The following is a 56,524-nucleotide window of genomic DNA, read 5'->3' as shown; positions in this document are numbered from 1 at the left end:
ATTGGCGGAGGGGCTCGACACCCCGGTGGAGCGGCATGCCCGCACCCGGGTCGTCTACCTGAACCATGCCGCGGCCGAGGAGGTGATGGCGGTGCTGGAGTCGCTGCGCGCGAATGGCGTGGTGCCGGACACCGCCCCGGCCACCGCGCCCGAATCGCCGGTGGGCAGGGCCCTGCCGGCCGGCCGGCCATCGGCCTCCGCTGCCGATGTCGCCCTGGCCGTCCACCCCTCGACCAATGCGCTGATCCTCAGCGGACCGCCGGAGCAGCTGGAGGCCTACCTGAGCATCGTGGCCCAGCTCGATATCCGTCGGGCCCAGGTCGCCGTGGAGGCCATCATCGCCGAGATCACCGAATCCCGGGCACGGCAGCTGGGCATGCAGTGGCTGTTCGCCGATACCGGGTCGGGCAGCACGGTCCCGGTGGGCGGCATCAACTTCGCCACCTCGTCCTCGACGGGCATCACCGAGCTGGCAGCGGCGGGGGCCGCTGGTGACACGTCCACCCTGGGGGGACTGCTCGGCGGCATCAACGGCATCACCACCGGCGTGGGGCGCCTCGACAGCGGGGGCGTGAGCTTCGCGGCCCTGCTCAACGCCCTGCAGAGCGATGCCGAGACCAACCTGCTGTCGACCCCATCGCTGATGACCCTGGACAATGCCGAGGCCTATATCCTGGTCGGCCAGGAGGTCCCGTTCGTGACCGGCTCGACCACCGTCGACAACACCAACCCCTTCCAGACCATCCAGCGCGAGGACGTGGGCATCAAGCTGCGAATCCGCCCCCAGATCAGCGCCGACAACACCATTCGCCTGTCGATCACCCAAGAGGTCTCCTCCATCGCCAGCAACGTCTCCGCCAGCGACGTGGTCACCAACAAGCGCGAGATCGAGACCGCTGTGACGGCCCGGGATGGCGGCATCGTCGTGCTGGGTGGCCTGATCAGCAACCAGGGGCGCAACTCCCGCCAGCAGGTGCCGCTGCTGGGGGATATCCCGCTGGTCGGCAACCTCTTCCGCTACTCCGACCGAGCCAGCGAGAAGCAGAACCTGATGGTCTTCATCCGTGCCCGGGTCGTCCGGGACGACCAGGCCCTGGATGCCGCCAGCGCCGAGAAGTATCGCTTCATGCGCGCCCAGCAGCTGCTGCACCAGCTCGACGAGGAGCAGACCCTGCCGCCGTGGGAGGAGGCCTCGCTGTCGCTGAACACCCTCTACCCCTCGGCCCGGGGTCGCCTGGGGGAACTGGCACCATGAGCCAGCAAGGGACCTCGATGCCGCCGGAGGCGCCTGCCGCCCCCTCGCTCCCTGGAGCGCTGCTCCCCTATCGGCTGTCGCGCCACAGCGGGGTGGCCATCGAATGGCACCCGGGCGGCTATGGCCTGGTGTGCCGTGAAGATGCCGACATCGCCTCCCTGCTCGAGGTGCAGCGTCGGCACGGCCCGCCCCTGAGCGTCGAGTGGCTGACGTCGGGCGAGTTCGAGGGCCGGCTGGGGCGACTCCACGACGACCGCCGGGCCACCACCGAGACCCTGATCGACGGCCTCGCCGAGAAGGTGGACCTGGACAGCCTGATGCACGACCTCCCGGCGACGGAGGACCTGCTGGACACCGAGAGCGAGGCCCCGGTCATTCGCCTGATCAATGCCATCTTCTCGGAGGCCCTGCGGCTCGGGGCCTCGGACATCCATATCGAGCCCTTCGAGAATGCGCTCACCATCAGGCTGCGGGTGGATGGCACGCTGCGGGTCGCCCTGGGTCCGCCGCGGGTGCTGGCCCCGATGCTGATCTCGCGAATCAAGGTCATGGCCAAGCTGGACATCGCCGAGAAGCGCCAGCCCCAGGATGGACGCATCGGCGCGCGGGTCGCCGGCCGCGCCGTGGATATCCGGGTCTCGACCCTGCCCGGCATCCACGGCGAGCGGGTCGTGATGCGCCTGCTCGACAAGCAGGCCTCGCTGCTCGAGCTCGAGCGGATCGGCATGCCCGCCGGGGTGCTGGCCGACTACCGTGACGCCCTGGCCCGTCCCAACGGCATCCTGCTCAACACCGGCCCCACCGGCTCGGGCAAGACCACCACGCTCTACGCCAGCCTCGCCCACCTCAACGACAGCCGCCGCAGCATCCTGACCGTGGAGGACCCCGTCGAATATGCCATTCCGGGCATCGGCCAGACCCCGGTCAACCCCCAGGCGGGCCTGACCTTCGCCCATGGCCTGAGGGCCATCCTCCGCCAGGACCCCGACGTGATCATGATCGGCGAGATCCGCGACGTGGAGACGGCCGCGATCGCCGTCCAGGCCAGCCTGACCGGCCATCTGGTGCTGTCGACCCTGCACACCAACAGCGCGCTCGGCGCCATCGTCCGGCTGCGCGACATGGGTATCGAGCCCTATCTGCTGGCCAACAGCCTCAAGGGCGTGATGGCCCAGCGCCTGGTACGCCGGCTCTGCCCCGCCTGCCGGCGCTGGCGGGCACCGACCGCCGCCGAGGCCCGCTGGATTCCCGGGGTGGAGGGCCTGGACCAGGTCGCGGATGCCGTGGGCTGCGAGCACTGCGAGCAGGCCGGCTACCGGGGACGCCTCGGGCTCTACGAGTTCATCGCGATCGACGAGACCCTGGCGGGCATGATCCATGACCGCCTGCCGGAGCCCGAACTGGCGCGGCATGCCTTCGCACGACACGCCTCGCTGAATGCCGCCGCCCTGGCGCCCTTGACGTCGGGGGAGACCAGCGTCGAGGAGGTGGTCAGGGCACTGCACCACTGAGCCGCGACAACAAACTGCAACATCCCGACGGCAACATGACGCTGACTTCTCACCACGTGGATCCTGGATGCCCACCTACCGCTACCTGGCCCTCAAGCGAGACGGTTCGCGAGCCCGCAACGTGCTGCAGGCCGACAGCGAGCAGCATGCCAGGCAGCTGCTGCGCGACCAGGGGCTGTTTCCCCGGCGCCTGAATCCGGTGGCGCAGCGTCCCGGCCTGCTCCGCCGCCAACGGCTCGACAACGAGAGCCTGGCCCTGCTGACGCGCCAGCTCGCCACCCTGGTGGATGCCGGCATCCCCATCGGCGATGCCCTGGATGCCCTGACCAGGCAATCCGAGGAGCCCAAGTCGCGGGGGCTGCTGCTCGACGTCCTGCGCCGGGTGCGCGAGGGCCACTCCCTGGCCGAGAGCCTGGCCGCCCACCCGGCCAGTTTCGACGCGCTCTATCGCACCCTGGTCGCCGCCGGCGAGCGCGCCGGTCGCCTGGCCAGCGTGCTGGAGCGGCTCGCCGACCATCTCGAGCGGGCCGAGGCACTGCGCAACAAGGCCCGCACCGCCCTGATCTACCCCTGCGTGCTGATTCTGGTCTCCATCGCGGTCGTCACGGGCCTCATGACGCACGTGGTGCCGCGGCTGGCCGCACAGTTCGAGCATTCCAGCATGACCCTGCCCTGGCTGACCCAGGCGCTGATCGCCCTGTCCCATGGCCTGCAGGCCTGGGGCATCTGGCTGCTGGGCCTTGTCGGCCTGCTGATGATCGTCGCCGAGCGGCTCTACCGACGCCCGGCGATCCGGCGGCGCTGGCATGCCATGCTCCTGGGCATTCCGCGGATCGGTGAACTGCTGCTGCTGCAGGACACCGCGCGGCTGACGCGCACCCTGGCCATCCTGACCGGCAGCGGCATCCCGCTCCTCGACGCCCTGCGGGTCAGCCGCGACACCCTGGGCAACACGCTGATGCGCGAGGCCGTGGAGGCCATCGCCGATGACGTCGGCGCCGGCATCAGCCTCAACCGCGCCATGGCCCGGACCGGGCGTTTCCCCCCGACCCTGCTGCACATGGTCGCCAGCGGGGAAGCGAGCGGCCGGCTCGACATCCTGCTGGAACGGATCGCCGAGTCCCGTGAGGCCACCTTCGCCCGGCGGGTCGACCTGGCCATGGGGCTCTTCGAGCCACTGCTCATCCTCGCCATGGGCGGGGTCGTGCTGGTCATCGTCCTGGCGATCCTGCTACCGATCATGAGCCTCAACGGCTCCCTTTCCCTCTGACCCCCTGCGAGGCCCCCGGATGTCCCATCGACTCTCCCGCTCCTGCCGGCAACAAGGCTTCACCCTCCTCGAGATCATGGTCGTGATCTTCATCATCGGCCTGCTGGTCGCCATCGTGGCGCCCAATGTCCTCAGCAATCAGGACGATGCCATGCGCCAGAAGGTTCGCGCCGACCTCGCGACGCTGGAACAGGCCCTGGACATGTACCGGCTCGACAATCTCCGCTATCCGACGACAGCCCAGGGGCTCGAGGCCCTGCAGAAGGCCCCGACCCAGGAGCCCCTGCCTCGCCAGTACCGCCAGGGCGGGTATGTCCGCCGCCTGCCCACCGACCCCTGGGGGAACCCCTACCAGTACCGCCAGCCCGGGCAGCACGGCGACATCGACGTCTACAGCCTGGGGGCCGACGCCCGCCCCGGCGGCAAGGGGCTGGATGCCGACATCGGCAACTGGATGCTATGAGCCCGAGGCCAGCGGCAGCGCACGCCGGCTTCACCCTCCTGGAGCTCATGGTGGTCCTGGGGATCATGGGCGTGGCCGCCTCACTGGCCGTGGCCTGGCTCGACCGGAGCCTTGGCCAGCCGCTGGAGGTCGCCACCGAGAGGCTCCAGCGCGACCTGGCCAGCGCCGGGGAGCAGGCCTGGCTGGGCGGGCGAGTCATCGGCTGGCGGCCGGACGCGACAGGCTATCGGTTCATGGCCCTGCACCAGGGCCGGTGGATCCCCCTGGGGGAGCGCACCCTGCGACCGGTGCACTGGCCCGAGGGCCTGACCCTGGAGGCTCCCCGGGCGCGCGAGGCAGACGTGATGCCGGCATGGATCTGGTGGCCCGATGGCGAGATCGCGGGCAGCGAGATCACCCTTCGCCTGGGGACCGGCGCGGCAAGGATCGCGCCCCCCACCCTGGGCCCGGGCGCCCCCGCCGGGCCGCAGGTGATGCGATGAGCGTCGCCCGCCGCGTCCTCCCGACGGCCGAGTCGTCGGGCTTCACCCTCCTCGAGGTCATGGTGGCGCTGTTCATCCTGGCCATCCTGGCGGTGACCGTCAGCCAGAGCCTCTACCAGCGCACCGCCATCTCGCTGACCCAGCAGCAGCGCCTGCCCCTGATCCTCTGCGCCAGGAGCCTGGAGAGCGAGTTCGCCATCGAGCGCTACTGGCCGGACGTCGGCCACCATGAAGGGCCACACGCCGGGCAGGCTTCGGAATGCCACTGGCAGCTCGAGGTGGAGGAGACCGGGCTCCCCGAGGTGCGGCGAGGCACCCTGCAGGTGTCGGCTCCGCCGGACCCCCGCCCCCTTCGGTTCACGGTCTTCCTGGCACCATGACCTCCCCCACCGCCACTCGACACGAACGCGGCTTCACCCTGCTGGAGGTGCTGGTCGCCCTGGCCCTCACGGCCATGCTGGGCCTCGCCATCGCCAGCCTGGTGAATCGCCTGATCGATGCGCGCGAGGCGCTGGCATCGCCACCGGCCGGGCTCCGCGACCTGCACTTCTCGCAGCTGCTCGAGCGCCGCCTGGAGAGCCTGGTGGTGCGCCCCCTGCATGTCCGGGGCCGGCCGCTGCTCAACCCGCCACTGGACTACCGGGACAACCTTCAGCGGCTGGAGTGGGTGTCCGCCAGCGGCACTCCCCTTTCCGTCGACGATCACTACACCCGGGTGCGGCGGCAGCGACTCAGCTGGTACGAGGAGGGGCGGCTCCGCCTGGCGTCAAGCGGGGAACTGGACGCCGCCGGCGAGCCCGGCTGGCAGACCGTTGCGGAACTGGACGGGATCGAGGCAGTGCGCCTGGCGTTCCACGACGGATCCCGCTGGCAGTCCGCCCCGGCCGGCCGCCCCCTGCCGCGCGGCATCCGGGTCGAGTGGGTGCGTCACGGCCAGGTCACTCGCCTGACGGCCCCGTTGCCGGAGGTCAGGGAGCGATGACGATGTCACGACAGGGGGGCGTCGCCCTGCTCATGGTCCTGCTCTGCCTGGCGCTGAGCAGCCTGCTGCTGGCCGGCCTGGCGGAAGAGGGGCGGCGCGACCTGCGGCGACTGTCCCTCCTCCAGGCCGAGACCCAGGCGCGCTTCCATGCCAGGGGAGCCGAACTGCTCGTCGAGCGGGCCCTGACCGACCCGGCGGCACGCCTGGCGCCCGCGTGGTGGCGTCGGCTGGCGGGCGAGCCCCAGCGGCTGGAGACGCCGGAAGGCCACGTGGAGGTGCGGATCCGCGACCTGCGGACCTGCTTCAACCTCAATTCGCTGGCCGGTCCTGACGCAGCGCTCGCCGAGCGTCAGCTGCAGCGGGTCCTGCCAGGGTCGGCCGAACGGGGGCTCCCCCCCCACCGCCTGGTGGCACGGCTCGCCGACTGGATCGATGCGGACAGCCAGCCGCGCCCCGACAGCCTGGATGGCCTCGACTACGCCTTGCTGGACCCGCCTCGCACCACCGCCGACGCGCCCCTGGTGGACCTCAGCGAACTCAACTGGGTGGCGCCACTGGACCCCGAGCGCTACCGGCGCCATCCGTCGCTCTGCGTCATGCCCGACACGGGGCCATGGCGCCTCAACCTCAACAGCCTGCGAGAGGACCAGCTGCCGATGCTCGAGGCCCTCCTCGAGGACCGGGTGCCGGGGCCCCAGCTCGCCCGGCTGATCGCCGCCCGGCCACCCGCGGGCTACACCGGCATCGACGAGGTCCAGGCGGTGCTGGGGAACCAGGCAGACTGGCTCCGCGAGCTGGGAAACCGCATGACCCTCGCTCCCGACTACCTCGAGCTGGGCATCACCGTCAGCATCGGTGATACGCCGTATCGCTTCCAGCGCCTGCTCCAGGCCGAGGGCGTCAGCAACTGGTCGCCGCGAGTGGCGGCAGCCAGGGTCCGCACCCTGGCCAGGCGCAGCGAGGGCATGATCCCGACGACAGCAGAGACCGGGCGGATCCGCCCCGAGGACGAGACACCATGAACTTCCGATTTCGCCTGCCGGGCCCGTCCGCCAGGCGGCCGCCCCCACGCCTGATCCTCCGCTGCCGGACCCGGACCCCGCCCGGGGAGGCCGACCACGCCCGGCTGGACTGGGCCGTTGTCGATGTCACTCTCCCCGACCGGGAGGGTGTCCTCGAAAGCGGCACCCTGGGGGGGCCGGAGGAGAGCATGGCAGTGGACAGGGTCGCCGCGCTCAGCCGCCTCCACGCCACGGTCCTGCTGCTCCATCCCGAGGCGGTCAGCCACTTCCATCCGGCAGCCCCCAGGGGCATCCGGGAGCGAGAGTGGCCGCTGCTGATCGAGGAGCAGGTCGCCGGCGAGGTGGCCGATCTCGAGCTCGCGGCCCTGAACCGGTCGGCGGGGCATCTCGAGCTGATCGCCGTGGAGCGCCGGCGGCTCCGCGAGTGGCAGGCGTGGCTGGAGGCTCGTGGCGTGACCGTGACCCACTGGGCAAGTGAGTTCATGGGCCTGCCGGACCCGCCGGCGCCCGAGACCCTGAGCGTTCTGGGTGACACCGACCACTGGATGATCAAGGCACTTCCCGGGGAGGCCGCCGAGCCCGCAAGCGTGGAGTGGCTGCTCTGGCCACGGGAGTGGGAGGCCCTGCTGCCCCCGGGACTGCGCGAGAGGACGCGACAGGTCCCGGCCGGCCTCGCGGAGGACGCCGTGCCGTCACCGGCGGCACGGCTCTCCCTCTATGCCCGTCACCTGCCGACACGGCTGCCTGCCCTGCCGGGCCATCGTGCCTCACCCCTCCGGGTCACCGGTGGGTCGGGCGTGGCCCTGGCGCTACTGCTGGCCGCCCACCTGGGATTGTCGGCCTGGCCATGGCTGGCCGGGACGCTGCACGCCGGCGAGCCGCGGCAGGCCGCCGGCCAGATGACGGGAGAGACGTTCCGGGAACGCAATCAGCGCCTGCGGGAGATCCTCGCTGGCATGGAGGAGACACTCATGGGTCAAGGTGCCGAAGTGGTTCGCTATGCCGTCGAGGGGCAGCACCTCTCCATCACCTGGCAACTCCCCGAGGGCACCCGCGACGCGGCGCCTTTCGCCAGCCTCGGCAGTTCGGCCGAGGTCGTATGGCACCGGGAGAGTGGACGCCTGTCGATCGATATCGACCTGCAGGCCTGGCAGGGCAATGGAGGGGGCCAAGCATGACGCCGACCGCTGAACGGCTCCTCGGGGCCTGGCAGGCTAGGCCGCCGGGGCAGCGACTGCGACTCATGGCAGGAGGGGGGGTGATCCTCCTGATGAGTGCCTACCTGGTGGCACGGCACGCACCGCTCCCCCTGCCCCCTGCCGCGCCCGAGGCGCGCGTCACGGATCCTGCGGCATCCGCGGAGGCCTGGAACGCGCGGGCCCACGCCCTCGGCATGCAGGAGGTGCGCGTCGAGGAGGCGCTGGACCAGCGACGGGTGCTCGCCAGGGTACGGGACATCTCGGTCTTCCTGGCCTTCAGCGAGTGGGCGGCCCAGGGTGGCTGGTGGGCACGGGACTGGGAGCTCTCACGACAGGGCGAGGAGATCCGGGTCGAGGCGACCTTCGAGCGTCTCCCCTGACGCGCCACGAGCCGCCCAGCGTCCCGCCCCCCTGGCGGCGTCAGCCGCGCTTGAAGGCGGCCAGGTCATGGGGGTCGAAGCCCTCGACGCGCTCGGGCAGGCCGCGCGCCTGGCGGGCCAGGCGCACCTTCTGGCGCTCGGCGAGGAGTTCGGCGTCGTCGTCCAGGGTACGGCCGTTGAGCTCGGCCAGCTGGGCCATGCCCTGGTGGTAGAAGGCCATCACCGCCAGGGCGGTGTCGTTGTCCTCCGCCATGCCCTTGCGCAGGGCCGGCAGGTAGCCGCTGACCCGGGAGAGATGGTGCTTGAGCTGCCAGACGTAGCGCATCTCGGTCATCCAGGGGCGTTCGCGGAGCACGGCGAACACCAGGCTGGTGGCCACCAGCCCGAGCAGCACCCCCACCACGTTGAGCCAGAAGCCGCCGTCGAAGAGGGCCTGCAGCAGCTGCGAGAAGACCAGCCCGAAGACGATCAGCTGGCCGGCCATGGCCAGGCTGATGAAGCGGCCCTTGCGGCGGTAGGTCTCGGGGTCGTGGTCTTCGAACTGGAACGGCATGGGGCCTCCTGGGGGGCGAATCGGAAATCGGGGTGATTATCCCGACTCCGCCCCCCGGGGTACAGGACTAGCGCAGACGCTCGGCTGCGCTCAGCAGCAGGTGCTCGGTGGTCTCCCAGCCGATGCAGGCGTCGGTCACCGAGACCCCGCGGCGCAGCCGACCGGGCTCCAGGGGCTGCCTGCCCTCGTGCAGGTGGCTCTCGATCATCAGGCCGGCGAGCGCCCCCTCCCCGGCCAGGCGCTGGGCCAGCACGTCCACCAGCACCTCGCTCTGGCGACGGTGATCCTTGCGGGCATTGGCGTGGCTGCAGTCGACCATCAGCCGCGGCGTGAGCCCGGCCTCCTCGAGGGCGCGGCGTGCCGCCTGCACGTGGGCAGCCTGGTAGTTGGGCTCGCCGTGGCCGCCGCGCAGCACCAGGTGGGTATGGGCGTTGCCGGGGGTGTGCTGCACCACCGGACGGCCCGTGGCGTCGAGGCCGAAGTGCTGGTGGGGATGGGCCGCGGCCCGCATGGCGTCCAGCGCCACGCCGATGTCACCGCCGGTGGCGTTCTTGAAGCCCACCACGGCGTCGAGCCCGCTGGCCAGTTCGCGATGCAGCTGGGATTCGGTGGTGCGCGCACCGATGGCGACCCAGGCCAGCAGGTCCTCCAGGTAGGGCGCCAGCATCGGCTGCAGCAGCTCGGTGGCCACCGGCAGGCCCAGCTCGGCCACGTCGCGCATCAGCCGCCGCGAGACCTCGAGGCCGCGGGCCATGTCGCCCGAGCCATCCAGGCCGGGGTCATAGGCGAGCCCCTTCCACCCCACGGTGGTGCGCGGCTTCTCCACGTAGACCCGCATCACCGGCAGCATCCGGTCCGAGATGCGCGGCGCCAGCTCGGCGAGGCGACGGGCATACTCGAGGGCCGCCTCGGGGTCGTGGATCGAGCAGGGGCCAACGACCACCAGCAGCCGGTCGTCGCGACCGGCGAGGATGTCACGGATCGCCTGGCGCTGACCCTCGACCTGGCGGGCCGTGCCTTCCTCCAGGGGCAGGGCACGGCGCAGCTCGCCGGGGGTGGGCAGGGGCAGGTGGGCGGTGGGCCGGGGGGCGGCGTCCGGCTCGGTGCGGGCCAGGGCGGTGGCGAGGGAAGCATTCATGGCGTCAACTCCGGGTAGCGGGGATACATCGTGTCGATCGGGTGCCACCGATGGCGCTACGGTCGGAGGTGGCGCACTGGCACGACCGCAGCTCGCTAAATCGCCAATAGCCGTAATAGCCGGTGAAGCCGGTCAGCGGGCGATGGGCGATGGCTGCGGTCATGGTGCCTCTCCTGTCTGTCATCTTGAGGTGCGGGTGAATCGACTGGCCGGAAACGCAGAACCCCCGGAGCGGGACGCCTTCCGGGGGTTCTGTGGGGAGGCGACCCGGGTGGGGCGTGCCTCTCGGCGATGTCTCGTCTGCTGCTCAGGACATGGCCGCCGGCACACCGGTCATAAAGTAGCCATACCAGCCCCGGCGACCGCTGTCGGACACCACGACCCCACGCGCGGCAGCGCGATGGCGAAGGGAGTCGATGGCGAATGCGGTCATGGTCATCTCCTGAGTCTTGCGAACATCGTGCCGTATCGGGCAGGGGCTGGCAAGTGCGCCGAAGGCAGCGCCGATCAGCCGCTGAAGACCTGCACCCAGCCGATGGTGGCCGGCAGGGCGCTCATGCCCACCAGCACCGCCAGGCCCAGGACCACGGCCAGCAGGCCGCTGTCGTCCTTGAAGTTCTCGTCGTGTCCCGCCATGGATTGCTCCTTCTTCGAGGGTTTTGCTGTCAGGGGGTCTTGCCGGTTGCCCGGCCATTCTAGCCGAGATGCGCCGCGCCAGCGACCGGCCCCGCCGGGCCAGGATGTTGCAGATGGCGGCGCTCAGCGCAGCGGCCTGCCGCCTCACACCGGCAGGCCGATGCCGGTCACACGAGGGCGTTGCCGTCGGCGACGCCCCCCTAGCGCAGGTGCCGACCACCGTCCACGGGCAGGGTCACCCCGGTGACGTAGCGGTTGTCGAGCAGGTAGCGCAGGCTCTGGTAGATCACCCCCGGGCCGGGAACCATCTCCATGGCCGACTTGGCACGGGCCTTCTCGGCATAGGCCTCGTCGTCGCCCTCGTTGAGCATGATCAGCGCGGGGGCGATGGCGTTGACCTGGATCGTCGGGGCGTACATGGCGGCGAACGACAGGGTCAGGTTGGCCAGCCCCGCCTTGCTGGCGGCATAGGCGGCATGCTTGCGCGAGCCCTTCTGCACCACATAGTCGGTCATGTGCACGATGTCGCGCTGGGGTTCGCTGCACGCCTCGAGCAGCTCGCGGGCATGCAGGTTGATCAGGTAGGGCGCCAGCATGTGCACCCGGAACAGCCGTTCGAAGGTGGCCCCCGCCTCGGCCCCGCTGGAGTCCGGGGCCCAGTCGCTGGCGTTGTGGACGATGGCCCGCAGCGACGACGTCTCGGCCTTGAGGCGCGCGAGGAAGTCGAGGATCCCCGCCTCGCTGGAGAAGTCGGCCGGCAGGGTGACGATGCCACGCTCGCGCAGCGCCTCGAGCTCGGGGCGCTCGCGGCGGTAGCTGATGATCACCGGATGGCCGTCGTCCCGCAGGCGCTCGGCACAGTGGCGACCCAGCCGCTGGGCGCCGCCGGTGATCAGGATCGGCGAGGCGCTCATGAGCGGGCCTCCCGGACCAGGCTGCCGGCGGTGGGCACGATGGGGTCCCGGGGGGCATAGGCGAAGACATCGGAGAAGACCCGCGAGGGGGAGAGCCCCAGCGACGCCAGCACGTCCACGCAGGCGTAGACCATGCCCGGCGAGCCGGAGAGGTAGACGTCATGGCCCGAGACATCGTCGAGCGCCGCGGCCAGGGCCTGGTCGATGCGCCCACGGTGACCGCGGATCCGCTCACCGTCGACCGGGGTCTCGGGGGCAACCTCGCTCACCGCATGGAAGCGGAAGTGGGCATGCCCCTCCGCCCACTCCCGGGGAAGGCGCTCCAGGTAGAGGTCGCGACGCTCCCGGGCCGCCCACCACAGGTCGACCTGCCGCTCGGGGTCCTCGTGCAGCGCCGCCTCGACGATCGCCTTCATCTGGGCGAAGCCGGTGCCGGCGGCGATCAGCAGCAGCGGACGGCGGCTGTCCGGGTCCAGCACGCAGTCGCCGCCGGGCAGGCGCAGGGTCAGCCGTTCGGCCACCTGGACCAGCTCGCGCAGGCGGGCGGAGTTCTCCCGCTCGGGCCAGTGCTGGATGTGCAGCTCGATCATGCCGTCACCGCCGTGGGCGTTGGCAATGGAGAAGGGCACCCAGGTCTCGTCGTCGAGCCTGAGCTCGAGGTACTGCCCGGGGGCGTGGGCCACGGCCTCGGGCCGGCCCTCCAGCTGGACACGGAAGACGTCCGGGGTGAGATCCTCGACCTCGGTGACCAGGCAGGTCAGGGTCCTTGGGGTCATGAGTGCCTCATGCGTTGTCAGGGTGTGTTGTCGGGGAGTTCGATGCCCAGCTCGTGCCAGCGTTCGCTGACGCGGGCCTTCACGGCCTCGTCCATGACGATGGGCGTGCCCCACTCCCGGTCGGTCTCGCCGGGCCACTTGCTGGTGGCATCCAGGCCCATCTTGGAGCCCAGCCCCGCCACCGGCGAGGCGAAGTCCAGGTAGTCGATGGGGGTGTTCTCCACCATCACGGTGTCCCGGGCCGGGTCCATGCGCGTGGTGATGGCCCAGATCACGTCCTCCCAGTCGCGGGCGCTGACGTCGTCGTCGAGCACCACCACGAACTTGGTGTACATGAACTGGCGCAGGAAGCTCCACACGCCCATCATCACCCGCTTGGCGTGGCCCGGGTACTGCTTCTTCATGGTCACCACCGCCATGCGGTAGGAGCAGCCTTCCGGGGGCAGGTAGAAGTCGACGATCTCGGGAAACTGCTTGCGCAGGATCGGCACGAACACCTCGTTCAGCGCCAGCCCCAGGATCGCCGGCTCATCGGGCGGGCGACCGGTATAGGTGGAGTGGTAGATGGCGTTCTCGCGCATGGTCATGCGCGTCACCGTGAACACCGGGAAGTGGTCGATCTCGTTGTAGTAGCCGGTGTGGTCGCCGTAGGGCCCCTCCGGCGCCATGTCGTCCGGGTAGATGAAGCCTTCCAGGATGATTTCTGCTGACGCAGGCACTTCCAGATCGGCATGGCCGCACTTGACCAGCTCGGTGCGCGAGCCGCGCAGCAGCCCGGCGAAGGCGTACTCGGAGAGCGAGTCCGGCACCGGGGTCACCGCGCCGAGGATGGTGGCGGGATCGGCGCCCAGCGCCACCGCCACCGGGAAGGGCTCGCCGGGATGGGCCTTCTGGAACTCCAGGAAGTCCAGCGCCCCGCCGCGATGGGAGAGCCAGCGCATGATCAGGCGGTTCCTGGAGAGCTTCTGCTGGCGGTAGATGCCCAGGTTCTGGCGCGTCTTGTGGGGGCCGCGGGTGATCACCAGCGGCCAGGTGACCAGCGGCGCGGCGTCGCCGGGCCAGCAGTGCTGGATCGGCAGGCGGTCGAGGTCGACCTCGTCGCCCTCATGGACGAGCGCCTGGACCGGCGCCGAGCGCACCGTCTTCGGCCCCATGCTCATCACCTGCTTGAAGATCGGCAGCTTGTCCCAGGCGTCACGGAAGCCCTTCGGGGGCTCGGGCTCCTTGAGGAAGGCGAGCAGCTCGCCCACCTCGCGCAGGGCGGCGACGGAATCCTGGCCCATGCCCATGGCGACCCGCTTCGGCGTGCCGAAGAGGTTGCCGAGCAGCGGCATGGTGTGGCCCTTGACGTTCTCGAACAGCAGCGCCGGCCCGCCGGCACGCAGGGTGCGATCGCAGATCTCGGTGATCTCGAGGTAGGGATCCACCTCGGCGGTGATGCGCCTGAGCTCGCCCTGGGCCTCCAGGACGGCGATGAACTCCCGCAGGTCCTTGTACTTCATTCGGATTTCCCGGTTGCAGTACGACGAAAGGGGCAGCATAACATGCTGCCCCCTCGATTCCCCGTACAACTATTGCACAGCTTTCCTGCGCCCTAGTCGCGGCGGGCTCGCCTCAACGACGCTTCATGGCCTCGAAGAACTCGATGTTGGTCTTGGTATCCTTGAGGCGATCGATCAGGAACTCGGTGGCCGCGGTGTCCTCCATGGGGTTGAGCAGCTTGCGCAGGATCCACATGCGCTGCATCTCGTCCTCGGAGGCGATCAGGTCCTCGCGGCGGGTGCCGCTGCGGCGGATGTTGATGGCCGGGTAGACGCGACGCTCGGCCAGCTTGCGGTCCAGGTGCGCCTCCATGTTGCCGGTGCCCTTGAACTCCTCGAAGATCACCTCGTCCATCTTGGAGCCGGTGTCCACCAGCGCCGTGGCGATGATGGTCAGGCTGCCGCCCTCCTCGATGTTGCGGGCCGCGCCGAAGAAGCGCTTGGGCTTCTCCAGGGCATGGGCGTCGACACCGCCGGTCAGCACCTTGCCGGAGCTCGGCACCACGGTGTTGTAGGCGCGCGCCAGGCGGGTGATGGAGTCGAGCAGGATCACCACGTCCTTCTTGTGCTCGACCAGGCGCTTGGCCTTCTCGATCACCATCTCGGCGACCTGCACATGGCGCGCCGGCGGCTCGTCGAAGGTCGAGGCCACCACCTCGCCGCGCACCGTGCGCGACATCTCGGTCACCTCCTCCGGGCGCTCGTCGATCAGCAGCACGATCAGGTGGCACTCGGGATTGTTGCGGGTGATCGAGGTGGCGATGTTCTGCAGCATCAGCGTCTTGCCCGCCTTGGGGGGCGAGACCAGCAGGCCGCGCTGGCCCTTGCCGATGGGCGCGACCAGGTCGATGATCCGCGCGGTGAGGTCCTCGGTGGAGCCGTTGCCGATCTCCATGCGCAGCCGCTCCTGGGGGAACAGCGGCGTGAGGTTCTCGAAGAGGATCTTGTGCTTGGCGTTCTCCGGCTTGTCGAAGTTGATCTGACTGACCTTGAGCAGCGCGAAGTAGCGCTCGCCCTCCTTGGGCGGTCGAATCTTGCCGGAAATGGAGTCGCCCTTGCGCAGGTTGAAGCGGCGGATCTGCGAGGGAGAGACGTAGATGTCGTCGGGGCCGGCCAGGTAGGAACTGTCGGCGCTGCGCAGGAAGCCGAACCCGTCCTGCAGGATCTCGAGCACGCCATCGCCGTAGATGTCCTCGCCGCTCTTGGCGTGCTTCTTGAGGATGGCGAAGATGATGTCCTGCTTGCGGGAGCGCGCCAGGTTGTCGATGCCCATCTCGCGGGCGATCTCCAGGAGGTCCGGCACGGGCTTTTGCTTGAGGTCGGTAAGATTCATCGGTGTGTTCAGAGATTGCTCGTGGAAGCCGGGCGTCGGTACGCCGCGTGTGGCGGGAGGCGAGACGATAACGCCGCGTGGGGTGCGTTCAGAGCCCGGGGAGGCCGCCACTCGTCATGTGCATCCCATGGCCATGGGGGAACCACCACAGGGGGCAGCCGGGCCGAGTCGGGAGTCGAGGGTGCGGGTTTCACTTTCGCCTGATCAGCGGAGTCGGCAATCGGCCGGCATCGACGCTGAGAGCAGTGGGCTGTCTGACGACTTGGAAATGACCGAGACGGGATCGCCGTGGAACGGTCGGGAAGCATTCGGAACAGGCGAACGCCCCGATACTAGTCAAGGCCGCTGCCAAACGCAAGCCCTGCCATGGCCGCGGCAATTGACACGGACCCGGTCGGACCGCAACCTTTCACCCAGCATACTCCAAGGACTCGCCATGACCTCGCCACTGGACCCGGCCCCCGGCCACGCCGCCGCTGACACCTCCCCTGCCGATGCGCCCGCCCCCCGGCGCCTGGCCGCCATCGACCTGGGCTCCAACAGCTTCCACCTGCTGGTCGCCAACTACCAGGAGAACCGGCTGCAGGTGGTGGCCCGCCAGGGCGAGAAGGTCCAGCTGGCCGCCGGCCTGGACGAGGACGGCGTGCTGGAGGAGGCCACCATGGCACGGGCCCTGGCCTGCCTGGAGCGCTTCGCCCCCTACCTCTCCGATATCGCCCCCGGCCACCTGCGGGTGGTGGGGACCAATGCCCTGCGCGACGCCGCCAACAGTCAGGCGCTGATCGACCGCGCCGAGGCGCTGCTGGGCTGCCGTATCGAGATCATCGCCGGCCGCGAGGAGGCGCGCCTGATCTACCTGGGCGCCGCCCACGCCCTGGCCGAGGACGGTCGGCGGCTGATCGTCGACATCGGCGGCGGCTCCACGGAGTTCATCATCGGTGAACGCTTCGAGCCGCTGGCCCTGGAGAGCCTGCGCATGGGCTGCGTCACCTTCACGGGACGCTTCTTCCCCGAGGGCGAGATCAGCGAGAAGCGCTTCCGCCGCGCGGAGCTGGCCGCCCTCTCGGAGCTGGCCAACATCCGCCGCCAGTACCGCGAGCTGGGCTGGGAGGATCCGGTGGGCTCCAGCGGCACCATCAAGGCGGCCGCCGCGGTGATCCATGCCGCGGGCGGGGCGCCGGAGGGGGTCATCACCCGGGAGGGCCTGGCCGCCCTGCGCGAGCGGCTGATCAAGTGCAAGCGGCTCGACCGGGTCGCCCTGGAGGGGCTCAAGCCCGACCGAGCCAGGGTCTTTCCTGCCGGCATCGCGGTACTCTGCGCCGTCTTCGAGGCGTTCGAGCTCGAGCGCATGCGCTACGCCGACGGGGCCCTGCGCGAGGGGGTGCTCTATGACATGGTGGGGCGCAACAGTCCGGAGGACTCTCGCCTGAAGAGCGTGGAGAGCCTGGAGCGCTGCTACGGGGTGGATGGCCGACAGGCCGCCAACGTGGCCGAGACGGCCATCGCCCTCTTCGAGCAGGTCCGCGAGGCGTGGCGGCTGGACGACGACCAGGCACGCTTCCTGGCCTGGGGGGCCCGGCTCCACGAGATCGGCCTGGCGATCTCCCACAGCCAGTTCCATCGCCACGGCGCCTACCTGCTGGAGCATTCCGACCTGGCCGGCTTCTCGCGCCCGGAACAGCGCCTGCTGGCCTTCCTGGTGCGCGCCCACCGGCGCAAGTTCCCGCTCAAGGAGTGGCAGGCCCTGCCCGACTCGGAGCAGGACTCCCATGCCCGCCTGGCCCGGCTGCTGCGCCTGGCGGTGCTGCTGAACCATACCCGCCCCGAGCAGCCGCTCGCCCCGCCGCGGCTCGAGGCCCGGGGCGAGACGCTGCGCCTGCGGCTCGAGCCCGGTGACGAGGCGACCCTGCTGGTCACCGACCTGGAGCAGGAGGTGGCCTACCAGAAGGCCGCCGGCCTGCCCCTGGAGCTGGTCTCCGACTGACCCTCAGCGCGACGGCGAAAGGGCCCGCCAGCCCTCGGCGCAGGCCAGCCAGCGGGACGCCTGCGGGTCGAGCAGCGCCACGACCCGCTCGCCCTGCCACACCACCAGCAGCCGGTCGCGCACCCAGGGCGGCACGTCGGCCTCCTGCAGCAGCCGCTTGAGATCGCGGCTGCCGCGCCCGGCCAGCATCAGCCGCTCGCCGCCCCGGCGAGGCACCACCGTAAGCGTGCCGACCGCCGGCTCCCCTTCCGCCACCAGCCGCAGCCGGCACTCGCCCAGCGGGGTGGCCAGCGGCATGCGGCCATCCCACGTCGCCCGCCATCCCGTCGGCAGCTCCATCGGAGGCGCCAGCAGATGGAGGTGGCCCCGCCACACCCGCGCCTCGGCGCCGGGCCAGGCCACCCGCGTCCGGGCGCCCTGCCGGGCGCCCTGCCGGGCGCCGAGCTGCGCCAGCAGCGTCTCCAGGCGCCTCGCCGGCGGGGTCGGCAGCCCCAGCCGGCCGCAGGCGTGGCGCACCAGCAGCCGCTGGCGGGCGGGCGTCAGCGCCGACAGCCCCGCCGCCGGGAGGCCTGTGGGGTCACCGCCGAGGCGGGCGAGGTCGAGCTCGGCGAGTTCGCCGAGCAGCCCCTCGGCCTCACCGGCCAGCGCGGCACTGCGCGACAGCGCCTCGCCGGCGTGGGGCCAGCGGCTCGCCAGCAGCGGCAGCACCGCACGGCGCAGGAAGTTGCGGTCCAGGGCCTGGTCGCGGTTGGAGGGATCCTCCACCCAGGCGAGGCCGCGACGGCCGGCCTCGGCCTCGAGCGCGGCCCGGGAGTGCGCCAGCAGCGGTCGCTCGACCCGGCTGTCGCGCCAGATGCGTCGCGCCGGCATCGCCGCCAGGCCCGTCACGCCGCTGCCGCGCAGGGCCGCCAGCAGGAAGGTCTCGGCCTGGTCGTCGCGATGCTGGGCCAGCCAGAGCGTCTCGCCAGGCAGGACACGCCGGGCGAAGGCGGCGTAGCGCGCTTCCCGGGCCGCCCCCTCCAGGCCCTGGCCCGTGCCCGGGTCCACCGCCACCCGCTCGACGAACAGCGGCACCCCGAGCCGCGAGCAGAGCCGGCGACAGTGAAGCTCGAAGCCGTCGGCGGCGGCCTGCAGGCCGTGATGGACGTGGAGGGCGTGGAGCGAGCGGGGATGGCGGCGGCACGCCTCGGCGGCCAGCGCCAGCAGCAGCGTGGAGTCCAGGCCCCCGGAGAGGGCCAGCCAGACGACGCGCCCCGGCGGGGTCTCCGCCAGGGCGTCATCGATCAGGGACTGGAGGGGCATGGCACCCTTATGCCGGCGCGCCGTAGCTCATCAGGCGCTCATAACGACGCGCCAGCAGGCTCTCCATGTCCATCGCCTCGAGGCGTTCGAGGCTGGCCAGCAGCGCCTCCCTGACGCGCTCGGCGGTGGTGACCGGCTGGCGGTGGGCCCCGCCCAGGGGTTCCGGGATCAGGGTATCGACCAGGCCCAGCTCCTTGAGGCGCTCGGCGGTGATGCCCATCGCCTGGGCCGCATCGGAGGCCTTTTCGGCGCTCTTCCACAGGATGGAGGCGCAGCCCTCGGGGGAGATCACCGAGTAGGTGGAATACTGCAGCATGGCCAGCTCGTCGCAGACGCCGATCGCCAGGGCCCCGCCGGAGCCCCCCTCGCCCACCACGGTGGCGACGATGGGCGTGCGCAGGCGCGACATCACCGCCAGGTTGTAGGCGATCGCCTCGGACTGGCCGCGCTCCTCGGCGTCGATGCCCGGATAGGCCCCGGGGGTGTCGATGAAGGTCAATACCGGCATCCTGAAGCGCTCGGCCATCTCCATCAGGCGGCAGGCCTTGCGGTAGCCCTCCGGGCGCGGCATGCCGAAGTTGCGGCGCACCTTCTCCTTCACCTCGCGCCCCTTCTGGTGGCCGATCACCATCACCGGACGGTCATCGAGGCGCGCCACGCCGCCGACGATGGCGGCGTCATCGGCGAAGTGGCGATCGCCGTGAAGCTCGTCGAAGTCGGTGAAGACATGCTCCAGGTAGTCGAGGGTGTAGGGCCGCTGGGGATGGCGGGAGAGCTGGGAGACCTGCCAGGGGGTGAGGTCCTTGAAGATGGACTCGGTGAGCTTGCGGCTCTTCTCCTCGAGGCGACCGATCTCGTCGCTGAGGTTGACCTGGCTGTCGTTGCCCACCAGGCGCAGCTCCTCGATCTTGGCCTGGAGCTCGGCGATGGGCTGTTCGAAGTCGAGATAGTTGGGATTCATTGGCGGGAGGCCTTGTGGTGTTTCACCGCCCGGCCCGTGGCGGGCGGCGCGAAAAATGGGAAGTGGCTGGCATTATCGCACCCTCAACGTGCGGCGCAAGGCGGCGCATCGACTGCTGGCGACTGCTCGGGGCTGATCCGGGGGAAGGCCTTCGAGGAGGCGCTGTGACCCCCTCCCTGGGCGCTACCGACGCCATCCCTGGCGTAGGACCTCCTCTTCGGCCTTCCCCCGGCGCCCCTCGCTGGCATGCGTCAGTCCTCAGCCGGCAGCCCGTTACCGATATTTCAGCCGCACCCCGTCCTGGCCCTGCACCTCGCGCAGGCCGATCAGCAGCTCGTCGCTGGGCGAGACCTTCCAGGCCGCATCGAGCTCCAGCCAGCCGGCGGCCTCGGCGTTGCGGTAGCGCAGCCGCACCGGCAGCCCCTCGGGATCGCGGTGCGGGTCGAGGCTCGCCCGCAGGGAGTCGACCAGCCGGCCGTTGATGGCCGCGCCATCCAGGGAGAGCTCCACCGCCTGGCCGAAGCGGGTGCGCGCCGCCACCATGGGGGTGACCTCCTTGCCGCGCAGGCGCAGGCCGCCGGAGTAGTCGTCGGAGGAGACCTCCCCCTCGACGATCAGCACCTGGTCGGCCTCGATCTGGCCGCGCAGCTGATCGAAGAGCTCGCCGAACAGCGATGCCTCGATGCGCCCGGTGCGGTCGTCCAGGGTGATGAAGGCCATGGTGTCGCCGCGCTTGGACTTCATGGTGCGCAGGCCGACCACCAGGCCCGCCACGCGCTGGGACTCCCGGGAGGGCTTGAGGTCGGCGATGCGCGTCGAGACGAAGCGCGCAAGCTCGCCCTCGTACTCATCGATGGGATGGCCGGTCAGATAGAGGCCGAGGGTCTCCTTCTCGCCGGCGAGGCGCTCCTTGTCGGTCCACTCCCGCGCCCCGAGATAGCCGGCGTAGGCATCGCTCTCCGCCTCGTCGACGAAGGCCTCGCCGAACATGTCGATCATGCCCAGGTTCTGGTTGGTCTGGGTCTGGGCGGCGGCCTTCAGGGCGTCGTCCAGGGCCGCGGCCAGCACCGCACGATTGGGGCCGAGGGTGTCCAGGGCCCCCGAGCGGATCAGCGCCTCCAGGGTGCGCTTGTTCATGCGCCTGGGGTCGACCCGGCGGCAGAAGTCGAAGAGGTCCGCGAAGGGTCCGTCCGCCGCCCTCGCCTCGACGATGGCGCCGATGGGGCCCTCGCCCACGCCGCGGATGGCGCCGAGGCCGTAGACCACGCGCCCCTCGGTATCCACGCTGAACTTGTACTCGCCGACGTTGACGTCCGGCGGGGTCACGGTCAGGCCGAGGTGGCGGCACTCCTCGATCAGCGGCACCACCTTGTCGAGGTTGTCCATCTCGGTGGACATCACCGCCGCCATGAAGGGGCCGGGGTAGTGGGCCTTCAGCCAGGCGGTCTGGTACGAGACCAGGGCATAGGCCGCCGAGTGCGACTTGTTGAAGCCGTAGCCGGCGAACTTCTCCACCAGGTCGAAGATGTTGCCCGCCAGGTCCTTGTCGATGCCGTTGGCCGCGCAGCCCTCCATGAAGCCGGCGCGCTGCTTGGCCATCTCCTCGGGCTTCTTCTTGCCCATGGCACGGCGCAGCATGTCGGCCTGGCCCAGGGTGTAGCCCGCCATCACCTGGGCGATCTGCATCACCTGCTCCTGGTAGAGGATGATGCCGTAGGTGGGCTCGAGCACCGGCTTGAGCAGCTCGTGCTGGTAGTCCGGGTGCGGGTAGGAGATCTCGGCCCGCCCGTGCTTGCGGTTGATGAAGTCATCCACCATGCCCGACTGCAGCGGGCCGGGGCGGAACAGCGCCACCAGGGCGATCATGTCGTCCAGGGAGTCGGGGAGCAGGCGCTTGATCAGCTCCTTCATCCCCCGGGATTCGAGCTGGAACACCGCCGTGGTCTCGGCGCGCTTGAGCATCTCGAAGGTGGGGGCGTCATCCAGCGGGATGCTGTCGATGTTCAGCGGCCCCTGGCCGGACACGGCGCGCACCTTGTCGACCATCTCCAGCGCCCAGTCGATGATGGTCAGGGTGCGCAGGCCCAGGAAGTCGAACTTGACCAGCCCGGCCTCCTCGATGTCGTTCTTGTCGAACTGCACGACGAGCCCCGAGCCATCCTCGTCGCAGAGCAGCGGCGAGAAGTCGGTGAGCTTGGTCGGTGCGATCACCACGCCCCCGGCGTGCTTGCCGGTGCCACGGGTGATGCCCTCGAGCTTGAGCGCCATCTCCCAGATCTCGGCGGCCTCCTCGTCGGCCTCGACGAACTCCTTGAGGGCCGGCTCCGCTTCGATGGCCTTGCCCAGGGTCATGCCGACCTCGAAGGGGATCAGCTTGGAGAGCTTGTCGCCGAGGGAGTAGGGGCGCCCCTGGGCGCGGGCCACGTCGCGCACCACCGCCTTGGCGGCCATGGTGCCAAAGGTGACGATCTGGGAGACGGCGTTGCGGCCGTAGCGGTCGGCCACGTACTCGATGACCCGGTCGCGCTTCTCCATGCAGAAGTCGACGTCGAAGTCGGGCATCGAGACCCGCTCGGGGTTGAGGAAGCGCTCGAACAGCAGGTCGTAGCCGATGGGGTCGAGGTCGGTGATCTTCTGGGCGTAGGCCACCAGCGAGCCGGCGCCGGAGCCGCGCCCGGGACCCACCGGGACGTCGTTGTCCTTGGCCCACTGGATGAAGTCCATCACGATCAGGAAGTAGCCGGGGAAGCCCATCTGGATGATGATATCGAGCTCGAAATCGAGCCGCTCCCGGTAGCGCTTGTCGATCTCGGCGAACTCGGCCCCGTCGCGGGGGTAGCGCTCCGCCGGGAAGAGGAAGTCGAGGCGTTCGGTGAGGCCGTCGTGGGAGACCTTGCGGAAGAACTCGTCCTGGGTCATGCCCTCGGGGATCTCGAACTCCGGCAGGAAGATCTCGCCGAGCCGCACGTCGACGCTGCAGCGCGCGGCGATCATCACGCTGTTCTCCAGCGCCTCGGGCAGGTCCGAGAACAGCTCGGCCATCTCCTCGGGACTCTTGAAGTACTGCTCCTCGGTGTACTTGCGCTCGCGACGGGAGTCGTCCAGCGCCCGCCCCTCACCGATGGCGACGCGGGTCTCGTGGGCCCAGAAGTCCTCCTTGTCGAGGAACCGCACGTCGTTGGTGGCCACCACCGGGGTGCCGGTCTCCACGGCCAGGTCCACGGAGAGGTGGACGCACTCCTCCTCCAGGGGCCGGCCGGTGCGGATCAGCTCCAGGTAGAAGCGGCCCGGGAAGGCGGCATTCCAGTCGTCGAGCAGGGTGCGCGCCTCGTCGTGGTGGTCGGTGAGCAGGTGCCGGCCGATCTCGCCGTCGCGCCCCCCGGAGAGGGCGATCAGCCCGCCGCTCTGCGCCAGCACCCACTGGCGGTCGAGCAGCGCCCTGCCCTGCCGCTGCCCCTCGGCCCAGCCGCGGGAGATCAGCTCGGTGAGGTTGCGGTAGCCCTCGGCGTCCATGGCCAGCAGGGTCAGCCGGTACGGGTGCTCCTCGTCGTGGGGGTTGGCGAGCCACAGGTCGACACCGATGATCGGCTTGAGGCCGGCGCCCTGGGCGGCCTTGTAGAACTTGACCAGGCCGAAGAGGTTGGCCTCGTCGGTGACGGCCAGCGCCGGGGTGCCCTGCGTCACCGCGGCCTTGACCAGCGGCTTGAGCCGCACGAGGCCATCGACCAGGGAGTATTCGGTGTGGACGCGGAGATGAACGAAGGGCGTGGTCATATAGGGCTCGGGGCTTGAGAAATATCAGAACAGCGCAAGCTGGCGCTTGACCGGGCCGAAGGAGCGGCGGTGCTCCGGCAGCGGCCCCAGGCGCTCCAGGGCGGCCAGGTGCTCCCGGGTCGGGTAGCCCTTGTGGCGGGCGAAGCCGTAGTCGGGCTGGCGGGCGTCGAGCGCGGCCATCTGGGCATCCCGGGCCACCTTGGCGAGGATCGAGGCGGCGGCGATGGCCGGGTGGCGAGCGTCGCCCTTGACCACCGCCTGGCCGGGGACATGATGCCCGGGCAGGCGATTGCCGTCCACCAGCAGGTACTCGGCCGAGGGTACCAGGGCATCGATGGCGCGGCGCATGGCCAGGTGGGTGGCATGGAAGATGTTGAGCTCATCCACCTCGGCGGCCGTGGCCTCGGCCACGGCGAAGGCCAGCGCCCGTTCGCGGATCTCCCGGTCGAGCGCCTCGCGTCGCCTGGCGCTGAGCACCTTGGAGTCGGTGAGCCCCTCGATGGGCCGCGCCGGGTCGAGGATCACCGCCGCGGCCACCACCGCGCCCACCAGGGGGCCGCGGCCCACCTCGTCGACCCCGGCCAGGCGCTGGCCGTGGTAGTTCACCACCAGCGGCGGCAGTTCCCGGGGGGCGCCTCGCCGCCGGGTCAAGGCGCCACCTCCTCGGCCCGCTCGGGGGCGACACTCGCGGGCAGCGGCCGACCGGCCACCAGCGCCTCGATGGCCTCCGCCGCGCGGCGGCTGGCGTCGCGCTGCAGGCCTTCGTGCATCTCGGCGAAGCGCGCCTCCAGGGCGGCACGGCCCGGGGCATCATCGAGCATAGCGCCGAGCCGGGCGGCGATGGCCTCGGGCGTCGCCGCGTCCTGGATCAGCTCCGGCACCAGGGACTCCCGGGCGATCAGGTTGGGCAGCGAGATCCACTCGGTCTTCACCAGCCGCCTGGCCAGCCAGTGGGTGGCCGGTGCCATGCGATAGGCCACCAGCATCGGGCGATGGCAGAGCATCGCCTCCAGGGCCGCCGTGCCCGAGGCGAGGAGCACGGCGTCGCTGGCCACCATGGCCTCCCGGGCCTGGCCGTCGATCAGGGTCAACCGCTCCACCAGTGCAGGATGGGCCTCCAGCCGCCTCTCGAGTTCGGCGCGCCGCTGGGGGGTGGCCGCCGGCACCACGATGCGCAGGCCCGGCCGGGCGGCACACAGCGTTTCGGCGGCGGCGAGGAAGGTCTCGCCCAGGAAGCGGATCTCGTTGGCCCGGGAGCCGGGCAGCAGCGCCAGCACCTCGCCCTCGGTGGGCAGGCCCAGCGCCTCGCGGGTGGCGAGCCGGTCGGTCGTAAGCGGCAGCTCGTCGGCCAGCGGGTGGCCGACGAAGGCCACCGGCACGCGGTGGCGGGCGTAGAAGGCCGCCTCGAAGGGCAGGAAGGTGAGCATGGCATCCACGGACTTGGCGATGCCCTTCACCCGGCCCTGGCGCCAGGCCCACACGGAGGGGCTGACGTAGTGGGCGGTGGTGAGACCGGCCTCGCGCAGCTGCCGCTCCAGGCCCAGGTTGAAGTCCGGGGCGTCGATGCCGACCATGATGTCGGGCCGCCAGGCCAGGGCATCGGCCTTCAGGGCACGGCGCACGCGAAGGAGACCCGGCAGGTGCCTGAGCACCTCCACCAGGCCCATCACCGAGAGGGTCTCCAGGGGGAAACGGCTGTCGATACCCTCGCCGATCATGCGCGGGCCGCCGATGCCGCGAAACTCGACCCCGGGATGGCGCGCCCTGAGGGCGCGCATCAGGCCGGCGCCGAGGATGTCGCCGGAGAGCTCCCCGGCCACCAGGTAGACCCGCCTCACCGCCTGTCGCTCGGCCGCGGCCATGGCTAGCGGATGATGCCGCGGGTCGAGGCCTCGATGGAGGCGGCAAAGGTCTCGGTCTCGGCAAGCGCGAAGCGCGTGCGAATCTCGTCCAGCGCCTGCTCCACGGTGAGCCCCTGGCGGTAGACCAGCTTGTAGGCCTCGCCCAGCGCCTTGAGCGCCTCGCGGGAGAAGCCGCGGCGCTTGAGGCCCACCAGGTTGAGGCCGTGGACCTGGGCCGGGTTGCCGTTGATCATCACGTAGGCGGGGGTGTCCTTGGTGATGATGGAGCCACCGCCGGCCATGGCGTGGGTGCCGAAGTGGCAGAACTGGTGCACCGCGGCGAGGCCGCCGAGGATGGCGAAGTCGCCCAGCTTGACGTGGCCGGCCAGGGTCACCTGGTTGGCCAGGATGCAGTCGTTGCCGATCACGCAGTCGTGGCCCACGTGGACATAGGCCATGAACAGGTTGCGCGAACCGATGGTGGTCTCGCCGCGGTCCTGGACGGTACCGCGATGCAGCGTCACCCCCTCGCGGACGACGTTGTCGTCGCCCATGACCAGGCGGGTCGGCTCGCCGGCGTACTTCTTGTCCTGGCAGTCCTCGCCCACCGAGGCGAACTGGAAGATGCGGGTGCGGGCGCCGAGCACCGTGGGCCCCTTGATCACCACATGGGGGCCGATCCGGCTACCGGGCCCGATCTCGACGTCGGGGCCGATCACCGAGAAGGGGCCCACCTCGACATCATCGGCGAGGCGCGCCGCGGGGTCGATGAGCGCGGTGGGATGTATCAAGCGACCTTCCTCTCGGCACAGATGATCTCGGCCTCGCAGGCCAGTTCGCCATCGACGGAGGCCTTGCAGGCAAACTTCCAGATGCCGCGCTTCTCGCGGATCACGTCGGCGCGCAGCTGGAGCCGGTCACCCGGCATGACCGGGCGCTTGAAGCGCACGTTGTCGCTGCCGACCAGGTAGTAGACGTAGCCATCGGCGGGGAGCTTGTTGACGGTCTTGAAGCCGAGGATGCCGCACGCCTGGGCCAGCGCCTCTATCACCAGCACGCCGGGCATGATCGGGTGGTGGGGGAAGTGGCCATTGAAGAACGGCTCGTTGATGCTGACATTCTTGTAGGCGACGATGGATTCGCCCAGGGTAATCTCCGTTACCCGATCCACCAGCAGGAAGGGGTACCGGTGGGGCAGATAATCACGAATCTCGTTGATGTCCATTACCATCGTAGCAACCTCTGAAATGACGAGATGCCCGCCTTCCGGGCGGGCACGAGCCGGCGGCATCGACCGTCGGGCAGGCGGGGGATTATAGCGCCCCCCGCGGCGCCCTCAACCGTCGCTTCCCTTCTCGAGTCGTGACAGCCGTTTCGCGATGTCGTCGAGCTGCTTGAAGCGTACCGCATTCTTGCGCCACTGGGTGTTCTTCATCGCCCCCGTGCCGGAGGAGTAGACACCCGGCTCGTGGATCGAGTTGGTGACCAGGCTCATGCCGGTGACCTGGACCCCGTCGCAGATCGTCAGGTGGCCGGAGAGGCCGACCCCGCCGCCCAGCATGCAGTGCCTGCCCACCTTCGTGGAACCGGCGATGCCCACGCAGCCGGCGAGCGCGCTGTGGTCGCCGATCTGCACGTTGTGGGCGATCTGCACCTGGCTGTCGATCTTGACGTCGTTGCCGATCAGGGTATCGCCGAGGGCCCCACGGTCGATGCTCGAGCAGCTGCCCACCTCGACGTCATCGCCCAGCACCACCCCGCCGAGCTGGGCGATCTTGTGCCAGCGCGCGCCGTCGTGGGCGAAGCCGAAACCGTCGCCGCCGATCACGCAGCCGCTGTGCAGGATGACCCGCTGGCCGATGATCACCCCGTGGCAGACGGTGACGTTGGCGTGGAGACGCGTGCCGGCACCGATGGCCGTGTCCGCGCCGACCACCGAGCCCGGGCCGATCACCACGTCGTCGCCCAGGCTGACGCCGGCCTCGATCACGGCGTTGGCCCCCACGTCCACCCGCGCCCCCAGGGTGGCGGAGGGGTCGACCACCGCCGAGGGGTGCACGCCGCCGGGCGCGCGGCTCGCCAGGGGGTCGAAGAGCCGCGACAGCGCCGCGTAGCCCAGGTAGGGGTTGTCCAGCTCCAGGCGAGCCACCGGACAGGCCTCGCCGTGCTGGGGGTGCAGCAGCACGGCGGCGGCGCGGGTAGCCGGCAGGTCCTTCAGGTAGGCGCGGTTGGCCAGGAAGGCCACCTGGTCGGGGCCCGCGTCCCTGAGGGTGGCCAGGCCGTTCACCCGGCGGCCGGCATCGCCGATGAGCCGGGCGCCGATGCGCTCGGCGAGTTCCCCCAGGAGGTAGGTCGGAGAGTCGGATCGCGTCATGAGTCCCGGGTCCTCACAGCATGGTGTTGAGGATCTGGGTCAGCTCGCTGGTGAGGTCCTGAAGCTGCTGTTCGGCGTGCAGCACGCCCTGGGGCTCCACCAGCACCTTCACGCTGTGGCGGGTGATCAGCTGCTCCACGGCCCGATCCAGGTGCGGCTCGGCGCGCTGCAGGAACTGCTGCTCGGAGCGCTGCTGGGCCTGCATGATCTCGCCGGCCAGGCGGTTGAGCTCGGCGACCTTGCGGTTGGCCTCCTGGCGCTCGCTGTCCGAGAGGCTGTCGGCACGCTGCTGGAGCTGGGAAAGCTCCTGCTCCAGGGCCTGGGCCTGCTGCTGCTGGCTGCCGACCTGGCCTTCCAGCTCGCTCATGGAGCGCTGGGCGGCATCGGTCTGCAGCAGCGCACGGCGCCAGTCGAGCATGGCCACGTCATCGGCCTGGGCGGGCAGCGCCAGGACGGCCAGCAGAACCAGGCTCAGGAGGGCGGTCAATCTACGCATGGTGGGCTCCTTGGCGGGCCGCCGCGGGCGGCGGCCGTCTTGTCGTCGTGGCGGAATCAGAAGGTCTGGCCGAGGGAGAACTGGAAGAACTGGGTGTCGTCGCCGCTCTCGTCGTTGAGCGGCTCGGCGACGCTGAAGGTCAGCGGCCCCACCGGTGTCAGCCAGGATAGGCCGATGCCCACGCTGTAGCGCAGGTCGCCCAGGTCGACGCCGGAGCTGCAGTTGGAGGTGGTGCCCTCGGGCACGTCATAGCAGTCGGTGAGGAAGGTGTTGCCCGCATCCAGGAACAGCGAGGTCTGCAGGGAGCGGCGATCCTCGATGAACGGCATCGGGAAGAGCAGCTCGGCGCTGCCCTGCACCAGCACGTTGCCGCCCAGGGTCCGGTCCCGGCCACCGCCGGGCGGGGGCGTGGTGGGCTGCCCCAGGGTGTTGGCGGTGAAGCCGCGCACCGACCCGAGGCCGCCGGCGAAGAAGTTCTCGTAGAACGGGTAGGGATCGTTGCCGACCACGTCGGCGAAGCCCAGCTCGCCGCTGAACTTCAGCGCCCAGTCGTGGTTGTCGTCGAGGGGGAAGAGCTGGCGGGCCTGGCCGCGCAGCTTGTAATACTCGGCGTCGCTGCCCGGCACCGCGGTCTCCAGCGACAGGCGCTGGTAGTTGCCGGCGGTGGGCATGATGCCGCGGTTGAGATTGTTGCGGGTCCAGCTCGCGGTCAGCTTCAGGGCCTGGGCATCGGCCCCCTGGTCCTCCACGTACTGGTTGATCTCCTGGGCGGTATCGCGGAAGGTCTTGATGGTCAGGTCCTCCACCGCGGTGCCGAAGTTGAGACGGGTGATCTCGTTGATCGGGTAGCCGAAGTTGATCCCCGCGCCGTAGGCGTCGGTGGAGTAAGTGGAGATGTCGGAATCCTCGAAGTCGGTCTCGCGGTAGTAGAGGTTGTAGCCGCGGGAGATGCCGTCCAGGGTCCAGTAGGGATCGGTGAAGCCGAAGTTGACGCTGGTGAAGGTATCGCTGCGCTGGGCGCCGATGTTCACCCGGTTGCCGGTGCCCAGGAAGTTGTTCTGGGAGAGGCCGACGCCGTAGATCACCCCGGCGCTCTGGGAGAAGCCGACGCTGGCCGAGATCGACCCGGAAGGCTGCTCCTCCACGGTATAGGTGACGTCGAGCTTGTCCGGCTCGCCGGCCACCGGCTGGGTCTCGACATCGACCTGGCGGAAGAAGCCGAGCCGCTCGAGGCGCTGGCGGGACTGGCTGATCGACTCGGTGGAGGCCGGGGCCCCCTCGAGCTGGATCATCTCGCGGCGCAGCACCTCGTCCTGGGTGGTGGTGTTGCCGATGAAGTCGATGCGCCGCACGTAGGCCCGACGGCCGGCGTCGACCCGGAAGATCAGGTCCACTGTCTCGCCGTCGGCGCCGATCTCGGGAATCCCGTCGACGCTGGCGAAGGCGAAGCCCTCGGCGCCCAGGCGCGAGCGCAGCGCCTCGGAGGAGGCGGTGACGTCGCTGCGCGAGAATACCTCGCCCTGCTCCACCGCCAGCAGCTCGCGGGCCTCGCGCTCGCCGATCTGCAGGTCACCGGCGAAGCGCACGTCGCCGATGCGGTACTGGCGCCCCTCGACGACGTTGACGGTGATGAAGATCTGCGACTTGTCGGGACTGATCGAGACCTGGGTGGAATCGACGTTGAAGTTGACGTAGCCGCGATCCAGATAGAAGGAGCGCAGGCGCTCCAGATCGCCGGCCAGGGCCTCGCGGGAGTACTCGTCGCGGGAGAACCAGCCGAAGATGCGCCCCGGGCGATCGTTGAGCTCGAAGACGTCGCGCAGGGTGTCATCGTCGAAGGCACGGTTGCCGACGATATTGATCTGGCGGATGCGGGCCACCGCCCCCTCGTTGATCTCGATGTTGACCTGCACCCGGCCCTCGCCGACCTCCTCGACGCTGGTGTCGATGGTGGCGCTGTAGCGGCCCTGGCCCTGGTAGACGCCCTCCAGCTCGCGCTGGATCTCGTCCAGGGTGGAGAGCTGCAGCACCTGGCCTTCGGCGAGGCCGGCCTGCTGCAGCCCCTGGCGCAGCTCGTCGTCGCCGATCTGGCGATTGCCGGTGATGTTGAGGCGACTGATGGTCGGACGCTCGACCACCTGGATGATCAGCACGTCACCGTCGCGGGCCAGGCGGATGTCCTCGAACAGGCCGGTGGCGAAGAGGCTGCGGGTCGCCTCGGCCAGCTCGCGGTCGTCGACCCGGTCACGGGCGCTGACAGGAAAGGCATTGAAGACGGACGCCGCGGAGACCCGCTGCAGGCCTTCCACACGAATGTCTGTCACCTCGAAGGGTTGTGCCTGGGCCGTCCCGGCCCCGACGAGCAGCAGCGCCGCCAGTCCGATGGTCTTGATTCTCATGCAGTCGATTCGCTCGCGTTGATCTGCCAAACCTGTCCAGACAGGCACCTTATACACTTGTGCGGCTCGCTGACAAGGCGAAGGCCTCGCGCTGGCCACTGAGGCCGACGGCGAGGGGCGCCGATGACAGGCCGAAGAGGAGGTCCTACGCCAGGGATGGCGTCGGTAGCGCCCAGGGATGGGTTCACAGCGCCTCCTCGCAGGCCTGTCGGAGGATCAGCCCCTCGGGGGCCGCCATCCTCTGTCATGCAGGGTTACCACAGCCGCATCAGATCGAAATAGATCGCCATCAGCATCAGGGTGCCCACCAGCGCCAGGCCGATCCGCAGCCCGATCGCCTGGGCCTGCTCGGAGACCGGCCGGCCGCGCACCACCTCCATGAAATAGTAGAGCAGGTGCCCGCCATCCAGCACCGGGATCGGCAGCAGGTTGAGCACGCCGAGGCTGATCGAGAGGTAGGCCAGAAAGCTGACGAAGCTCTCCAGGCCCGCCCGGGCCGAGTCGCCCGATATCTGGGCGATGGTGATCGGTCCCGAGAGGTTGGAGGGCGAGATCAGCCCCACCAGCATCTTGCGGATGGCATCCAGGGTCAGCAGGGTCATCTCGCCGGTGCGCGACACGGCCTGACCCACGGCGGCCACCGGGCCGTAGCGGATCTCGCGGCGGTACTCCTCGGGCCACTCCACCGGGGCCACCCCGGCACCGATGTAGCCGACGGCCACGCCCTCCTCCAGCTCGTTGCGTCCGGGGGTGATCGCCAGGTCCCGTCGCTCCCCGTCCCGCAGCACCTCCAGCGACAGGGACTCGCCGGGGCTGGCGCGAACGATGTCGACGAAGTGCATCCAGTCGTCCACCGGCGTGCCATTGACCGCGACGACCTCGTCGCCGGGCTGCAGGCCGGCGGCGTCGGCCGCCTCGCCGGGCACCAGCTGGCCCAGCACCGCCGGGAAGGACGGGCGCCAGGGGGTCACGCCCAGGCTCGGCAGCGGCTGGGGCGGGTCCTGGCGTACCAGCCAGTTCTCCACCGGCAGGCGATACGCGCGGGGCTCGGAGGTGGCATCGGCACGGGCCTCGATGGAAAGCTCGCCGCTCATGCCGATGGCCGCCACCAGCTTGAGGTTGATCTCGTCCCAGCCGCGCACCGCCTCGCCGCGCACGGCGACGATCTCCTGACCGGCACGCAGCCCGCCACGCTCGGCGGGCGAGTCCGGTGCCACGCTGCCGATCACCGGCGCCACCGTGGTGGTGCCGGCCACGAACAGCGCCCAGTAGGCGACGATGGCGAGCAGGAAGTTGGCCAGGGGACCGGCGGAGACGATGGCAATGCGCTGCCAGACGCTCTTGCGGTTGAAGGCCTGGTCGAGCTGGTCCTCGGGCACCGGGGCCTCGCGCTCGTCGAGCATCTTCACGTAGCCGCCGAGGGGAATGGCGGCGATGGCGAACTCGGTGCCGTGGCGATCGACGCGGGACCAGATCGGCTTGCCGAAGCCCACCGAGAAGCGCAGCACCCTCACGCCGCAGCGCCGCGCCACCCAGAAGTGGCCATACTCATGGAAGGTGATCAGCAGGCCGAGCACCACGATCACGGCCAGGATGTTCTGGATCAGGCCCAAGTCTGTCTCCTCTGGGTGTCTCGCACGATAGGGTCGGCGCCTCAGCGCCGCGCCAGCCACTCACGGGCGGCGTGGCGGGCCCGGGCATCGGCCTCCAGGATGGTCTCGAGGTCATCGGCGGCCTCCACCGGCCGGCCGTCACGCACTCGTTCCACCAGGTCGGCGATGCCGGTGAAGCCGAGCCGGCCGGCAAGGAAGGCCTCCACGGCCACCTCGTTGGCGGCGTTCAGCACCGCCGGCGCCGTGCCGCCCGCCGCCATGGCCTCCCGGGCCAGCCGCAGGCAGGGGAAGGCCACTTCATCGGGCGCCTCGAAGTCGAGCCGCGCGACCCGGAAGAGGTCGAGAGGCTCGACTCCCGCGGCGATGCGCTCGGGCCAGGCCAGGCCATAGGCGATGGGCGTGCGCATGTCGGGATTGCCCAGCTGGGCGATCACCGACCCGTCGCTGTAGGCCGCCATGGAGTGAATCACGCTCTGGGGGTGCACCACCACCTGCACCTGGTCGGGATGGGCGTCGAACAGCCAGCAGGCCTCGATCAGCTCCAGCCCCTTGTTCATCAGGGTGGCGCTGTCCACCGAGATCTTGCGGCCCATGGACCAGTTGGGGTGGGCGCAGGCCTGCTCCGGCGTCACCCGGGCGAGACGATCCGCGCTCCAGCCCCGGAAGGGGCCGCCGGAGGCGGTCAGCAGCAGCCGGGTCACGCCATGGCGGGCGAGCCCGCCGCGATGCTCCACGGGTAGACACTGGTAGATGGCATTGTGTTCGGAATCGATGGGCAGCAGGGTCGTGCCGCTTCGCTTCACCGCCTCCATGAACAGTGCCCCGGACATCACCAAGGCCTCCTTGTTGGCCAACAGCACCCGCTTGCCGGCCCGCACCGCGGCGAGCGTGGGCAGCAGCCCGGCGGCACCGACGATCGCCGCCATCACCGCATCGACCTCGGGGGCCTCGGCCACCTCGACCAGCGCCTCGGGCCCGGCCCCGACCTCGGTGGCCAGCCCGGCCTCGGCCAGCCGCGCCCGCAGCCAGGCGGCGTCGGCCTCGTCGCCGAGCACCGCCACCGCGGGCCGGTGGCGACGGCACAGCGCGAGGAGCGCCTCGCGGGAACGGTGGGCGGTCAGGGCGTGGACCCGGTAGCGCTCGGGATGACGGGCGATGACGTCCAGGGTGCTGGTGCCGATGGAGCCGGTGGCCCCCAGCACCGTGACGGCCTGGCAGGCGGGCGCCGGGGCCTCGCGGGAAGCAACCATGCTAGAGCACCCCGAGGGCGATCAGGGCGAAGAGCGGCAGCGCCGCGGTCAGGCTGTCGATGCGGTCCAGCACGCCGCCATGGCCGGGCAGCAGCGCGCTGGAATCCTTGATGCCGCGGTAGCGCTTGAGCATGCTCTCGAGCAGGTCGCCCAGCACCGAGACCAGGGTCACCACCAGGGTCGCCAGCACCAGCGACAGGCCGCCTGACGTCCCCAGCCCCTGCCAGGTGGCGAACAGCACGGCCAGCAGGGCGGTGGCGACCAGCCCCCCGGCCACGCCCTCCCAGCTCTTGCCGGGACTCACCTTCGGCGCCAGCTTGCGCCGGCCGAAGGCACGGCCGGCGAAATAGGCACCGATGTCGGCACACCACACCAGCAGCAGCACGAAGAGCAGCCAGACGGCACCGGTGTCACGCAGCACGACGAGGCCCACCCAGGCGGGCAGCAGCACCCACAGGCCCATGGCCAGGCGGCGGGAGGGCGACTGCCACTGGCGCCCCCGCGCCGGATAGTGGACCACCCAGTAGAGGTTGGCCAGCCAGCCGATGACCCCCAGCCACAGCGGCCAGGCGGCCAGGGCCGCCCCGCTGAGCCACAGCATGAGCATGGCCAGGGCCAGCACGCCCACCAGCAGCAGGCGGTGGTCGTGCCGGCGGATGCCGGCCAGGTTGGTCCATTCCCAGCCGGCCAGCAGCACGATGGCCGCGGTGAAGAGCGCGAAGGCACCCCCCGACAGGCCGAACAGGCCGGCCAGCATCAGCGGAGCCAGCCAGGCCGCGGTGATGATCCGCTGTCTAAGCACCTTGCGCCTCGATCTGTTCGTCGGTCATGCCGAAGCGGCGCTGCCGGCGCTGGAAGTCGGCCAGCGCCTGGTCGAACGCCTCGGCATCGAAGTCGGGCCACAGCCGTGGCGTGAAGTGGAGCTCGGCATAGGCCAGCTCCCAGAGCAGGAAGTTGGAGATGCGCTGCTCGCCGCTGGTGCGGATGCACAGGTCCACCGGGGCCACGCCGGCCAGGCAGAGCTGTCCCGCCAGGGCCTGCTCGTCGATCGCCGAGGGCGCCAGCTCCCCCGCGGCGACCCGCTCGGCCAGCCGCCGGGCGGCCCGGGCGATGTCCCATTGCCCGCCGTAGTTGGCGGCGATCACCAGGTGCATGCGGGTATTGTCGCGGGTCTTCTCCTCGGCGCGAGCGATGTAGCGCTGGATCGAGTCGGAGAAGGCGGTGCGGTCGCCGATCACCGAGAGGCGAATGCCGTTGTCATGGAGCTTTCTGACCTCGCGCTTGAGCGCCAGCAGGAAGAGCTCCATCAGCGCGCTCACCTCGGCCTTGGGGCGCTTCCAGTTCTCGCTGGAGAAGGCGAACAGGGTCAGGGTCTCGATGCCGCGCTCGGCGGCACGGCGGATGGTGGCCCGCACCGCCTCGACGCCGGCATGGTGGCCGCGCACGCCTGACAACCCCCGGGCACGCGCCCAGCGGTTGTTGCCATCCATGATGATCGCCACGTGGCGTGGCAGCGCGCCCCCCGGGGTGGCGGCGGTGCCATCCGTGGCGCCGGGGTCAGGAGATTGCGGTGACGTCATGGTGTCTCGCATGGGGAGTGTGCCGGGGCATGCCCCGCCGATGCGGCGGGGCGCGCCATCCTCAGACCTGCATCAGGTCGTGTTCCTTGGATTCCAGCGCCTTGTCGATCTCGGCAATGTACTTGTCGGTCAGCTTCTGGATCGCGTCCTCGCCCTGGTGCTGCTCGTCCTCGGTGATTTCCTTTTCCTTGAGCAGTGCCTTGATGTCGCCGTTGGCGTCGCGGCGCACGTTGCGCACCGCCACCCGGGCGTGCTCGGCCTCGGCGCGGGCCTGCTTGATGTAGCCCTTGCGCGTCTCCTCGGTGAGCATCGGCATCGGCACGCGGATGTTGTTGCCGGCGGTCGAGGGGTTCAGGCCGAGGTCCGAGGTCATGATGGCCTTCTCGATCTTGGGCACCATGTTCTGCTCCCAGGGCACCACGGAGAGCGTGCGCGCATCCTCGGTGTTGATGTTCGCCACCTGGTTCAGCGGGACCTGGCTGCCGTAGTAGTCCACGGTCACCGAGTCCAGGATGCTGGAGTGGGCGCGCCCGGTACGGATCTTGTTGAAGTTGCCATGAAGGGCCTCGAGGCTCTTCTTCATGCGGGCTTCCGCATCCTTCTTGATGTCATTGATCACGTTATCAACCTCTGTCTATCAGCGTGCCTTCCTCGCCGCCCACCACCAGATTGAGCAGGGCGCCCGGCTTGTTCATGTTGAAGACGCGGACCGGCATGTCATGGTCCCGCACCAGGCAGATGGCGGTCAAATCCATGACGCCCAGCTTCTGGTCCAGGGCATCGTCATAGCTGAGCTGGTCGTACTTGACCGCGTCGCTGTGCTTGACCGGGTCCTTGTCGTAGACCCCGTCCACCTTGGTGGCCTTGACCACCACGTCGGCATCGATCTCGATGCCGCGCAGGCAGGCCGCCGAGTCGGTGGTGAAGAAGGGGTTGCCGGTGCCGGCCGAGAACAATACCACGTCACCGGAGGTGAGGTAGCGGATGGCCGTCCGGCGGTCATAGTGCTCCACCACGCCACTCATGGGAATCGCCGACATCACCCGCGAGCGGATGTTGGAGCGCTCCAGGGCATCGCGCATGGCCAGGGCGTTCATCACCGTGGCCAGCATGCCCATGTGGTCGCCGGTGACCCGATCCATGCCGGCCTCGTGCAGGGCGGCCCCGCGGAACAGGTTGCCCCCGCCGACCACGATGCCGACCTGGACGCCGATGCCGACCAGCTGGCCGATCTCCAGCGCCAGGCGATCCAGCACCTTCGGGTCGATGCCGAACTCGGCATCGCCGGTCAGCGCCTCGCCGGAGAGCTTGAGCAGGATCCGCTTGTACTTCGACTTCTCCGTGCGGGGCTTGTCGGCCCTGGCGGGGCGCTCGAGCGGCAGATCGGCATGGTCGGATGTGGGCATGGCATCTCTCCTGGGGCGTCAGCAGTGGGCACAGCGGTGGCCGGAGGCACCGGCCGGATACGCGAAGGCGTGCGCGGGTGCGCACGCCATCGTTTTTCGGGAACGTCTGACCTCAGCTACGCTTGGCCTGTTCCATCACTTCCTTGGCGAAGTCGACCTCTTCCTTCTCGATGCCCTCGCCCACCTCGAAGCGAGTGAAGCCGAGGACCTCGCCGCCGGCGGCCTTGACGAACTCGGCCACGGACTGGTCCGGGTTCTTGACGAAGGGCTGCTCGGTCAGGCTGTTCTCGGCCAGGTACTTCTTCAGGCGGCCCTGGACCATCTTCTCGGCGATGTTCTCGGGCTTGCCGGCCATGTCGGGCTGGGCGAGGATGATGTCCTTCTCCTGGTCCAGCTGCTCCTGGGGCATGTCCTCGGGGCGGGCCACGGCCGGGTTGATGGCCGCGACGTGCATGGCGACGTCCTTGGCCACCTCGGCGTTGCCGCCCTTGAGCACGGTCAGCACACCGATGCGGCCGCCGTGGACGTACTCGCCCACCAGGCCACCCTCGGCGGCCTCGACGACGACGCTGCGACGCACGCCGATGTTCTCGCCGATCTTCTGGACCAGCTGCTCGCGGGCCACCTCGAGGTCACCGGCCATGACGGCGGCCACGTCCTCGCTCTTGGCGGCGAAGAAGGCGTCGGCGATCTTGTCGGCGAAGGCCTTGAAGTTGTCGTCGCGGGCGACGAAGTCGGTCTCGGAGTTGATCTCGACCATCACGCCGTAGCTGCCGTCCTCGGCCACGCGAGTGACGACGGTGCCTTCGGCGGCGGTGCGGCCGGCCTTCTTGGCGGCCTTGAGGCCGGAGCTCTTGCGCAGGTTCTCGATGGCGACGTCGATGTCACCGCCGGCCTCGGTGAGGGCCTTCTTGCACTCCATCATGCCGAGCCCGGTACGCTCGCGAAGTTCCTTGACCTGGGAGGCGCTGATAGCTGCCATGGGGTTCACCTCTGAATGACTCGTGAAGTGGGAGCCGGACCCTCGGTGGGAGAGTCCGGCGAATTCGGAGAAGAAAGGGGGCCGCGGCCCCCTTTGGTCCGACCGGCTGCCGTGGCGCCGACCGCTGCAACAGCGGCCAGCGTGGCGCCGGCCGGACGGGCCGCGATCACTCGGCGGCCGCGTCGCTCTGGGTCTCTTCGGTGACCTCGACGAACTCGTCGGGACGACCTTCCTTCGCACGGGCACAGGCGTCGGCGATGGCCTTGACGTAGATCTGGATGGCGCGGATGGAGTCATCGTTGCCGGGGATCACGTAGTCGACGCCGTCCGGGTCGGAGTTGGTATCCACCACGCCGATGACCGGGATGCCCAGCTTGTTCGCCTCGTTGATGGCGATGCGCTCGTGGTCGACGTCGATCACGAACAGTGCGTCGGGCAGGCCACCCATCTCCTTGATGCCACCCACGGACCGCTCGAGCTTGGCCTGCTCGCGGGTCGCCATCAGCACTTCCTTCTTGGTCAGCTTCTCGAAGGTGCCGTCCTGGTGCATGGCCTCGAGCTCACCGAGGCGCTTGATGGAAACGCGGATGGTCTTGTAGTTGGTCAGCATGCCGCCCAGCCAGCGGTGGTTGACGAACGGCTGACCGACGCGGGTGGCCTCTTCCTTGATGATCTTGCTCGCGCTGCGCTTGGTGCCGACGAACATGATCTTGTTGTTGGCCGCCGCCATCTTCTCGACCACGTCGATCGCCTCGTTGAGGGCCGGCAGGGTGTGCTCGAGGTTGATGATGTGGATCTTGTTGCGGGCGCCGAAGATGAACTTGCTCATCTTCGGGTTCCAGTACTTGGTCTGGTGACCGAAGTGAGCACCTGCCTTCAGCAGGTCACGCATATTGACGTGTGCCATGGATGACTCCTGGAAAATCGGGTTAGGCCTCCACGCACCCCATGGATCCGACCGCCGGGACATCGAAAGATGACCACGACAGCACCCGGGACCATGTGCCGGTGCATGTGTGTTTTCAAGGCGTTGCTTTGCGTTGCGCCATCGCAGTCGCTCCTCTCCGACACGGCGGGACAGCTCGGCTGGCCGGCGTGGCTGACACGGAGGGTTCAGCGATTGCAGGAAGGCGCGCAGCTTTATACCATGGATCGACCCCGAGATGAAGTCGCCCGCTCCTGTCCACGCCTGTCGACGCCTGGGCGACCCCACCCCAGAATCCGAGATTCCATGAACGTACCCATCAAGACGCCCGACGAGATCGAGAAGATGCGTGAGGCGGGCCGTCAGGCCGCCAGCGTGCTGGAGATGATCACTCCCCATGTGACGGCCGGCGTCAGCACCGGCAGGCTCGACCGGCTCTGCCACGACTACATCGTCGACGAGCTGGGTTCCACCCCGGCCCCCCTCGACTACCACGGCTTCCCCAAGTCGATCTGCACCTCCATCAACCACGTGGTCTGCCACGGCATTCCCGATGACGCCAAGAATCTCAGGAACGGCGACATCATGAACATCGACATCACCGTGAAGACCGCCGACGGCTACCACGGCGACTCCAGCGTGATGTTCGTGATCGGCGAGAGCATCCAGGGAGAGCGGCTGTGCCGGGTCACCCAGGAGTGCCTCTACCGCAGCATCGCCCTGATCCGCCCCGGGGCCCGCCTCTCCGAACTGGCGCGGGCCATCCAGTCCCACGCCGAGGAGAACGGCTACTCGGTGGTGCGCGACTTCTGCGGCCACGGCATCGGCGCCACCTTCCACGAGGAGCCGCAGATCCTCCACTACGACGGCTATGCCCCCGAGGCGGACATCGAGCTCGCCGCCGGCATGTGCTTCACCATCGAGCCGATGATCAACGTCGGCGGCTACAAGACCAAGGTGCTGCGCGACGGCTGGACCGCGGTGACGCGCGACAAGAGCCTGTCGGCCCAGTGGGAGCACACCCTGCTGGTCACCGAGACCGGCGTCGAGGTACTGACCGCGAGGGGCGACGAAGACCTCTCCTTCCTCGAGCGCTGAGCGCCATGCTGCTCCACCACTACCGTTTCGCCCCGGACGCGTCGCTGTTCGACGTCGACCGCTTCCGCGGCGAACTGACCGGCAGCCGCTCGCCCATCGCCCCCTTCAAGGCGGCCCTGCGCGAGATCCAGTCCCGGCTCGACGAGCGCTTCCGTGCCGGCGCCGACATCCGCGACCTGATCCACGGCCGCGCCTGGTGCCTGGACCGGCTGCTGACGGTGGCCTGGGAGCAGCACGAGTGGCCCGACGGCGGCGTGGCGCTGCTGGCGGTGGGCGGCTACGGTCGCGGCGAGCTGCACCCCCACTCTGACGTGGACCTGCTGCTGCTGCTCGAGCGCGATGATGATGAACCCTACCGGGAAGCCCTGACCGCCTTTATCACCTTCCTGTGGGACATCGGCCTGGAGATCGGCCACAGCGTCAGGTCGCTCGCCGACTGCGAGCGCGAGGCCGCCGCGGACGTCACGGTGATCACCAACCTGCTGGAGAGCCGCACCATCGCCGGCCCCGAACGGCTGCGCGAGGCGATGCAGGCGCGCCTGGCCACCGACCACCTGTGGCCCGCCGACCGCTTCTTCGAGGCCAAGTGGCAGGAGCAGATCAGCCGCCACCACCGCCACAACAACTCCGAGTACCACCTGGAGCCCAACATCAAGAGCTCCCCCGGGGGACTGCGCGACATCCAGATGATCGGCTGGGTGGCCAAGCGCCACTTCGGCAGCGAGCGCTACGAGGACCTGGTCGCCACCGGCTTCATGAACGATCCCGAGCTGCGCATCCTCAGCCAGGGCCAGGCCTTCCTGTGGCAGGTCCGCTACGCCCTGCACATGCTGACCGGCCGTGCCGAGGATCGCCTGCTGTTCGACCACCAGCGCACCATCGCCGAGCTGTTCGGCTTCCGCGACACCCCCGAGCGCCTGGCCGTCGAGCAGTTCATGAAGCGCTACTACCGCCACGTCACGGCCCTGGCCGGCCTCAACGACATGCTGCTGCAGCACTTCGACGAGGCGATCCTCCACGCCGGCGAGGCGCTGGAGACGGTGCCGATCAACGACCGCTTCGAGATCAAGGGCGGCTACATCCAGGCCCGCTCGCGCAGCGTGTTCCGCGACCGCCCCGCGGCGCTGCTCGAGCTCTTCCTGCTGATGGCCGAGCACCCCGAGATCGAGGGGGTACGCGCCGACACCATCCGCCTGATCCGCGACCACCGCCACCTGATCGACGACCTCTATCGCGACGACGTCCGCCACCAGAGCCTGTTCATGGCGCTGCTGCGCTCCGGCGGCAACGTGGCGCGCCAGCTCAGGCGCATGAACCGCTACGGGGTGCTCGGCAAGTACCTGCCGGAGTTCGGCCGCGCGGTGGGCCTGATGCAGCACGACCTCTTCCATATCTACACGGTGGACGCCCATACCCTGCGGCTGCTGAAGTTCATCCACGGCTTCCGCAAGCCCGAGGCCCGGGACGAGTTCCCGGTGGCCGCCAACCTGATCCACCAGCTGCCCAAGCTGGAGCTGCTGTGGATCGCCGGGCTCTACCACGACATCGGCAAGGGCCGCGGCGGCGACCACTCCACGATCGGCGCCCGGGACGTGGAGGGCTTCGCCGAACGCCACGGGCTCTCGCCCCGCGATACCCGCCTGGTGAGCTGGCTGGTGGAGCACCACCTGACCATGTCGATGATCGCCCAGAAGCGCGACATCACCGATCCCGACGTGATCGCCGATTTCGCCCGCCTGGTCGGCGACGAGACACGCCTCGACTACCTCTACGTGCTGACCGTGGCCGACATCAACGCCACCAACCCGACGCTGTGGAACGGGTGGCGCGCCTCGCTGCTGCGCCAGCTGCACGCCGAGACCAAGCGCGCCCTGCGCCGCGGCCTGGAGAACCCCCTGGAGCGCGACGACTGGGTGCAGGAGACCCGCGGCGAGGCGCTGTCGCTGCTGGCGGCGGTCGGCGCCGAGATGGCGCGGGTGGAGCGCCTCTGGGAGTCCCTCGGCGAGGAGTACTTCCTGCAGTATGCGCCCAGCGAGATCGCCTGGCAGACCCAGGGCATTCTCGCCCATGGCGATTCGCAGCTGCCGCTGATCCTGATCAGCGCGCCGGCCGAGGACATGGCCGAGGGCGGCACCAAGGTCTTCATCCACACCCGCTCGGTGGATGACCTCTTCGCCGCCACCGCCGCGGCCCTCGACCAGCTCGGGCTCTCCATCCACGACGCCCGCATCGCCACCTCCAGCAACGACTGGACGCTCAACACCTTCATCGTGCTGGACGACCAGGGCCAGGCGATCCGCGACCCGGCCCGCCTCGAGGAGATCAACGCCCACCTGGTGGAGGAGCTCGACGACCCGGACGACTACCCCCAGATCGTCACCCGCCACACCCCGCGCCAGCTGCGCCACTTCAAGGTGCCCACCGAGGTCATCATCGAGCAGGACCCGGCCAACGAGCGCACCCTGCTGGAGCTGATCGCCCCCGACCGCCCCGGCCTGCTCGCCCGGGTGGGGCGCATCTTCATGGAACAGGACATCGCCCTCTCCGCGGCCAAGATCGCCACCCTGGGCGAGAAGGTGGAGGACGTCTTCTTCATCACCGACAAGGCCGGCCGGCCCCTCACCGACCCCGAGCGCCAGGCGCGCCTGCGCGAGCGGCTGGTGGAGGTGCTGGATGTCTCCGGCTAGGCACGAGACGGCAGAGTAGCGAGGAGCACCGGGGACAGATCATTCGCACTACCTGATAGCGAGAGGCGCCGGGGACAGGTCGTAGAGGGGGTCCTACGCCAGGGATGGCGTCGGTAGCGTACAGGGACGTATTCACAGCGCCCCCTCATAGACCTGTCGCCGGAACAGCCTTGAGCGATGCTGCCATTTGCATCACCCCCGGTCATGGCTTCACGTTTGAGGCCTTCTGCGGCCTTCCCTATAATCGAGCCCCTTCCGACCACGTCTCACGACAACGACTCACATGACGACGCCCGAGGCCACGGCCGGCGAGGCGCGCCTGGACACCCATGAACCCCGATCTCGACGCCCTCAAGCCCTACCCCTTCGAGAAGCTCGCCGCCCTCAAGGCCGGCGTGACGCCCCCCGAGGGGCTGGCCCATGTGCCGCTGACCATCGGCGAACCCCAGCACGCCCCCTATCCGGCCGCGCTGGCCACCCTGGTCGACCACCAGGCCGAGTTCGCCCGCTACCCGGCCACCGCCGGGCTTCCCGAGCTGCGCGCCGCCATCGCCGACTGGGCGACCCGGCGCTTCGGCCTCGAGGGGCTCGACCCCGACCGCCAGGTGCTGCCGGTGAACGGCACCCGGGAGGCGATCTTCGCCTTCGTCCAGGCGGCGCTGGACCGCACGCGCCCGGCCCGGGTGGCGGTGCCCAACCCCTTCTACCAGATCTACGAGGGCGCCACCCTGCTGGCCGGCGGCGAGCCCCTCTATCTGGACTGCAGCGCCGGGAACGGCTTTCGGCCCGACTTCGACGCCGTGCCCGCCGAGACCTGGCGCGAGGTGCAGATCGTCTTCCTCTGCTCGCCGGGCAACCCCACCGGCGCGGTGACGCCCCTGGCCGAGTTCGAGAAGCTGATCGCACTGGCCGACGAGCATGACTTCCTCATCGCCTCGGACGAGTGCTACTCGGAGCTCTACCTGGACGAGGCCGCCCCGCCGCCGGGGCTGCTCGAGGCCTGCGCGGCACTCGGCCGCCACGACTACCGGCGCTGCCTGGTGTTCCACTCGCTCTCCAAGCGCTCCAACCTGCCGGGGCTGCGCTCCGGCTTCGTGGCCGGCGACGCCGAGCTGATCGCCCCCTTCAAGCGCTACCGCACCTACCACGGCTGCGCCATGGCCCTGCCGGTGCAGCGCGCCTCGATCACCGCCTGGAGCGACGAGGCCCACGTGCGCGCCAATCGCGACGCCTACCGCGAGAAGTTCGCCGCGGCCACCGAGATCCTCGCCCCGGTGATGGACTTCCCCGTGCCTGAGGCGAGCTTCTACCTGTGGCCGGCGGTGCCCGGCGGCGACGACGAGGCCTTCACCCGGGCGCTCTACGCCGAGGAGCACGTCAGCGTGCTGCCGGGCAGCTACATGGGCCGGGTGGGCGCCGGCGGCGTGAACCCCGGCGCCGGGCGGCTGCGCCTGGCGCTGGTCGCCGAGGTCGAGGCCACCGTGGAAGCGGCACGGCGCATCCGTCGTTTCATCGAGAGGAGCCAGTGATGCTGACCCTGTACGTGATCAAGAACTGCGACACCTGCCGAAAGGCGCGCAAGGCGCTGGACGGCAAGGGCATCCCCTACCAGGTCCACGACCTGCGCGAGGATGGCCTCTCGGCCCCGCTGCTCGAGCATATCCTCCACCGCGTCCCGCTGGTGGAGGCACTCAACAAGCGCAGCACCACCTGGCGCAACCTCCCCGAGGAGGAGAAGCAGGAGGTGGATGCCAACAGGGCCCGGGAGCTGCTGCTCGCCAACCCCACCCTGCTCAAGCGCCCGCTGCTCGAGATCGATGACGAGATCCGCGTCGGCTACCGCGACGGCGACTACGACGACCTTCAGGGCTGACGCCACGGCGCGGCCCACGACCCCACACGACGAGGACACCCCCATGCTGAGCTTTGCACTCGGAATCGGCACCCAGAACACCCAGGGCGACTGGCTGGAGATCTACTACCCGGCGCCCCTGCTCTCCCCCGACGCCAGCCTGACCGAGGCGGCGGCCAGGGTGCTGGACGCCCCGGCGGGCAATGCCGCCGTCAGCTTCCTGCCCGAGCAGTGCGGCGACCTGGCGGCCGCCCTGCGCGAGGCCGGCCACCCGCAGCAGGCCGAGCTGGCCGAGTCGCTGGCGGCCAGCCAGCGCCCGCTGGTGGCCATGTTCCTGGCCGATGACAGCGCGCCGCAGTCGGCCCCGGAGGTCTACCTCAAGCTGCACCTGCTCTCCCACCGGCTGGTCAGGCCCCACGGCCTGGACCTCACCGGCATGTTCGGCCTGCTGCGCAACGTGGCCTGGACCAGCGAGGGCGCCATCGACATCGAGGAGCTGCCGGCTCGCCGCCTGAAGGCCCGCCTGGCCGGCCGCCCCCTCTCGGTGGACTGCGTCGACAAGTTCCCCAAGATGACCGACTACGTGGTGCCCGGCGGCGTGCGCATCGCCGACACCGCCCGGGTGCGCCTGGGCGCCTACCTGGGCGAGGGCACCACCGTGATGCACGAGGGCTTCGTCAACTTCAACGCCGGCACCGAGGGCCCCGGCATGATCGAGGGCCGCATCTCCGCCGGCGTGATGGTCGGCAAGGGCTCCGACCTGGGCGGCGGCTGCTCCACCATGGGCACCCTCTCCGGCGGCGGCAACATCGTCATCAAGGTGGGCGAGGGCTGCCTGATCGGCGCCAACGCCGGTATCGGCATCCCGCTGGGCGACCGCTGCACCGTGGAGGCAGGCCTCTACCTCACCGCCGGCGCCAAGGTCACCCTGCTCGACGACCAGGGCCAGGAAGTCCGCACCGTGGCCGCCCGGGAGCTGGCCGGCCAGGATGACCTGCTGCTGCGTCGCAACTCCCAGAACGGCCGCATCGAGTGCCTGACCAACAAGAGCGCCATCGCGCTCAACGAGGCACTGCATGCCCACAACTGATCCGGCCGGCCTCTCCCCCACCCTGCAGCTCGCCTTCGAGCTGCTCCGGCGTCCCTCGGTGACGCCGGACGACCTGGGCTGCCAGGCGCTGATGATCGAGCGCCTCGCGGCGCTCGGCTTCCACGTGGAGCGGCTGCCCTTCGGCGACGTTGAGAACTTCTGGGCCACCCGCGGCCACCACGGCCCCCTGCTGGCCTTCGCCGGCCACACCGACGTGGTGCCCAGCGGGCCCCACACCCGCTGGGACTTCCCGCCCTTCGAGCCCTGCATCGACGATGAGGGCATGCTCCGGGGCCGCGGCGCCGCCGACATGAAGGGCAGCCTGGCGGCCATGATCACCGCCGTGGAGCGCTTCGTGGCGGCCCACCCGGACCATCACGGCCAGATCGGCTTTTTGATCACCTCCGACGAGGAGGGCCCCGCGGTGGACGGCACCCGCGCGGTGGTCGAGCACCTGCGCGAGCGCCACGAGCGCCTCGACTACTGCATCGTCGGCGAGCCCTCCTCCACGGCCCGGCTGGGCGACGTGATCAAGAACGGGCGCCGCGGCTCCCTGGGCGGGGTACTGCACATCAGGGGGGTGCAGGGCCACGTGGCCTACCCGCACCTGGCACGCAACCCCATCCACCAGGCGATGCCCGCCCTGGATGCCCTGACCCGGGAGCACTGGGACGCCGGTAACGCCTTCTTCCCGGCCACCAGTTTCCAGGTCTCCAATATCCGCGCCGGCACCGGCGCCACCAACGTGATCCCGGGCGAGGTGGAGGTGGTGTTCAACTTCCGCTTCTCCACCGAGGTGACCCACGAGCAGCTGAAGCAGCGCACCGAGGCGATCCTCGACGCCCATGGTCTCGAGTACCACCTGGACTGGACCCTCAACGGCGAGCCCTTCCTCACCGCCGAGGGCGAGCTGGTGGAGGCCGCCGTCGCCGGCGTGGAGCAGGTGACCGGGCACCGGCCGGAGCTGTCGACCTCTGGGGGCACGTCAGACGGCCGCTTCATCGCCACCCTGGGCAGCCAGGTCGTGGAGCTCGGGCCCCTCAACGCCACCATCCACCAGGTCAACGAGCGCATCCGTGCCGATGATCTGGACGTGCTGAGCCGGGTCTACGAGGCGATCCTCACCCACCTGTTCGCCAACGGCAGCGCCCGACCCTGAGGCCCCCATGACACCCGAGAGCCCACCGACCTACCCCGATATCGAGATCTACCTGGCCAAGGCCCCCCTGGAGGCGCTGAGCGAGTGGCTCGCCGCCGCCATCGGCGCCGAGCCCCTGGCGCCCGCCGGCAAGGGCAAGTGGCGCACCCGCGGGCGCCTGGAAGGCCATGAGATCCCGGTGCTGCTGGTGGAGAAGGCCGCCGACGGCTTCGCCAGCCTGTGGTTCGACAGCCCCGCGACGCCCTGGGAGAGCGACCAGACCTGCGCCCACGCCGCCGCCACGACGCTGGGCTGCGAGGTGCGCTGCTCGCTGGGCGGCTGGCAGCCCGGCGACGACCCGGACCGCTTCCTGCGAGTGCTGCCCGACGGCAGCGAGGCCGAGATCCACTGGCCCGACTCGGGCCACTGAGCGGTCATTCCGCGACTGCAGGCCCCACAACGACAGCGCCCCGCACGATGGCGGGGCGCTACGAATGTTGATGAGCGAGAAGCTGCCGAGCGATGGCCCGGCGTTTCGATTCAAGTGATCACGGTGACGTCGTCGGCCTGAAGCCCGCGCTCATTCTCGATGACGTGGTAGCGCACCTTCTGCCCCTCGGCCAGGGTGCGATGACCGCGGCCGCGGATGGCACGGAAGTGCACGAAGACATCCTCGCCGCTGTCACGGGTGATGAAGCCATAGCCCTTGTTGACGTTGAACCACTTCACCTCGCCGATCTCGCGATCGTCGTTCTCCACCTCGGCCAGGTTGACCAGCTGCGGGGTGAGCACGTTGACCGCCAGGGTGGCGACCAGCAACAGCAGGAAGACCGCCAGCGCCGCGGCCACGTAGACCACGGCGATGCCACCGATCTCGAGGCTCTCGAACAGCGCCTCCGACAGGGCGCCACCCGCCAGGTGGATGAACAGGGCAATCAGCAACGGAGCCGGTGCGGCGAGCAGCAGGCTGACCAGACTACAGCGAAACACGACCTTTCGATTCATGGACTCGAGTGACTCTCTTGTTGGGGTGAAAGGAAGGAATGGAACATCATGAAGGTGCCACGATGAACGGCGACACACAGCGTGCAGATTCTAGCATGGGCGCGGAACAGGCGTCCGCCGACCTGGCGACGCGGCTGGAGGCCCTGGAGAGCCGACTCGCCTACCAGGAGCACTGGCTGGACACCCTGGACGAGGCCGTGGCCACCCAGGAGCGGCGACTCGCCCGGCTGGAGCGCATCAACGACCTGATGCAGGAGAAGATTCGCGAGCAGCAGCGGGCGCTGCAGGAGGGAGAGGCGACGGCGCCCGGCCCCGCGGACGAGGTGCCGCCGCATTACTAGCGCCGAGCGCCAAGCGCCAAGCGCCAAGCGCCAAGCGCCAAGCGCCAAGCGCCAAGCGCCAAGCGCCGCAGGATGATGTCATCGTCTCGTCGAGCGTAAAAGAAACAACCCACCGGACTCGGCTTCCGGTGGATTTGTTATTGGCAATCCAGACACCTGCTGCCCGTCACCGAGCAACTTGGCGCTTGTAGCTCGGTGCTTGGCGCTGTCAGAGCTCGTCCAGGTAGCGCTCGGCGTCCAGCGCGGCCATGCAGCCGCTGCCGGCGGAGGTGATGGCCTGGCGGTAGACATGGTCCATGACGTCGCCGGCGGCGAACACGCCCGGCACGCTGGTGGCGGTGGCATTGCCGTCGAGGCCGGACTTCACCCGGATGTAGCCCCCGCTCATCTCCAGCTGCCCCTCGAAGATGCCGGTGTTGGGGCTGTGGCCGATGGCGATGAACACGCCCGGCGCGGCCAGCTCCTTGCTCTCCCCGGTCTCGGTGGACCTGAGCCGCACCCCGGTCACCCCGGTGTTGTCGCCCAGCACCTCGTCCAGGGTGTGGTTCCACTCCAGCACCACGTTGCCGTTCTCGGCCTTCTCGAACAGCTTGTCCTGGAGGATCTTCTCGGCGCGCAGGCTGTCCCGGCGGTGCACCAGGGTCACCTTCGAGGCGATGTTGGAGAGGTAGAGCGCCTCCTCCACGGCGGTATTGCCGCCGCCCACCACCACCACCTCCTGGTTGCGGTAGAAGAAGCCGTCGCAGGTGGCGCAGGCCGAGACCCCCTGGCCCATGAACTTCTGCTCCGATTCCAGCCCCAGGTAGCGGGCGCTGGCGCCGGTGGCGATGATCAGTGCGTCGCAGGTGTAGGTGCCGTTGTCGCCCTTGAGGGTGAAGGGCCGCTGGCGCAGCTCCACCTCGTGGATGTGGTCGAAGAGCACCTCGGTATCGAAGCGCTCGGCGTGGCGCTTCATGCGCTCCATCAGCTCCGGCCCCTGCACGCCGGCATCGTCCCCCGGCCAGTTGTCCACGTCGGTGGTGGTGGTCAGCTGGCCGCCCGCCTGCATCCCGGTGATCAGCAGCGGCTTCAGGTTGGCACGGGCCGCATAGACGGCGGCGGTGTAACCGGCCGGGCCGGAACCGAGGATGATCAGGCGTTCGTGACGCGCGTCGCTCATGGAAGAAACCTCATGGCAGTCGGATGGGTAAGTGGCGCCATTGTAGCAGCCAAGGCGGGCTCCTAGAGCACCTCGTCGTCGCGTCCCAGGGTCACCGTCAGCGACTCCGGGTCGGCGGGGTCTGCATCGATGCGTACCTGGATCGGGGCACAGCAGACGTGGCAGTCCTCCCAGGTGAGCTGGCTGCCCTGGGAGGGGTCCAGCAGCAGGTCGAAGGGGGCATCGCAGTAGGGGCAGCGCACCCGTCGCGGGCTCAACGACTCTTCATGCATGGGGCCTCCATGGCCGTCGCCGGCCTGTCATGGGGGTGTGCCAGGGTATGGCAGGGAATAGCGTGCCGCTGCGCAAGAAGATGGCGCCCCGGCGCCGCCATTTCAAGCACGCCGGGGAGCAGCGCTTGAAAAGCCCGCCTATCATGACCATGTCCCATGGAGACAAGGAAGGTTCGTTCACTCTCCGCGACGAGGAGGACACGATGAGCACCGAGACTACCCCCGATACCCTGCAGACCCTGGAAGCCGGCGGTCGCACCTACCACTACCACAGCCTGCCCGCGGCGGCCGAGGCGCTGGGCAGCATCGAGCGGCTGCCCAAGACGCTCAAGATCCTGCTCGAGAACCAGCTGCGCTTCGCCGATGACGAGAGCGTCGCCCGGGAGGACATGCAGGCGCTGGTGGACTGGCAGCGGGAGGCGCGCTCCGACCGCGAGATCGGCTATCGCCCGGCCCGGGTGCTGATGCAGGACTTCACCGGGGTGCCCGGTGTCGTCGATCTGGCCTCCATGCGGGCGGCGGTGGAGCGCCTCGGCGAGGACCCGGCCCGCATCAACCCGCTCTCGCCGGTGGACCTGGTCATCGACCACTCGGTGATGGTCGACAAGTTCGGCAATGCCTCGGCCTTCAAGGACAACGTCGCCATCGAGATGGAGCGCAACCGCGAGCGCTACGAGTTCCTGCGCTGGGGCCAGCAGGCCTTCGACAACTTCCGCGTGGTGCCGCCGGGCACTGGCATCTGCCACCAGGTCAACCTGGAGTACCTGGGCCAGACGGTCTGGACGAAGGAAGAGGACGGCAGGACCCTGGCCTATCCCGACACCCTGGTGGGTACCGACTCCCACACCACCATGATCAACGGCCTGGGCGTGCTCGGCTGGGGCGTGGGCGGCATCGAGGCCGAGGCCGCCATGCTCGGCCAGCCGGTCTCCATGCTGATCCCCGAGGTGATCGGCTTCAAGCTCACCGGCAAGCTGCGCGAGGGCATCACCGCCACCGATCTGGTTCTGACGGTGACCGAGATGCTGCGCAAGAAGGGCGTGGTGGGCAAGTTCGTCGAGTTCTACGGCGACGGCCTCGAGGACCTGCCGCTGGCCGACCGGGCCACCATCGCCAACATGGCCCCCGAGTACGGCGCCACCTGCGGCTTCTTCCCGGTGGACGAGGAGACCCTCAACTACCTGCGCCTGACCGGCCGCGACGACGCCCAAGTGGCCCTGGTGGAGGCCTACAGCAAGGCCCAGGGCCTGTGGCGCGAGGCCGGTGACGAGCCGGTGTTCAGCGATACCCTGCATCTCGACATGGGCGAGGTCGAGGCCAGCCTGGCGGGCCCCAAGCGGCCCCAGGACCGCGTCGCCCTGGGCGACATGCGGGCCGCCTTCGAGAAGGTCATGGAAGACGACGGCAAGCCGCTCTCCTCCACCGAGCGCACCGTGGAGAAGGGCAAGCTGATGTCCGAGGGCGGCCAGACCGCGGTAGGCGTCGAACGCAGCTATGAGCACGCCGACAGCCAGGCCGTGGACCTGGACGGCAAGCAGTTCCAGCTCGACCCGGGGGCGGTGGTGATCGCCGCCATCACCTCCTGCACCAACACCTCCAACCCCAGCGTGATGATGGCGGCCGGCCTGGTGGCCCGCAAGGCCCTGGAGAAGGGGCTGTCGACCCAGCCTTGGGTGAAGACCTCCCTGGCACCGGGCTCCAAGGTGGTGACCGACTACCTCAACGCCGGCGGCTTCAGCGAGGACCTCGACGCCCTCGGGTTCCAGCTGGTCGGCTACGGCTGCACCACCTGCATCGGCAACTCCGGTCCGCTGCCCGACCCCATCGAGCAGGCGATCGAGGCCGCCGACCTCACCGTGGCCTCGGTGCTCTCCGGCAACCGCAACTTCGAGGGCCGCGTCCACCCGCTGGTCAAGACCAACTGGCTGGCCTCGCCGCCGCTGGTGGTGGCCTACGCCCTGGCCGGCAACGTGCGCTGCGACCTGACGAAGGACCCCATCGGCACCGGCAAGGACGGCGAGCCGGTCTACCTCAAGGACATCTGGCCCAGCCAGGCGGAGATCGCCGAGGCGGTGGCCAAGGTCGATACCCAGATGTTCTCGAAGGAGTACGCCGAGGTGTTCGACGGCGACGACGTCTGGAAGGCCATCGACGTGCCGCAGAGCAAGGTCTACGAATGGTCCGAGGCCTCCACCTACATCCAGCACCCGCCCTTCTTCGAGGGCATGGGGCGGAAGCCGGACGCCATCGAGGACGTGAAGGAGGCTCGGATCCTGGCGATGCTCGGCGACTCGGTGACCACCGACCACATCTCGCCGGCCGGCAGCATCAAGCCCGACAGCCCCGCCGGTCGCTACCTGCAGGAGCGCGGCGTCAAGCCGGTGGACTTCAACTCCTACGGGTCGCGGCGCGGCAACCACGAGATCATGATGCGCGGCACCTTCGCCAACGTGCGCATCAAGAACGAGATGCTCGATGGCGTGGTGGGCGGCGAGACCCGCCACGTGCCCTCCGGCGAGCAGATGGCGATCTACGACGCCGCCATGCGCTACCAGGAAGAGGGCACGCCGCTGGTGGTTGTCGCCGGCAAGGAGTACGGCACCGGCTCCAGCCGCGACTGGGCCGCCAAGGGCACCCGCCTGCTCGGGGTGCGCGCGGTGATCGCCGAGTCCTACGAGCGCATCCACCGCTCCAACCTGATCGGCATGGGCGTGGTACCGCTGCAGTTCCCCGAGGGGGAGAGCCGCCAGACCCTGGGCCTGACCGGCGACGAGCAGATCTCCATCGAGGGGCTCGGTGAGCTCTCCCCGGGCGGCCAGGTGAAGGTCACCGTCAAAAGCGACAAGGGCGAGAAGCGCATCGACGCCCTGTGCCGCATCGACACCGCCAACGAGCTGGAGTACTACCGCCACGGCGGCATCCTCCACTATGTGCTGCGCAAGATGATCGGGGCGGCCTAGGATCGCCGATATCGCCTTGAGCCGCGGCTACGTAAACCAGAAAGGCCCTGCCGGGTGTCCCGGCAGGGCCTTTATCGTGGCGGTGTCGCGACTCAGAACGAACGGCGGCGGTAGCACCGGTATTCCGGCGTCCAGCAGTTGCGCTCGATGGCGGCGCGCAGCTTGATCCCGTCGGTCTTCAGCGCCATGCCCTCGCCCTGGGCCTGGGCCGCCACGTCGAAGGCGATGGCCTTGGAGAGCTCACGGATCTTCGAGAGCGGCGGCAGCAGCGCCCCCTCGCCCTCCTTGACGATGGGCGCCTCACGGGCCAGCGCGCGGGAGGCCGCCATCAGCATGTCGTCGGTGACCCGCTTCGCGCCGGAGGCCACCACCCCCAGCCCGATGCCGGGGAAGATGTAGGAGTTGTTGCACTGGGCGATGGGGATGGTGCGCCCCGCGTGCTCCACCGGCGGGAAGGGGCTGCCGGTGGCCACCAGGGCCGCGCCATCGGTCCAGCGGATCACGTCCGCGGGCAGCGCCTCGGCCTGGGAGGTGGGGTTGGAGAGCGGCATGATCACCGGCATCTCGCAGCCGGCGTGCATGGTGCGCACCACCTCCTCGGTGAAGATGCCCGGCCGCCCGCAGACGCCGATCAGCACCGTGGGCTGGATCCGGCGAACCGTCTCCACCAGGTCCTGCCCCTGCCAGCCCTCGGTCAGGGCCGGGTCATGGGCCAGCCGGAACTGGAAGTCGCGCAGCCAGGCCTGGTCGCTGGTGACCAGCCCCTCGCGATCGACCATGTAGACCCGGGCCCGGGCCTCCTTCTCGGCCAGCCCCTCGGCCTGCATGGCGACCACCACCTGCTCGGCGATGCCGCAGCCGGCGGAGCCCGCGCCGACGAACACCACCCGCTGCTGGCCGATGCCCTCGTCGCGGGCCTGGCAGGCGGCCATCAGGGTGCCCACCACCACCGAGGCGGTCCCCTGGACGTCGTCGTTGAAGCAGCACAGCTCGTCGCGATAGCGGGTCAGCAGCGGTACCGCATTGGCCTGGGCGAAGTCCTCGAACTGCAGCAGCACGCTGGGCCAGCGACGCTTCACCGCCCTGATGAACTGCTCCAGGAAGGCGTCGTACTCCTCCTGGGAGATGCGCTCGTGCCGCCACCCCATGTACATGGGGTCGTCGAGCAGCGCCGGGTTGTTGGTGCCCACGTCGAGCATGATCGGCAGGGTGTAGGCCGGGCTGATGCCGCCACAGGCGGTATAGAGGGCCAGCTTGCCGATGGGGATACCCATGCCGCCGATGCCCTGGTCGCCGAGGCCCAGGATGCGCTCGCCATCGGTCACCACGATCACCTTGACCTGGTCCTTGGTGGCGCTGCGCAGGATGTCATCCATGCGGTCGCGATCCGGGTAGGCGATGAACAGGCCGCGGTGGTTGCGGTAGATGTTGGAGAACTCCTGGCACGCCTTGCCCACCGTGGGGGTATAGATGATCGGCAGCATCTCCTCGAGGTGCTCCGAGACCAGGCGGAAGTAGAGGGTCTCGTTGTCGTCCTGGATGGCGCGCAGGTAGATGTGCTTGTCCAGGTCGTTCTGGCACTGGCGATACTGGCGGTAGGCCCGCTCCGCCTGCTCCTCGATGGTTTCCACGTTCTGGGGCAGCAGGCCGATCAGGTTGAACTCGATGCGCTCCTCACGGGTGAAGGCGCTGCCCTTGTTGAGCAGCGGCATCTCCAGCAGCGGAGGGCCGGCATAGGGGATATAGAGGGGACGCTTGGTGTCGGTGGTCATCTCTGCTCTCGATGCGGTGACTGGAACGGGCCGTTGACGCTCTCCGGGCGCCTTGGACTTCACTCTACCATGCCCTAAACAGCCGCGCCCCGGCCGGGGCCGGGGCGCGGATTCACGCTGAGCTCACTGCGTTCAGCAGCCCTTGGCGGTGGGCAGCCGGCCCGCCTCGCCCTCGAAGAAGAAGGGCCGCAGCCTCACGCCGAGCATGTTGCCGGCGAAGGCGGCGATGAGCCAGACCCAGCCGTGCAGGCTGCCCGAGGCGATGCCGCCGAAGTAGGCGCCGATGTTGCAGCCGAAGGCCAGGCGGGCGCCGTAGCCAAGCATGATGCCGCCGATCACCGCCGCCAGCAACGAGCGCGCCGGGATCCGGAAGTTGGGGGCGAACTTGCCGGCCAGGGACGCCGCCACCAGGGCACCGACCATGATGCCGACGTTCATCACCGTGGTGATGTCACTCCACACACTGGCCTGCAGGGCAGAGGCATTCCAGCTCGCCTGCCAGTAGCCCCACTGGCTGACGTCTCCCCCCAGCGCCTCGAAGCCCTTGGCCCCCCACAGGGCGAAGGCGGAGGTGATGCCCCAGGGACGGCCGGCCAGGGCCAGGGTGGCAAAGTTGAGCACCGCCAGGGCCACGGCACCGAACAGCAACGGCCAGGGGCCGGTCAGCCAGCGGCGGTTGCCGGCATCGATCACCGGCGCCCGCTCCAGCCGGCCGTGACGGCGCTTCTCCATCACCACGGTGAAGGCGGCGATGGCGGCGAACAGCACCAGGCTCACGGCGATGCCGCCGCCGGCACCGAACTCCCTGACCAGTGACACCGGCTGGAAGGCGGGCAGGCTCTGCCACCAGCTGAAGTGGGCGGTACCGATCACCGAGCCGACGATGAAGAACAGCAGGGTGATCAGCATCCGCGCGTTGCCGCCCCCGGCGGTGAACAGGGTGCCGGAGCCGCAGCCCCCGCCCAGCTGCATGCCGACGCCGAACAGGAAGGCGCCGAACACCACCGAGACGCCGATGGGCGCCACGTAGCCATACACGGCCTGGCCGAACAGGCTGCCGGACGAGAGCGCCGGGAAGAACAGCAGCACCGCGATGGCCAGCATCACCATCTGGGCGCGCAGGCCGCGGCCGCGACGCTCGGTGATGAAGACCCGCCAGGCAGCGGTGAAGCCGAAGGCGGCATGGTAGAGGACCATGCCCAGCAGGCCGCCGACCAGCATCAGGGCACCGAGGCGGGCACCGAAGGCGCTGCCGACCAGCAGCGCGGCGGCGACCAGGCCGGCGCCGGCCAGCACCGGCAGGGAGAGTCGGGATCGTTGCGTCAGGGCGAGTTCACTCATGGCGTGCTCTCTCGAAGTCGTCAGGGGCGGGGAGCCCGGATGACCGGCCATGGTAACGACCCCGAAAAAGCACGTAAAAGCATTTAAATGAAAGAATCAATAACTGAAAGAAATAAGCGATCCTGCTCCCTCGCCCCAACGGCGACGGGCGCCCGAAGGCGCCCGCCACCACGACCCGGCACGGGGCCGCGCCTCAGACGAAGCGGCCCAGGCCGGCCGCTTGCCGCAGACGGTCCATGAAGGGCGCGGCCTCGGCGCGGGCTCGCTCCGCCCCCTTCTGCAGCACCGCCTCGATATGGCCGGGATCCTCCATCAGCGCCTGGTAGCGCTCGCGGGGCTCGCGGAGCTGCTCGTTGAGGGTCTCGAAGAGGCGGTTCTTGGCCTCGCCCCAGCCGATGCCATTGCGGTACTCATCGCGCATCGCGGCGGTCGCGTCCGGGCCGGAGAAGGCAGAGAAGATCTGGAACAGGGTGCAGGTATCCGGGTCCTTGGGCTCGCCGGGCTCAAGCGAGTTGGTCTTGATCTTGCGCACCAGCTTGAGCAGCTTCTTCTCCGAGACGAACAGCGGGATGGTGTTGTTGTAGCTCTTGGACATCTTGCGCCCGTCCAGGCCATTGAGCACCGCCACGTTGTCGTCGACCACCGCCTCGGGCTGGGTGAAGTAGTTGCCCTTGTAGAGGTGGTTGAAGCGCCCCGCGATGTCCCGGGCCATCTCGATGTGCTGGATCTGGTCGCGCCCCACCGGCACCTTGTGGGCGTTGAACATCAGGATATCGGCAGCCATCAGCACCGGGTAGCCGAACAGCCCCATGGTGATGCCCTTGTCCGGGTCCTGGTTGCCGGCGGCCTCGTTCTCGGCCACGGCCGCCTTGTAGGCGTGGGCACGGTTCATCAGCCCCTTGGCGCAGACGCAGGAGAGCATCCAGGTGAGCTCGGGGATCTCCGGCACGTCGGACTGGCGATAGAAGATGGCGTTGTCGGTATCCAGGCCCAGCGCCAGCCAGGTGGCAGCGATCTCCAGGCGCGACTCCTGGACCCGCCGCGGGTCCTGGCACTTGATCAGCGCATGCAGGTCGGCGAGGAAGTAGTAGGACTGGACGCTGGGGTCCTGGCTCGCGGCGATGGCGGGCTTGATGGCCCCCACGTAGTTGCCCAGGTGGGGGGTGCCGGTGGTGGTGATACCGGTGAGAACGCGGGTCTTCTCGGAAGCTGCACTCATGGGGAAAGCGGACTCTGCTGTTCGGAAATGGCCGCTATGGTAACGCGAGGCCCCGGTCAAGGCGACCGGGGCGGTCTGGATGACACCTGCACCAAGGGGACCTGATCCGCGGCTTTTCCGGCGACAGGCCTCCGAGGAGGCGCTGTGAACCCCTATATGGTCTCCTCCCGGCTTGCAAGGCTCCGTTCATCGATGCAGGTACAGGTTGCTGCCATATATCCGGCCTGTGTATGAGGCGCTGATTGCTG

Annotated in this window: 52 protein-coding genes (1 of these 52 cut by a window edge); 20 read left to right on the top strand and 32 right to left on the bottom strand. The window is 69.5% G+C overall.

From position 1 onward, the window contains the following. The 10 genes from gspD to BDK63_RS07415 form a co-directional block, all read left to right on the top strand. Positions 1-1,255, top strand: the 3' portion of a protein-coding gene (gene gspD, locus BDK63_RS07460; protein WP_183330742.1) for a type II secretion system secretin GspD. It extends 743 nt beyond the left edge of the window; the window shows 1,255 of its 1,998 coding nt (coding positions 744-1,998); the start codon falls outside the window, past its left edge; the stop codon is at positions 1,253-1,255. Next, the gene (locus BDK63_RS07455; RefSeq protein ID WP_221202550.1) at positions 1,252-2,766 is read left to right on the top strand and encodes a GspE/PulE family protein; all 1,515 of its coding nucleotides are present in this window, start codon (positions 1,252-1,254) and stop codon (positions 2,764-2,766) included. The genes gspD and BDK63_RS07455 overlap by 4 nt, the downstream gene beginning before the upstream one ends. Before the next feature lie 67 nt (positions 2,767-2,833). After that, positions 2,834-4,036: a type II secretion system inner membrane protein GspF gene (gspF, locus tag BDK63_RS07450; RefSeq protein WP_183330741.1), complete on the top strand. Its 1,203-nt coding sequence runs from the start codon at positions 2,834-2,836 to the stop codon at positions 4,034-4,036. 19 nt (positions 4,037-4,055) lie between these two features. Then, positions 4,056-4,499 carry a type II secretion system major pseudopilin GspG gene (gene gspG / locus BDK63_RS07445; RefSeq protein ID WP_183330740.1) on the top strand — a complete coding sequence of 148 codons (444 nt, stop codon included), beginning with the start codon at positions 4,056-4,058 and terminating at the stop codon, positions 4,497-4,499. Further along, positions 4,496-4,981, top strand: a complete 486-nt coding sequence (locus tag BDK63_RS18400; RefSeq protein ID WP_425485946.1) for a prepilin-type N-terminal cleavage/methylation domain-containing protein — start codon at positions 4,496-4,498, stop codon at positions 4,979-4,981. Before gspG ends, BDK63_RS18400 begins: the two co-directional genes overlap by 4 nt. Then, on the top strand, positions 4,978-5,361 hold the full coding sequence (locus tag BDK63_RS07435; protein WP_183330739.1) for a type II secretion system protein: 384 nt from the start codon (positions 4,978-4,980) through the stop codon (positions 5,359-5,361). The genes BDK63_RS18400 and BDK63_RS07435 overlap by 4 nt, the downstream gene beginning before the upstream one ends. Next, entirely contained in the window at positions 5,358-5,963 is a 606-nt protein-coding gene (locus BDK63_RS07430) for a prepilin-type N-terminal cleavage/methylation domain-containing protein (protein ID WP_183330738.1), read from the top strand. Before BDK63_RS07435 ends, BDK63_RS07430 begins: the two co-directional genes overlap by 4 nt. Before the next feature lie 2 nt (positions 5,964-5,965). Next, positions 5,966-6,985, top strand: coding sequence for a type II secretion system minor pseudopilin GspK (gspK, locus tag BDK63_RS07425; RefSeq protein WP_246385928.1), 1,020 nt, complete (start codon positions 5,966-5,968; stop codon positions 6,983-6,985). Then, the gene (locus tag BDK63_RS07420; protein ID WP_183330736.1) at positions 6,982-8,163 is read left to right on the top strand and encodes a type II secretion system protein GspL; all 1,182 of its coding nucleotides are present in this window, start codon (positions 6,982-6,984) and stop codon (positions 8,161-8,163) included. The genes gspK and BDK63_RS07420 overlap by 4 nt, the downstream gene beginning before the upstream one ends. Before the next feature lie 80 nt (positions 8,164-8,243). Then, entirely contained in the window at positions 8,244-8,564 is a 321-nt protein-coding gene (locus tag BDK63_RS07415) for a hypothetical protein (protein ID WP_183330735.1), read from the top strand. Between the two features lie 40 nt (positions 8,565-8,604). On the opposite strand, the gene BDK63_RS07410 is transcribed toward BDK63_RS07415, so the two are convergent. The 8 genes from BDK63_RS07410 to rho all read right to left on the bottom strand — a co-directional run bounded on the left by BDK63_RS07410 (position 8,605) and on the right by rho (position 15,455). Further along, positions 8,605-9,117: a DUF3087 family protein gene (locus BDK63_RS07410; protein ID WP_183330734.1), complete on the bottom strand. Its 513-nt coding sequence runs from the start codon at positions 9,115-9,117 to the stop codon at positions 8,605-8,607. Between the two features lie 67 nt (positions 9,118-9,184). Then, positions 9,185-10,255 (bottom strand): 3-deoxy-7-phosphoheptulonate synthase, encoded by a 1,071-nt coding sequence (locus BDK63_RS07405; protein ID WP_183330733.1) that lies wholly within the window; start codon positions 10,253-10,255, stop codon positions 9,185-9,187. A gap of 307 nt (positions 10,256-10,562) precedes the next feature. After that, the gene (locus BDK63_RS18655; protein ID WP_281379247.1) at positions 10,563-10,688 is read right to left on the bottom strand and encodes a hypothetical protein; all 126 of its coding nucleotides are present in this window, start codon (positions 10,686-10,688) and stop codon (positions 10,563-10,565) included. A 74-nt stretch (positions 10,689-10,762) separates the two neighbouring features. Further along, complete coding sequence (locus BDK63_RS18650; protein WP_281379245.1) at positions 10,763-10,891, bottom strand: hypothetical protein; 129 nt, start codon at positions 10,889-10,891, stop codon at positions 10,763-10,765. A gap of 200 nt (positions 10,892-11,091) precedes the next feature. Continuing rightward, the gene (gene folM, locus BDK63_RS07400; protein ID WP_183330732.1) at positions 11,092-11,805 is read right to left on the bottom strand and encodes a dihydromonapterin reductase; all 714 of its coding nucleotides are present in this window, start codon (positions 11,803-11,805) and stop codon (positions 11,092-11,094) included. Further along, positions 11,802-12,581 (bottom strand): NAD(P)H-flavin reductase, encoded by a 780-nt coding sequence (locus BDK63_RS07395; protein ID WP_183330731.1) that lies wholly within the window; start codon positions 12,579-12,581, stop codon positions 11,802-11,804. The genes folM and BDK63_RS07395 overlap by 4 nt, the downstream gene beginning before the upstream one ends. Positions 12,582-12,598: 17 nt before the next feature. Further along, the gene (ubiD, locus tag BDK63_RS07390; RefSeq protein WP_183330730.1) at positions 12,599-14,083 is read right to left on the bottom strand and encodes a 4-hydroxy-3-polyprenylbenzoate decarboxylase; all 1,485 of its coding nucleotides are present in this window, start codon (positions 14,081-14,083) and stop codon (positions 12,599-12,601) included. 112 nt (positions 14,084-14,195) lie between these two features. Next, the gene (gene rho / locus BDK63_RS07385; RefSeq protein ID WP_183330729.1) at positions 14,196-15,455 is read right to left on the bottom strand and encodes a transcription termination factor Rho; all 1,260 of its coding nucleotides are present in this window, start codon (positions 15,453-15,455) and stop codon (positions 14,196-14,198) included. Positions 15,456-15,891: 436 nt separating this feature from the next. Between rho and ppx the strand changes: the two genes are divergently transcribed. Continuing rightward, positions 15,892-17,439 carry an exopolyphosphatase gene (ppx, locus tag BDK63_RS07380; RefSeq protein WP_183330728.1) on the top strand — a complete coding sequence of 516 codons (1,548 nt, stop codon included), beginning with the start codon at positions 15,892-15,894 and terminating at the stop codon, positions 17,437-17,439. Positions 17,440-17,442: 3 nt separating this feature from the next. Here the strand turns inward: ppx and tilS are convergent, their stop codons facing one another. The 18 genes from tilS to rpsB all read right to left on the bottom strand — a co-directional run bounded on the left by tilS (position 17,443) and on the right by rpsB (position 38,324). Further along, positions 17,443-18,741 (bottom strand): tRNA lysidine(34) synthetase TilS, encoded by a 1,299-nt coding sequence (tilS, locus tag BDK63_RS07375; RefSeq protein WP_183330727.1) that lies wholly within the window; start codon positions 18,739-18,741, stop codon positions 17,443-17,445. Positions 18,742-18,748: 7 nt separating this feature from the next. Further along, positions 18,749-19,702 carry an acetyl-CoA carboxylase carboxyl transferase subunit alpha gene (gene accA, locus BDK63_RS07370; RefSeq protein ID WP_183330726.1) on the bottom strand — a complete coding sequence of 318 codons (954 nt, stop codon included), beginning with the start codon at positions 19,700-19,702 and terminating at the stop codon, positions 18,749-18,751. Positions 19,703-19,975: 273 nt separating this feature from the next. Then, positions 19,976-23,476, bottom strand: a complete 3,501-nt coding sequence (dnaE, locus tag BDK63_RS07365; RefSeq protein WP_183330725.1) for a DNA polymerase III subunit alpha — start codon at positions 23,474-23,476, stop codon at positions 19,976-19,978. A 24-nt stretch (positions 23,477-23,500) separates the two neighbouring features. Beyond that, the gene (rnhB, locus tag BDK63_RS07360; RefSeq protein WP_183330724.1) at positions 23,501-24,127 is read right to left on the bottom strand and encodes a ribonuclease HII; all 627 of its coding nucleotides are present in this window, start codon (positions 24,125-24,127) and stop codon (positions 23,501-23,503) included. Then, positions 24,124-25,338, bottom strand: a complete 1,215-nt coding sequence (gene lpxB / locus BDK63_RS07355) for a lipid-A-disaccharide synthase (RefSeq protein ID WP_183330723.1) — start codon at positions 25,336-25,338, stop codon at positions 24,124-24,126. Before lpxB ends, rnhB begins: the two co-directional genes overlap by 4 nt. Positions 25,339-25,340: 2 nt before the next feature. Further along, a complete protein-coding gene (gene lpxA / locus BDK63_RS07350; protein WP_183330722.1) occupies positions 25,341-26,108 on the bottom strand; it encodes an acyl-ACP--UDP-N-acetylglucosamine O-acyltransferase in 768 nt (255 codons plus the stop codon). Further along, positions 26,105-26,548 (bottom strand): 3-hydroxyacyl-ACP dehydratase FabZ, encoded by a 444-nt coding sequence (gene fabZ, locus BDK63_RS07345; protein ID WP_183330721.1) that lies wholly within the window; start codon positions 26,546-26,548, stop codon positions 26,105-26,107. The genes lpxA and fabZ overlap by 4 nt, the downstream gene beginning before the upstream one ends. 105 nt (positions 26,549-26,653) lie before the next feature. Next, the gene (lpxD, locus tag BDK63_RS07340) at positions 26,654-27,691 is read right to left on the bottom strand and encodes a UDP-3-O-(3-hydroxymyristoyl)glucosamine N-acyltransferase (protein WP_183330720.1); all 1,038 of its coding nucleotides are present in this window, start codon (positions 27,689-27,691) and stop codon (positions 26,654-26,656) included. A gap of 13 nt (positions 27,692-27,704) precedes the next feature. Further along, positions 27,705-28,187 (bottom strand): OmpH family outer membrane protein, encoded by a 483-nt coding sequence (locus tag BDK63_RS07335; protein ID WP_183330719.1) that lies wholly within the window; start codon positions 28,185-28,187, stop codon positions 27,705-27,707. A 56-nt stretch (positions 28,188-28,243) separates the two neighbouring features. Next, entirely contained in the window at positions 28,244-30,586 is a 2,343-nt protein-coding gene (gene bamA / locus BDK63_RS07330) for an outer membrane protein assembly factor BamA (RefSeq protein WP_246385926.1), read from the bottom strand. A gap of 254 nt (positions 30,587-30,840) precedes the next feature. Further along, positions 30,841-32,199, bottom strand: coding sequence for an RIP metalloprotease RseP (gene rseP / locus BDK63_RS07325; protein ID WP_183330718.1), 1,359 nt, complete (start codon positions 32,197-32,199; stop codon positions 30,841-30,843). A 41-nt stretch (positions 32,200-32,240) separates the two neighbouring features. Then, positions 32,241-33,449: a 1-deoxy-D-xylulose-5-phosphate reductoisomerase gene (gene ispC / locus BDK63_RS07320; protein WP_183330717.1), complete on the bottom strand. Its 1,209-nt coding sequence runs from the start codon at positions 33,447-33,449 to the stop codon at positions 32,241-32,243. Position 33,450: 1 nt separating this feature from the next. Next, positions 33,451-34,251, bottom strand: coding sequence for a phosphatidate cytidylyltransferase (locus BDK63_RS07315; RefSeq protein ID WP_183330716.1), 801 nt, complete (start codon positions 34,249-34,251; stop codon positions 33,451-33,453). Then, positions 34,244-35,029 carry a polyprenyl diphosphate synthase gene (gene uppS / locus BDK63_RS07310; protein WP_183330715.1) on the bottom strand — a complete coding sequence of 262 codons (786 nt, stop codon included), beginning with the start codon at positions 35,027-35,029 and terminating at the stop codon, positions 34,244-34,246. The genes BDK63_RS07315 and uppS overlap by 8 nt, the downstream gene beginning before the upstream one ends. 61 nt (positions 35,030-35,090) lie before the next feature. Next, positions 35,091-35,648, bottom strand: coding sequence for a ribosome recycling factor (gene frr / locus BDK63_RS07305; RefSeq protein WP_183330714.1), 558 nt, complete (start codon positions 35,646-35,648; stop codon positions 35,091-35,093). Positions 35,649-35,652: 4 nt separating this feature from the next. Further along, entirely contained in the window at positions 35,653-36,435 is a 783-nt protein-coding gene (gene pyrH, locus BDK63_RS07300) for a UMP kinase (RefSeq protein WP_246385923.1), read from the bottom strand. Positions 36,436-36,547: 112 nt separating this feature from the next. Beyond that, on the bottom strand, positions 36,548-37,417 hold the full coding sequence (gene tsf, locus BDK63_RS07295; protein ID WP_183330713.1) for a translation elongation factor Ts: 870 nt from the start codon (positions 37,415-37,417) through the stop codon (positions 36,548-36,550). A gap of 166 nt (positions 37,418-37,583) precedes the next feature. Continuing rightward, positions 37,584-38,324 (bottom strand): 30S ribosomal protein S2, encoded by a 741-nt coding sequence (rpsB, locus tag BDK63_RS07290; RefSeq protein ID WP_183330712.1) that lies wholly within the window; start codon positions 38,322-38,324, stop codon positions 37,584-37,586. Positions 38,325-38,648: 324 nt separating this feature from the next. Between rpsB and map the strand changes: the two genes are divergently transcribed. From map to BDK63_RS07255, 7 genes are all read left to right on the top strand, one after another. Beyond that, complete coding sequence (gene map / locus BDK63_RS07285) at positions 38,649-39,440, top strand: type I methionyl aminopeptidase (RefSeq protein ID WP_183330711.1); 792 nt, start codon at positions 38,649-38,651, stop codon at positions 39,438-39,440. 5 nt (positions 39,441-39,445) lie between these two features. Further along, positions 39,446-42,127 carry a [protein-PII] uridylyltransferase gene (locus BDK63_RS07280; protein WP_183330710.1) on the top strand — a complete coding sequence of 894 codons (2,682 nt, stop codon included), beginning with the start codon at positions 39,446-39,448 and terminating at the stop codon, positions 42,125-42,127. A 329-nt stretch (positions 42,128-42,456) separates the two neighbouring features. Continuing rightward, positions 42,457-43,656 carry a succinyldiaminopimelate transaminase gene (gene dapC, locus BDK63_RS07275; RefSeq protein ID WP_183330709.1) on the top strand — a complete coding sequence of 400 codons (1,200 nt, stop codon included), beginning with the start codon at positions 42,457-42,459 and terminating at the stop codon, positions 43,654-43,656. Next, positions 43,656-44,000: a Spx/MgsR family RNA polymerase-binding regulatory protein gene (locus BDK63_RS07270; protein WP_183330708.1), complete on the top strand. Its 345-nt coding sequence runs from the start codon at positions 43,656-43,658 to the stop codon at positions 43,998-44,000. Before dapC ends, BDK63_RS07270 begins: the two co-directional genes overlap by 1 nt. A gap of 43 nt (positions 44,001-44,043) precedes the next feature. Further along, positions 44,044-45,069 (top strand): 2,3,4,5-tetrahydropyridine-2,6-dicarboxylate N-succinyltransferase, encoded by a 1,026-nt coding sequence (gene dapD / locus BDK63_RS07265; RefSeq protein ID WP_183330707.1) that lies wholly within the window; start codon positions 44,044-44,046, stop codon positions 45,067-45,069. Continuing rightward, complete coding sequence (gene dapE, locus BDK63_RS07260; protein WP_183330706.1) at positions 45,056-46,228, top strand: succinyl-diaminopimelate desuccinylase; 1,173 nt, start codon at positions 45,056-45,058, stop codon at positions 46,226-46,228. Before dapD ends, dapE begins: the two co-directional genes overlap by 14 nt. Before the next feature lie 7 nt (positions 46,229-46,235). Then, complete coding sequence (locus BDK63_RS07255; protein ID WP_183330705.1) at positions 46,236-46,637, top strand: hypothetical protein; 402 nt, start codon at positions 46,236-46,238, stop codon at positions 46,635-46,637. Between the two features lie 110 nt (positions 46,638-46,747). On the opposite strand, the gene BDK63_RS18645 is transcribed toward BDK63_RS07255, so the two are convergent. After that, positions 46,748-47,212, bottom strand: a complete 465-nt coding sequence (locus tag BDK63_RS18645; protein ID WP_281379243.1) for a cold-shock protein — start codon at positions 47,210-47,212, stop codon at positions 46,748-46,750. 95 nt (positions 47,213-47,307) lie between these two features. Here BDK63_RS18645 and BDK63_RS07245 point away from each other — a divergent pair, with 95 nt between their 5' ends. Further along, the gene (locus BDK63_RS07245; RefSeq protein WP_183330704.1) at positions 47,308-47,553 is read left to right on the top strand and encodes a SlyX family protein; all 246 of its coding nucleotides are present in this window, start codon (positions 47,308-47,310) and stop codon (positions 47,551-47,553) included. Between the two features lie 208 nt (positions 47,554-47,761). On the opposite strand, the gene trxB is transcribed toward BDK63_RS07245, so the two are convergent. Beyond that, a complete protein-coding gene (trxB, locus tag BDK63_RS07240) occupies positions 47,762-48,712 on the bottom strand; it encodes a thioredoxin-disulfide reductase (protein WP_183330703.1) in 951 nt (316 codons plus the stop codon). 62 nt (positions 48,713-48,774) lie between these two features. Beyond that, positions 48,775-48,984 (bottom strand): zinc ribbon domain-containing protein, encoded by a 210-nt coding sequence (locus tag BDK63_RS07235; RefSeq protein ID WP_183330702.1) that lies wholly within the window; start codon positions 48,982-48,984, stop codon positions 48,775-48,777. A gap of 203 nt (positions 48,985-49,187) precedes the next feature. Here BDK63_RS07235 and acnA point away from each other — a divergent pair, with 203 nt between their 5' ends. Beyond that, entirely contained in the window at positions 49,188-51,944 is a 2,757-nt protein-coding gene (acnA, locus tag BDK63_RS07230; protein ID WP_183330701.1) for an aconitate hydratase AcnA, read from the top strand. A 92-nt stretch (positions 51,945-52,036) separates the two neighbouring features. Here acnA and BDK63_RS07225 read toward each other — a convergent pair whose 3' ends face one another. The 3 genes from BDK63_RS07225 to trpS all read right to left on the bottom strand — a co-directional run bounded on the left by BDK63_RS07225 (position 52,037) and on the right by trpS (position 56,276). Next, entirely contained in the window at positions 52,037-53,716 is a 1,680-nt protein-coding gene (locus tag BDK63_RS07225) for an NAD-dependent malic enzyme (protein WP_183330700.1), read from the bottom strand. Positions 53,717-53,848: 132 nt separating this feature from the next. Further along, positions 53,849-55,057: a YeeE/YedE family protein gene (locus BDK63_RS07220; protein WP_183330699.1), complete on the bottom strand. Its 1,209-nt coding sequence runs from the start codon at positions 55,055-55,057 to the stop codon at positions 53,849-53,851. Between the two features lie 193 nt (positions 55,058-55,250). Further along, complete coding sequence (gene trpS, locus BDK63_RS07215; RefSeq protein ID WP_183330698.1) at positions 55,251-56,276, bottom strand: tryptophan--tRNA ligase; 1,026 nt, start codon at positions 56,274-56,276, stop codon at positions 55,251-55,253. Positions 56,277-56,524 lie beyond the last annotated feature (248 nt).

It is taken from the genome of Halomonas campaniensis, from assembly GCF_014193375.1.
GTDB lineage: Bacteria > Pseudomonadota > Gammaproteobacteria > Pseudomonadales > Halomonadaceae > Halomonas > Halomonas campaniensis.
This window is presented reverse-complemented; position numbering and strand designations above follow the sequence as displayed.

Bases quoted from the DNA above. Each gene is read 5' to 3' on its own strand.
- BDK63_RS07455 (WP_221202550.1), top strand. From the start codon at position 1,252: ATGAGCCAGCAAGGGACCTCGATGCCGCCGGAGGCGCCTGCCGCCCCC.
- gspF (WP_183330741.1), top strand. From the start codon at position 2,834: ATGCCCACCTACCGCTACCTGGCCCTCAAGCGAGACGGTTCGCGAGCC.
- gspG (WP_183330740.1), top strand. From the start codon at position 4,056: ATGTCCCATCGACTCTCCCGCTCCTGCCGGCAACAAGGCTTCACCCTC.
- BDK63_RS18400 (WP_425485946.1), top strand. From the start codon at position 4,496: ATGAGCCCGAGGCCAGCGGCAGCGCACGCCGGCTTCACCCTCCTGGAG.
- BDK63_RS07435 (WP_183330739.1), top strand. From the start codon at position 4,978: ATGAGCGTCGCCCGCCGCGTCCTCCCGACGGCCGAGTCGTCGGGCTTC.
- BDK63_RS07430 (WP_183330738.1), top strand. From the start codon at position 5,358: ATGACCTCCCCCACCGCCACTCGACACGAACGCGGCTTCACCCTGCTG.
- gspK (WP_246385928.1), top strand. From the start codon at position 5,966: ATGTCACGACAGGGGGGCGTCGCCCTGCTCATGGTCCTGCTCTGCCTG.
- BDK63_RS07420 (WP_183330736.1), top strand. From the start codon at position 6,982: ATGAACTTCCGATTTCGCCTGCCGGGCCCGTCCGCCAGGCGGCCGCCC.
- BDK63_RS07410 (WP_183330734.1), bottom strand. From the start codon at position 9,117: ATGCCGTTCCAGTTCGAAGACCACGACCCCGAGACCTACCGCCGCAAG.
- BDK63_RS07405 (WP_183330733.1), bottom strand. From the start codon at position 10,255: ATGAATGCTTCCCTCGCCACCGCCCTGGCCCGCACCGAGCCGGACGCC.
- BDK63_RS18655 (WP_281379247.1), bottom strand. From the start codon at position 10,688: ATGACCGCATTCGCCATCGACTCCCTTCGCCATCGCGCTGCCGCGCGT.
- BDK63_RS18650 (WP_281379245.1), bottom strand. From the start codon at position 10,891: ATGGCGGGACACGACGAGAACTTCAAGGACGACAGCGGCCTGCTGGCC.
- folM (WP_183330732.1), bottom strand. From the start codon at position 11,805: ATGAGCGCCTCGCCGATCCTGATCACCGGCGGCGCCCAGCGGCTGGGT.
- BDK63_RS07395 (WP_183330731.1), bottom strand. From the start codon at position 12,581: ATGACCCCAAGGACCCTGACCTGCCTGGTCACCGAGGTCGAGGATCTC.
- ubiD (WP_183330730.1), bottom strand. From the start codon at position 14,083: ATGAAGTACAAGGACCTGCGGGAGTTCATCGCCGTCCTGGAGGCCCAG.
- rho (WP_183330729.1), bottom strand. From the start codon at position 15,455: ATGAATCTTACCGACCTCAAGCAAAAGCCCGTGCCGGACCTCCTGGAG.
- ppx (WP_183330728.1), top strand. From the start codon at position 15,892: ATGACCTCGCCACTGGACCCGGCCCCCGGCCACGCCGCCGCTGACACC.
- tilS (WP_183330727.1), bottom strand. From the start codon at position 18,741: ATGCCCCTCCAGTCCCTGATCGATGACGCCCTGGCGGAGACCCCGCCG.
- accA (WP_183330726.1), bottom strand. From the start codon at position 19,702: ATGAATCCCAACTATCTCGACTTCGAACAGCCCATCGCCGAGCTCCAG.
- dnaE (WP_183330725.1), bottom strand. From the start codon at position 23,476: ATGACCACGCCCTTCGTTCATCTCCGCGTCCACACCGAATACTCCCTG.
- lpxB (WP_183330723.1), bottom strand. From the start codon at position 25,338: ATGGCCGCGGCCGAGCGACAGGCGGTGAGGCGGGTCTACCTGGTGGCC.
- fabZ (WP_183330721.1), bottom strand. From the start codon at position 26,548: ATGGTAATGGACATCAACGAGATTCGTGATTATCTGCCCCACCGGTAC.
- lpxD (WP_183330720.1), bottom strand. From the start codon at position 27,691: ATGACGCGATCCGACTCTCCGACCTACCTCCTGGGGGAACTCGCCGAG.
- BDK63_RS07335 (WP_183330719.1), bottom strand. From the start codon at position 28,187: ATGCGTAGATTGACCGCCCTCCTGAGCCTGGTTCTGCTGGCCGTCCTG.
- bamA (WP_246385926.1), bottom strand. From the start codon at position 30,586: ATGAGAATCAAGACCATCGGACTGGCGGCGCTGCTGCTCGTCGGGGCC.
- ispC (WP_183330717.1), bottom strand. From the start codon at position 33,449: ATGGTTGCTTCCCGCGAGGCCCCGGCGCCCGCCTGCCAGGCCGTCACG.
- uppS (WP_183330715.1), bottom strand. From the start codon at position 35,029: ATGACGTCACCGCAATCTCCTGACCCCGGCGCCACGGATGGCACCGCC.
- pyrH (WP_246385923.1), bottom strand. From the start codon at position 36,435: ATGCCCACATCCGACCATGCCGATCTGCCGCTCGAGCGCCCCGCCAGG.
- tsf (WP_183330713.1), bottom strand. From the start codon at position 37,417: ATGGCAGCTATCAGCGCCTCCCAGGTCAAGGAACTTCGCGAGCGTACC.
- rpsB (WP_183330712.1), bottom strand. From the start codon at position 38,324: ATGGCACACGTCAATATGCGTGACCTGCTGAAGGCAGGTGCTCACTTC.
- map (WP_183330711.1), top strand. From the start codon at position 38,649: ATGAACGTACCCATCAAGACGCCCGACGAGATCGAGAAGATGCGTGAG.
- BDK63_RS07280 (WP_183330710.1), top strand. From the start codon at position 39,446: ATGCTGCTCCACCACTACCGTTTCGCCCCGGACGCGTCGCTGTTCGAC.
- dapC (WP_183330709.1), top strand. From the start codon at position 42,457: ATGAACCCCGATCTCGACGCCCTCAAGCCCTACCCCTTCGAGAAGCTC.
- BDK63_RS07270 (WP_183330708.1), top strand. From the start codon at position 43,656: ATGCTGACCCTGTACGTGATCAAGAACTGCGACACCTGCCGAAAGGCG.
- dapD (WP_183330707.1), top strand. From the start codon at position 44,044: ATGCTGAGCTTTGCACTCGGAATCGGCACCCAGAACACCCAGGGCGAC.
- dapE (WP_183330706.1), top strand. From the start codon at position 45,056: ATGCCCACAACTGATCCGGCCGGCCTCTCCCCCACCCTGCAGCTCGCC.
- BDK63_RS07255 (WP_183330705.1), top strand. From the start codon at position 46,236: ATGACACCCGAGAGCCCACCGACCTACCCCGATATCGAGATCTACCTG.
- BDK63_RS18645 (WP_281379243.1), bottom strand. From the start codon at position 47,212: ATGAATCGAAAGGTCGTGTTTCGCTGTAGTCTGGTCAGCCTGCTGCTC.
- BDK63_RS07245 (WP_183330704.1), top strand. From the start codon at position 47,308: ATGGGCGCGGAACAGGCGTCCGCCGACCTGGCGACGCGGCTGGAGGCC.
- trxB (WP_183330703.1), bottom strand. From the start codon at position 48,712: ATGAGCGACGCGCGTCACGAACGCCTGATCATCCTCGGTTCCGGCCCG.
- BDK63_RS07235 (WP_183330702.1), bottom strand. From the start codon at position 48,984: ATGCATGAAGAGTCGTTGAGCCCGCGACGGGTGCGCTGCCCCTACTGC.
- acnA (WP_183330701.1), top strand. From the start codon at position 49,188: ATGAGCACCGAGACTACCCCCGATACCCTGCAGACCCTGGAAGCCGGC.
- BDK63_RS07225 (WP_183330700.1), bottom strand. From the start codon at position 53,716: ATGACCACCGACACCAAGCGTCCCCTCTATATCCCCTATGCCGGCCCT.
- BDK63_RS07220 (WP_183330699.1), bottom strand. From the start codon at position 55,057: ATGAGTGAACTCGCCCTGACGCAACGATCCCGACTCTCCCTGCCGGTG.
- trpS (WP_183330698.1), bottom strand. From the start codon at position 56,276: ATGAGTGCAGCTTCCGAGAAGACCCGCGTTCTCACCGGTATCACCACC.